General features: G+C 70.6%; 41 protein-coding genes. 27 read left to right on the top strand and 14 right to left on the bottom strand.

Going from position 1 to position 51,139, the window contains the following annotated elements; translation table 11 throughout:
- Positions 1–768: 768 nt before the first annotated feature.
- From ACIRSU_RS35280 to ACIRSU_RS35250, 7 genes are all read right to left on the bottom strand, one after another.
- Entirely contained in the window at positions 769–1,170 is a 402-nt protein-coding gene (locus ACIRSU_RS35280) for a DUF6009 family protein (protein ID WP_403801337.1), read from the bottom strand.
- A complete protein-coding gene (locus ACIRSU_RS35275) occupies positions 1,167–2,702 on the bottom strand; it encodes a phage/plasmid primase, P4 family (protein ID WP_403801335.1) in 1,536 nt (511 codons plus the stop codon). The genes ACIRSU_RS35280 and ACIRSU_RS35275 overlap by 4 nt, the downstream gene beginning before the upstream one ends.
- Positions 2,699–3,808 (bottom strand): bifunctional DNA primase/polymerase, encoded by a 1,110-nt coding sequence (locus ACIRSU_RS35270; RefSeq protein ID WP_403801332.1) that lies wholly within the window; start codon positions 3,806–3,808, stop codon positions 2,699–2,701. The genes ACIRSU_RS35275 and ACIRSU_RS35270 overlap by 4 nt, the downstream gene beginning before the upstream one ends.
- Positions 3,809–4,705: 897 nt before the next feature.
- Positions 4,706–5,260 carry a telomere-protecting terminal protein Tpg gene (gene tpg, locus ACIRSU_RS35265; protein ID WP_403801329.1) on the bottom strand — a complete coding sequence of 185 codons (555 nt, stop codon included), beginning with the start codon at positions 5,258–5,260 and terminating at the stop codon, positions 4,706–4,708.
- Between the two features lie 3 nt (positions 5,261–5,263).
- A complete protein-coding gene (tap, locus tag ACIRSU_RS35260) occupies positions 5,264–7,369 on the bottom strand; it encodes a telomere-associated protein Tap (protein WP_403801326.1) in 2,106 nt (701 codons plus the stop codon).
- A 1,307-nt stretch (positions 7,370–8,676) separates the two neighbouring features.
- Entirely contained in the window at positions 8,677–9,369 is a 693-nt protein-coding gene (locus ACIRSU_RS35255) for a hypothetical protein (protein ID WP_403801323.1), read from the bottom strand.
- Between the two features lie 217 nt (positions 9,370–9,586).
- Entirely contained in the window at positions 9,587–9,916 is a 330-nt protein-coding gene (locus ACIRSU_RS35250) for a WhiB family transcriptional regulator (protein ID WP_403801320.1), read from the bottom strand.
- Positions 9,917–10,290: 374 nt separating this feature from the next.
- Between ACIRSU_RS35250 and ACIRSU_RS35245 the strand changes: the two genes are divergently transcribed.
- The 3 genes from ACIRSU_RS35245 to ACIRSU_RS35235 all read left to right on the top strand — a co-directional run bounded on the left by ACIRSU_RS35245 (position 10,291) and on the right by ACIRSU_RS35235 (position 13,663).
- Positions 10,291–11,535 carry a ParA family protein gene (locus ACIRSU_RS35245; RefSeq protein WP_403801317.1) on the top strand — a complete coding sequence of 415 codons (1,245 nt, stop codon included), beginning with the start codon at positions 10,291–10,293 and terminating at the stop codon, positions 11,533–11,535.
- Positions 11,532–12,644 carry a ParB/RepB/Spo0J family partition protein gene (locus ACIRSU_RS35240; RefSeq protein WP_403801314.1) on the top strand — a complete coding sequence of 371 codons (1,113 nt, stop codon included), beginning with the start codon at positions 11,532–11,534 and terminating at the stop codon, positions 12,642–12,644. Before ACIRSU_RS35245 ends, ACIRSU_RS35240 begins: the two co-directional genes overlap by 4 nt.
- Before the next feature lie 200 nt (positions 12,645–12,844).
- Positions 12,845–13,663 (top strand): DUF6008 family protein, encoded by an 819-nt coding sequence (locus ACIRSU_RS35235; protein WP_403801346.1) that lies wholly within the window; start codon positions 12,845–12,847, stop codon positions 13,661–13,663.
- A gap of 61 nt (positions 13,664–13,724) precedes the next feature.
- On the opposite strand, the gene ACIRSU_RS35230 is transcribed toward ACIRSU_RS35235, so the two are convergent.
- The 3 genes from ACIRSU_RS35230 to ACIRSU_RS35220 form a co-directional block, all read right to left on the bottom strand.
- Entirely contained in the window at positions 13,725–14,354 is a 630-nt protein-coding gene (locus ACIRSU_RS35230) for a MerR family transcriptional regulator (protein WP_403801312.1), read from the bottom strand.
- 29 nt (positions 14,355–14,383) lie between these two features.
- Entirely contained in the window at positions 14,384–15,907 is a 1,524-nt protein-coding gene (locus ACIRSU_RS35225; RefSeq protein WP_403801310.1) for a hypothetical protein, read from the bottom strand.
- A gap of 433 nt (positions 15,908–16,340) precedes the next feature.
- The gene (locus ACIRSU_RS35220; RefSeq protein WP_403801307.1) at positions 16,341–17,297 is read right to left on the bottom strand and encodes a ScbA/BarX family gamma-butyrolactone biosynthesis protein; all 957 of its coding nucleotides are present in this window, start codon (positions 17,295–17,297) and stop codon (positions 16,341–16,343) included.
- Between the two features lie 142 nt (positions 17,298–17,439).
- On the opposite strand from ACIRSU_RS35220, the gene ACIRSU_RS35215 reads away from it, so the two are divergent.
- The 3 genes from ACIRSU_RS35215 (at position 17,440) to ACIRSU_RS35205 (ending at position 19,667) form a co-directional block, all read left to right on the top strand.
- Positions 17,440–18,030: a ScbR family autoregulator-binding transcription factor gene (locus ACIRSU_RS35215; protein WP_403801305.1), complete on the top strand. Its 591-nt coding sequence runs from the start codon at positions 17,440–17,442 to the stop codon at positions 18,028–18,030.
- 79 nt (positions 18,031–18,109) lie between these two features.
- Positions 18,110–18,832 carry an HAD family phosphatase gene (locus tag ACIRSU_RS35210; protein WP_403801301.1) on the top strand — a complete coding sequence of 241 codons (723 nt, stop codon included), beginning with the start codon at positions 18,110–18,112 and terminating at the stop codon, positions 18,830–18,832.
- A gap of 52 nt (positions 18,833–18,884) precedes the next feature.
- Positions 18,885–19,667: an SDR family NAD(P)-dependent oxidoreductase gene (locus ACIRSU_RS35205; protein ID WP_403801298.1), complete on the top strand. Its 783-nt coding sequence runs from the start codon at positions 18,885–18,887 to the stop codon at positions 19,665–19,667.
- 50 nt (positions 19,668–19,717) lie between these two features.
- Here the strand turns inward: ACIRSU_RS35205 and ACIRSU_RS35200 are convergent, their stop codons facing one another.
- On the bottom strand, positions 19,718–20,359 hold the full coding sequence (locus ACIRSU_RS35200) for a TetR family transcriptional regulator (protein ID WP_403801295.1): 642 nt from the start codon (positions 20,357–20,359) through the stop codon (positions 19,718–19,720).
- Between the two features lie 278 nt (positions 20,360–20,637).
- Between ACIRSU_RS35200 and ACIRSU_RS35195 the strand changes: the two genes are divergently transcribed.
- The 10 genes from ACIRSU_RS35195 to ACIRSU_RS35150 all read left to right on the top strand — a co-directional run bounded on the left by ACIRSU_RS35195 (position 20,638) and on the right by ACIRSU_RS35150 (position 35,780).
- Positions 20,638–21,849, top strand: coding sequence for an IS701 family transposase (locus ACIRSU_RS35195; RefSeq protein WP_403801292.1), 1,212 nt, complete (start codon positions 20,638–20,640; stop codon positions 21,847–21,849).
- Between the two features lie 75 nt (positions 21,850–21,924).
- Positions 21,925–22,368: a winged helix-turn-helix transcriptional regulator gene (locus tag ACIRSU_RS35190; protein ID WP_403801289.1), complete on the top strand. Its 444-nt coding sequence runs from the start codon at positions 21,925–21,927 to the stop codon at positions 22,366–22,368.
- Between the two features lie 108 nt (positions 22,369–22,476).
- Positions 22,477–23,454: a DUF1702 family protein gene (locus ACIRSU_RS35185; RefSeq protein ID WP_403801286.1), complete on the top strand. Its 978-nt coding sequence runs from the start codon at positions 22,477–22,479 to the stop codon at positions 23,452–23,454.
- Between the two features lie 91 nt (positions 23,455–23,545).
- Entirely contained in the window at positions 23,546–24,532 is a 987-nt protein-coding gene (locus ACIRSU_RS35180) for a DUF1702 family protein (protein ID WP_403801283.1), read from the top strand.
- 56 nt (positions 24,533–24,588) lie between these two features.
- Positions 24,589–26,439 (top strand): CRTAC1 family protein, encoded by a 1,851-nt coding sequence (locus ACIRSU_RS35175; RefSeq protein ID WP_403801343.1) that lies wholly within the window; start codon positions 24,589–24,591, stop codon positions 26,437–26,439.
- Between the two features lie 2 nt (positions 26,440–26,441).
- The gene (locus ACIRSU_RS35170; protein ID WP_403801281.1) at positions 26,442–27,545 is read left to right on the top strand and encodes an enediyne biosynthesis protein; all 1,104 of its coding nucleotides are present in this window, start codon (positions 26,442–26,444) and stop codon (positions 27,543–27,545) included.
- Positions 27,542–33,433: a type I polyketide synthase gene (locus tag ACIRSU_RS35165; protein ID WP_403801279.1), complete on the top strand. Its 5,892-nt coding sequence runs from the start codon at positions 27,542–27,544 to the stop codon at positions 33,431–33,433. The genes ACIRSU_RS35170 and ACIRSU_RS35165 overlap by 4 nt, the downstream gene beginning before the upstream one ends.
- 3 nt (positions 33,434–33,436) lie before the next feature.
- Complete coding sequence (locus ACIRSU_RS35160) at positions 33,437–33,892, top strand: acyl-CoA thioesterase (RefSeq protein WP_403801276.1); 456 nt, start codon at positions 33,437–33,439, stop codon at positions 33,890–33,892.
- Complete coding sequence (locus ACIRSU_RS35155; protein ID WP_403801273.1) at positions 33,889–34,434, top strand: flavin reductase family protein; 546 nt, start codon at positions 33,889–33,891, stop codon at positions 34,432–34,434. Before ACIRSU_RS35160 ends, ACIRSU_RS35155 begins: the two co-directional genes overlap by 4 nt.
- Positions 34,431–35,780 (top strand): cytochrome P450, encoded by a 1,350-nt coding sequence (locus tag ACIRSU_RS35150; RefSeq protein ID WP_403801270.1) that lies wholly within the window; start codon positions 34,431–34,433, stop codon positions 35,778–35,780. The genes ACIRSU_RS35155 and ACIRSU_RS35150 overlap by 4 nt, the downstream gene beginning before the upstream one ends.
- Before the next feature lie 66 nt (positions 35,781–35,846).
- Here the strand turns inward: ACIRSU_RS35150 and ACIRSU_RS35145 are convergent, their stop codons facing one another.
- Both ACIRSU_RS35145 and ACIRSU_RS35140 read right to left on the bottom strand, forming a co-directional pair.
- Entirely contained in the window at positions 35,847–36,623 is a 777-nt protein-coding gene (locus ACIRSU_RS35145) for a helix-turn-helix domain-containing protein (RefSeq protein ID WP_403801268.1), read from the bottom strand.
- Between the two features lie 20 nt (positions 36,624–36,643).
- The gene (locus ACIRSU_RS35140; RefSeq protein ID WP_403801265.1) at positions 36,644–37,738 is read right to left on the bottom strand and encodes a ParB/RepB/Spo0J family partition protein; all 1,095 of its coding nucleotides are present in this window, start codon (positions 37,736–37,738) and stop codon (positions 36,644–36,646) included.
- A gap of 285 nt (positions 37,739–38,023) precedes the next feature.
- Between ACIRSU_RS35140 and ACIRSU_RS35135 the strand changes: the two genes are divergently transcribed.
- The 11 genes from ACIRSU_RS35135 to ACIRSU_RS35085 all read left to right on the top strand — a co-directional run bounded on the left by ACIRSU_RS35135 (position 38,024) and on the right by ACIRSU_RS35085 (position 49,524).
- Complete coding sequence (locus ACIRSU_RS35135; RefSeq protein ID WP_403801263.1) at positions 38,024–38,611, top strand: DUF5987 family protein; 588 nt, start codon at positions 38,024–38,026, stop codon at positions 38,609–38,611.
- Positions 38,608–40,278, top strand: coding sequence for an FAD-dependent oxidoreductase (locus ACIRSU_RS35130; protein WP_403801260.1), 1,671 nt, complete (start codon positions 38,608–38,610; stop codon positions 40,276–40,278). The genes ACIRSU_RS35135 and ACIRSU_RS35130 overlap by 4 nt, the downstream gene beginning before the upstream one ends.
- A 104-nt stretch (positions 40,279–40,382) precedes the next feature.
- A complete protein-coding gene (locus ACIRSU_RS35125; protein ID WP_403801257.1) occupies positions 40,383–41,417 on the top strand; it encodes a carboxymuconolactone decarboxylase family protein in 1,035 nt (344 codons plus the stop codon).
- A 43-nt stretch (positions 41,418–41,460) separates the two neighbouring features.
- Positions 41,461–42,270 carry a TIGR03084 family metal-binding protein gene (locus ACIRSU_RS35120; protein WP_403801254.1) on the top strand — a complete coding sequence of 270 codons (810 nt, stop codon included), beginning with the start codon at positions 41,461–41,463 and terminating at the stop codon, positions 42,268–42,270.
- 122 nt (positions 42,271–42,392) lie between these two features.
- Complete coding sequence (locus ACIRSU_RS35115; RefSeq protein ID WP_403801252.1) at positions 42,393–43,289, top strand: prephenate dehydrogenase/arogenate dehydrogenase family protein; 897 nt, start codon at positions 42,393–42,395, stop codon at positions 43,287–43,289.
- 10 nt (positions 43,290–43,299) lie between these two features.
- Positions 43,300–43,590, top strand: coding sequence for a DUF6059 family protein (locus ACIRSU_RS35110; protein WP_403801249.1), 291 nt, complete (start codon positions 43,300–43,302; stop codon positions 43,588–43,590).
- A 64-nt stretch (positions 43,591–43,654) separates the two neighbouring features.
- The gene (locus tag ACIRSU_RS35105; RefSeq protein ID WP_403801247.1) at positions 43,655–45,166 is read left to right on the top strand and encodes an FAD-binding oxidoreductase; all 1,512 of its coding nucleotides are present in this window, start codon (positions 43,655–43,657) and stop codon (positions 45,164–45,166) included.
- Positions 45,167–45,233: 67 nt separating this feature from the next.
- The gene (locus ACIRSU_RS35100; RefSeq protein ID WP_403801244.1) at positions 45,234–45,653 is read left to right on the top strand and encodes an SgcJ/EcaC family oxidoreductase; all 420 of its coding nucleotides are present in this window, start codon (positions 45,234–45,236) and stop codon (positions 45,651–45,653) included.
- A 29-nt stretch (positions 45,654–45,682) separates the two neighbouring features.
- Positions 45,683–47,080, top strand: a complete 1,398-nt coding sequence (locus tag ACIRSU_RS35095; protein WP_403801241.1) for an FAD-dependent oxidoreductase — start codon at positions 45,683–45,685, stop codon at positions 47,078–47,080.
- Positions 47,081–47,117: 37 nt separating this feature from the next.
- Entirely contained in the window at positions 47,118–48,278 is a 1,161-nt protein-coding gene (locus ACIRSU_RS35090; protein ID WP_403801238.1) for an epoxide hydrolase family protein, read from the top strand.
- A 91-nt stretch (positions 48,279–48,369) separates the two neighbouring features.
- The gene (locus tag ACIRSU_RS35085) at positions 48,370–49,524 is read left to right on the top strand and encodes an acyltransferase family protein (RefSeq protein WP_403801236.1); all 1,155 of its coding nucleotides are present in this window, start codon (positions 48,370–48,372) and stop codon (positions 49,522–49,524) included.
- A gap of 69 nt (positions 49,525–49,593) precedes the next feature.
- On the opposite strand, the gene ACIRSU_RS35080 is transcribed toward ACIRSU_RS35085, so the two are convergent.
- On the bottom strand, positions 49,594–50,904 hold the full coding sequence (locus ACIRSU_RS35080; protein WP_403801233.1) for an acyltransferase family protein: 1,311 nt from the start codon (positions 50,902–50,904) through the stop codon (positions 49,594–49,596).
- Positions 50,905–51,139 lie beyond the last annotated feature (235 nt).

The raw sequence follows: 51,139 nt of genomic DNA, 5'->3' as shown, positions 1-51,139 counted from the left end.
CCATCCACCTCGGCCAACGCGACCGATTGGTCGAGACCCGCGACAACCTGTCAGCCCGTCACACCCTCACCATCTCACCACATAGGACACGGTCTAAGGCGGCTTCGCGTGCGGCTCCGTTGGGACCGGTGCTGATCAGCTGCCTCACCCGCTCGGCCCCAGCCCGCGCCGTTGCGTGCAGCGGTTGGAGGGTGCGGCGCGGGCCGCGGAGTGCGCGCCTGTAAAGATCAGATAGCAACGCGCTGACCTGCCGAAACGCGGACGGTGCCTGCACCCTGGGTGCATGCACCGTGGTCGCGGGTGGCGAGATGCATGCACGTAGGTGAATAGATCGTTCCTGTTCAGGGACACGCCCGCCGGGTGGATGGATCTCCTATCCCGTGGCCCAGGGCTTGAGGCGTAGCGCCGAGGCGCTGGCGGAGGCGTCACGGCTGGTCCCGCACCCCCGCCCTCGGATGCCGTCAACGGCAAGGAGTCGGCGCGGGATCTGCTCAAGCGATTCGAGAAGCTCGCCAAGACGGGTGGAACGTTCACCACCGACCCTGAGTCGGTGGCCTACACCCGGATCGTTCTGGAGCGACAGAGCGAAGCCACGAACGCGTCCTCGGGAAGCGGGACGTAGCCCGACCGCTGGGGCGCAGTCGGCGAGCGGTTCGCTCGGTACGGCGGCGGACGTTCGTGGTCCTCATCCTGCCCCAGCGTGCCTTCTCGCGGTGATGTCGGAAGTTCGGTCGCTTGAGTCGCTTCGGTCGCTGCGGCGAGGCGAGGTCAGAGCGGGAGGGTTATCCCGAGTGCCTGCATCGCGCTGGACGGAGGGCCGCCTTCCGAGCGCTCGGTCTTCCTGCCCTTGGTGCGCGGTTGGAGGGTTGCGGGGTCGATGGCCTCGGCCGGCGCGGAGCTGGCGTACAGGCCGTCGGGTTCGGTGTCGCGGTCGTGCGGGAGGAGCCAGAAGACGCGGCGGCGGAAGGTGCCGGAGGCTCGGGAGGCCTTGGCTTCGGTGGCGAGGGTGGCGTAGCCGACCATGCGGCCGTCGCGATGGTAGGCGGGTTTGCCGGTGCGGGTGGGGAGGCGGTCGAGGCTCTGGCGGACGTAGTCGAGGCGGGTGATGTCCTCGAGCCAGACGAGTGCGGTCTCGTGCTTGAGATCGTTCTCGCTGATCAGGGAACTCATGCCGTCTCCTCGTTGGCGAGTAGTCCGATGCCGGGGTAGTACTTCCTCGAATTCGACAAGATCATCTCTTTCGGGGAGGCGAGGCCGAGTAGTTCGCGGGCGCGGGCGGCGAAGGTGCGGTTGCTCATGGGGATGCAGCCCTCGCTCTGGCACCAGCCGCGGTAGGCGTCGTAGAGGGTCTTTTGTTCGGTACGTGCGTCGGGGTTGAGGAGGCAGGCCTCGTCGAAGAAGCGGCCGGTGTGGTCCTCGGTCTCGGCGTAGGCGTTGGTGGCGATGCGGACCTTGTCGGGGCCGGTGAGGTCCTTCTCGCCGGCGAGGTAGCGGCGGGCGCCGTCGATGAGCCAGTTGAGGATGCCGGGGCCTTCCTCGGCGACGAGGATGTCGGCGAGGTTGTCGATGCGGCGGTCGTCGGCGACGGTGCGTTCGAAGGGGATCAGGCGCATGCGGCGCCAGAAAGCGAAGCCGCCGGTGCCGACTTCGGGGCGGTGGTTGCCCAGGAGCCAGAGCTTGTGGGTGGGGTTGAAGGAGAAGAAGTCCTGCCGCATGCGGCGGGCCTTGATGCGGTCGCCGCCGGTGAGGTGCTTGACGCGGGCTTCGTCGAACTTGTCGCCGGGCTTGACCTCGGAGCAGACGACGACGCGCCGGCCGTGGAGTTCGGCAAGGTCGGTGGGGTGGCCTTCGTACAGACGGGCCATCAGGAAGCCGGGCGGTGCGGCGTCGGCGTAGTCGCCGAGGAGTTTCATCGAGACGTCGAGGAGGACGGACTTGCCGTTCTTGCCGGCGCCGAAGAGGAACGGCATGACCTGGCCGCCGACGTCGCCGGTGATGGAGTAGCCCAGGAGCAGCTGCAGGAAGCCGATCATCTGGGTGCCTTCGGCGTCGTCGCCGAAGGTGTCGGCGAGGAACCGCTGGAACCTGGGGATCGGCATCGCGGCCGGGCCTACGGTGGTCGAGCGGGAGTGGAAGTCCTTGTTCGGGTCGGGGGTGCGTACGAGGCCGGTGTGGAGGTCGACGATGCCGGCCGGAGTGCACAGGGCGTAGGGGTCGGCGTCCAGGTACTCGGCCTTGAGGACCATGCCGGGCGCGGACTTGGCCTGGGCGAGCATCGCGTTGATGCCGGCCGTGCTCAGGGCCCGGCGGCGGTGCTTCTTGAGCGCCTCGACGGGGTGCTCTCCGGTGGGGTCGGTGGTGGCGAGGTGTTCGCCGATCTCGCCGGCGGCCCACAGGACGGAGTCGTCCTCGTCGACCTGCCAGCGAGTGGTGTCCCACCGGTACCAACCGAGGCCGGGGACGTGGCGGAAGTCGGCTTGGTAGAGCTTGACGAAGAGCTTGGCGTTGCCGCGGTCGGTGAGGGAGTCGGGGCGCAGGCCCTGAGCGGTCGCGCCGGACGGGGCCGTCGGCGGTGTTTGTTCGGACACTGCGGTGTGCTGGGGCGGCAGGGTGGGGGCAGCCTTGGCCATGATCTGCTCGGCCAGGGCCTGGGGGTCGAAGTCGAAGAGCATGTTCGGCTTGCCGCCGGCGGGGCTGGTCACGGGCGGCTCCCGGGGTTCAGGGGGCGGCGGGCTCCGGCGGTCATGCCGCTGCGGATGATGGCCTGGGCGCGGGATCCCTGCCCGGGGCGGGCGAGGAGTGCGGTTTCCATGAGGGCGTTCTCCGCGTCCGGGGCGGTCAGGTGTCCCGCTGCGACGAGGCCGCCGACGGTGTAGGCGGCGCGGTTGAGTTTCTCGGAGAACCCGGTGCCTTCGGCGGCGTGCGCGCAGTCGGCGATCTCGGCGAGGACCTTGGTGAGCACGGCGACGACGGGGTTGGCGGTGCCGCGGGCGGCGAGGACGGCCTGGCGGGCGCGGCTGGGGACGGGACGCGGGGCGGGGACGTGAGCGGCGGGGAGGTGGTGGGTGCGCTGGAGCTCCTGGGCGAGCCAGGCGGGGAGCGGCGCGGGGGTCCGTACAGTGCCGAGCGGGGTGTAAGTGCCGGCGTCGGTGGTGGTGCCGGGCGCGATGATGTAGCCGCCGTCGGCGCGGACGTCGACCTGCCAAGCGAGGGCACGGGTGGTGCTGGAGCCGGAGGAGCACTGCCAGCGGCGGGAGTCGGTCTGGCGGTACCAGACGTGCAGGCCGCCGGAGGGGGTGCGGACGCGCAGGGTGGTGGTGTCGTCGGCGGGGCTGGGCTGCCCGCGGAGGGCGGCGAGTACGGCGAGTGTGTGGAAGCCGGTGGTCATCGCGGACACGTCGATGTCCTCGGCGATGTCGATCCCGGGCAGCAGTCGGTTGCGGGCCGGCGGCGGGGCGGGGTGGGCGTCGACGTCGATGACGACGAGGTTCGCCGGGCCGCAGGCGACTCCGACGCCCATCTTGGGGTGGGAGCCCCACCAGTTCTGGATGCGGGTGCTGTCCAGGGTGGCGGCGTGGAAGCCGTGGCACCAGCGGCCTGCGGGGCGGCAGGGGCAGGTCCGGCGGTCGTGTCCGGGTTCACGGCAGGCGGGGCAGTTGGCGGCGGGGGTCTTCTTGCCGGGGGCGAGCGGGTGGACCGGCCAGCCGTGGCTGACGCACCAGCGGGCGAGCACCAGCGGACTGGGCGGGGCCGGCGGAGCGACGGTGCTTGTTGAGTCGCTGGAGGAAACCCGCAGGTCAGCAGGCATTCGATCTCCCAATAGCGACTGAAGCGACTCAACGACGGAGACAGCCTAGCGAAGGCGTCCGATCGGGTGGACCACCTTCGCGGCCGGGCGTGCCGCTCATTTGTTTCGGTCAGCGACTGAGCGACTGACGTGAGCGACTCGGCTGGCTGGTCAGTGGTTTCGGGTGCTTCCACAAAACTGCAGGTCAGACGGTGTCTGCAACACCAATCAGCGACTGAAGCGACTCAAGACGCCTATATATGACGCGCACACGCGCGATCTGCATGGCTGATATGTAGAACTTCGGTCGCTTCAGTCGCTCCGGACTTCCTGACTAGGTGTCTGACCTGCAGTTTTCTTCCAGCGACTGAAGAGTCACAGGGTCGCTGAGCTTCAGTCGCTGGTCACTCGCAAGCTGCCGCCGAAGCGACCAGAGCGACTGAAGCGACCGAAGCCCATGCATTGAGGGCGAGCGGCGTGCGGAGGCGTGGGGCTTGCGCCGGGCATCCTCGGCGCGCCTGTGCTGTGGGTGGGGGTGCTGCGGTGCTGCGGTCTCCGGTGGGGCGTAGGGGCGGTCGACGGGGCCGTGGGCGAGAGGTCTGGCGGACCACGGCGCGCACCGTGGCCGTACCAGGACCTGGAGGCCGCTGTGGGCGAGGGTGGCGAGTCTGCGGGTGATCCGTCGTCGGTACGGGCGCAGACGACGATCAGGGCGCGCTGGGAAGGCCGTAGTCGAGCGCGGACGCGGCAGTCGGGCCGGTATCTCGCGGGCCTGCGCCGCGCTGATCGGCGTCCGCGCCGGCTGTGCCGTTGGGCAGGGCGTGACGATGAAGGTGCTCGCCCAAGCCTTGCGCTGGGATGCCGCCGCGCTTCTGGAGCATTGTCCTGCTCGGTGGGCTCACATCAGAGACTCCGAAATCAGTAGTCCAAGTCCAAATAGTCGATGTCGTTGATTTCTACGTCGGACAGTCCCATAGCGCGGCCGCCGCCGTCCTGGAAATACACTTCCTTGAATCCTTCGGCGATGATTCTGCGCATGTCCTGGTCGCTGGCTCCGGCGTCGCGGGCGTCGAACAGGCGCTGCGCGTACGTCGGGGGGAGGTGCACGGTGAGTCGGCGAAAGCGTCCGTCGTCGGTCGTGCCGACCGGTGCCGTGTAGCCGAACCGAGCCCGGGTCTCCACGGTGATCCCGCCGGTGGTGGCGGCCTTCTTCTGTCGGCGCTTGCGTACCAGGGGCTGCCAGCGCTCGCGCACCATCGCCTCGATCTTCGCCGCGACGTCCGGGCGGGCGTGCTTGCGGGCGCCGCGCCGGTAGCGGTTGACGGAGTCGGCCGTGACTCCGACTTCCTCGCCGATCTCCTTGGCGCTGAGGTACTTGCGCAGGAAGCCGACCTGGCCCTTGAGGGTCTTGGGCGGGTCCTTGGTGAACGCCTCCTGGTCGGCGCGCTCGATCGCGTCGTGGATGTCCGTCATGGCCTACTCCCCTTCGTCCATGACGGCGTCGCCGCCCTTGATGTGCCGGGCCGGGTTGAGGCCCTGCTCCATCAGGTCGACCGCCCACAGCAGTGACTGGACGCCTTCCAGCTTGGCCAGGCCCGGGGTTGGACCGAGGCGGAAGCCGCCGGGCTGGATCTTGCCGGAGGCCGCGTACGGCAGGAAGTCCACAGGGCTGTCGCCGGGGCTCGGGTAGACGACGCAGTCGGACAGCACGGCGAGCGGGTACAGGCCGGTCATCTTGGCCATGTTGAGCATCTTGCGGTGCATGTTGACCCGGGCCTTCGAGATGACGGCGGCGCGGATGTCCGGCCGCCAGGTCGGGCGCTGCATGGCCGGCCACGGGTCGCCGTCCTTGTAGCCCTTGCCCTGCGGGTTCTCGAAGAGCTTGCCGATGCCGCCCTTGATGGTGGCCTTGATCGCCGCGAGCACGGCGGCCATGGCAGGGTCGACGTCCTTGTGGACCTCCATCGCGGCGAGGAACTCGGCGTCGGTGAGGTCCTTGGTGACGCCGAGGTCGGCGAGGGTGTCGACGTAGGCGGTCTTGAGCCGGTCGTGCCACGGGTCCAGGTACGCGCCGGTCTCGCGGCGCAGGTACGCCTCGATGGGCTCGACGTTGTAGCCGAGTTCCTGGGCGTAGGCGACGGTGTGTGTCTGGTACCAGGCCGGTCCTGTCGGGCGGCTGCCGTCCGGTGTGAACGGGCTGGGCAGGCGCGGGTCCAGCTCCACGTGGGAGAGGTCGACCAGCCAGGAGCCGGGGACCCTCGGGTAGAACTTCGGGCCGACGAAGTGGTCGGGGGCGGACAGGCCGACGGTCAGGCGGGCGGCGGCCGCGAGGAAGGCCGTGTTCAGGTCGAGGCCCACCGCGTACGGCAGCGTGCACTCCTCGTCGGTGAGCAGCTCCACCGGACGGACCCACTGGTAGGCCTCCTCGTGCAGGAAGCCGCCCTTCCAGCCGATCCGGTGGATCGCGGGGTGTTCGGGCTGGCCCTCCGGCGGCGCCGGGTCCATCGGCTCCGTGCCCAGCGAGCCCGGGTTGTGACCGGGAACCCAGTTGCCGGTCTCCTCGTCGCGCACCGGCCGGGTGGGCGGGCGCAGCGCGGTCATCAGCTCCAGCCCGGACACGGCCGTGGAGCCGCGCGGGGTGATGACCCGCTGCGCGTAGACGCCGAGAACGCGGGCGACGTCGGCCGGCTCCATCCCGGTGACGCCGGGCCACGAGCGGGAGTCGAGCGCGTCCCACGGCAGGATCGCGAGCTGCACGCACTGCCGCTCGCGACCCTGTGCCTTGCGGTAGATCCGGGCCCAGGGGCCGAAGCCGCGCTGGGTGAGCTGCCACTTCGCCTTCAGCACCTGCTTGACGACCGGGTGGTCCTCCGGCAGGCGCAGGCCGCGGCGGTCCTCGAGGCGCTCGGGCAGCCCGAACCGTGCGGCCGCGGCTGCGGTGAGCACGATCAGCGGGTCCTGGTCCTTGCCGTTCTTGTTGAGTTTCGGCGCACCGAGGCCGGACTCCTTGAGGGTCCACTCCACCAGCTCGGCGATCGTGGTGGCCGGGCAGTCCAGCACGATGCCGGCCGTGCCGTACGCGGAGCCGTCGCCGTCCAGCACGGCGAGCGGGCCATGGGGGAAGCGGGGGTCCAGCGCGGGCACGGTGGCCTTCGTCGCCGCCGGGCGGCGCGACGACGTCGTCGGGCGCGCGGCCGGACGCTGCAGTGCGACCGGGGCAGCGGGAGTCTCGACCGGCACGGCGGTCTCCGCCCCCGGCGCGGCGGCGACCTGACCGGTGAACGTCGCCGGCGGGGCCGGTTGCGGCGCGGCGGCAGAAGCGGTGCCCCCGTTGGGATACTTCGCGGCCCAGCCCGTGAGGAGCCGCTGGTAGGCGGCCAGGCGCGACCCGGTCGGCTCGGAGCGGCCGTTCTCCCAGTTCTTGATGCTCTGCGTCGACTTCAGTTTCAGGGCCTCCGCGAGGCGGGCCTGGGTGATGCCGGCGGCCTCGCGCAGCCGGGCACGCTCGGCCGGGGGCGGGAGCTGAGGCTCTTCCTCCAGTAGGGCGTCCACGGACGCGAACAGCTCTTCCTGGGATGCCATGTCACTACCTCCAGCCTGAACGGTAGCAGACTTTACCCCTTTCTTTTACTCGAACATTTAACCCGATTTTGAGCTCCGTAGCGTGGCGTCAGGAGCCACAAGTCGGCCTCCGCTAGCTGGCAGACGGCGTCGGCCACCTGGTCCGCGTGTTCCTCGCAGCCGGACGTCACCACGACCACGGCCGGGGCTCGGGCACCGCGCGGCGGCCCACACGACATCGCGTCCGTCCGCTCAGGGGCGTGCGCGCGCCGCGCAACGGGTGCTCGGCCAGGCCGTGTGCCGCACGTGTGAGCGGCGCCTTCAGCCGGTGGGCGACCTTCGCGGCGGCGAGTGCGGCGAGCACCGGCCGGGCGACCCGGTGTTTGCGTAAGCAGGGTCGACGTTAGATGCGCTCGACGGACTACCGGCCGCGGTCGACGGCGATGAAGCCGGCCATGGCCCCGTTGTAGTGGAGCAGGCGCGTCTCCAGGTAGCTCGGGGCCGGCGTGCGGGGGACGAGGTGGCCGACTGCCTCCCGCAGCTGAAGGTCAGAAGGCCTCTGACCTGCTGTGGTGAGCGCCGCGGTAAGCGACCGAAGCGCGTGGTGAGTTCGAGAGCGATCGTGGACCGTCCCCGGGGCGTCCCGACAGCACACGCCATGGGCATGAGCTCCGAGCGCGCGGAACACGGCCTTCGCCGCCGCGGACCCGCAGGCCGACACATGAGACGGTGCGAGAGCGACGCCGGCCGCACCATGCCCCGCTCGCCGAAAGCGTGATGCTCGCCCGGACTGTGACCTCGTCCACCGCCCGCACCGGAGTTGCTGTCCGGGACACACGCCTGGGCGGCTGACCAGCGGCCCGCTCGGCACAGGCTCGGTGCAGCCCGGCTGCGCGGGTCGTGCGGCCTTTCACCGCAGCTGCCTCAAGCTTGCCTGCCCGCCGCGAGATCCACGTCATCGGCGGCTGTCTGTGCTTCCCTACGCGCAGCGATGCACCGGGGTGACGCAGGATGGCACCTAGGACACTTGGCCATGCGGACGTGCTCTTCGTCAGGGTGTGTGACCTGCACCCACCTCATCGAGATGTCGGGCCCGTCGCATCGCCCGCACCACTCGGGCAGTGGACCCAGCCGTGCCGAAGGAACGGGCGGTGGGTCGGGGATGATCCGCTCTCGGGAGCCGGCGGCCTCGAGGAAGGCCGATGCGACTTGGGCGTGGATGCCGGCGGCGTGGCTGCGGCCCTCCTTGAGGAGTTGCCGGGCATCGTGCAGAAGCTCCTCTGCTGAGACCAGGTGGTCGTACGGGGATGGCATGACTGGTCCTTCTGTCAGCTCGGGGGATGGGGGAGCCGGCGTCCGGGGACGGGGCGGCGCGGACGGTTGCGGATCTCTGGGGGCGGAACGGCTCCGGTTCGACGTTCAGCGGCTACGCAGAGCAGGCAGCGGGGGCCTCCTTGCGCCGTCGGGTCGACAGGGGCTCCGGGATGGCGGGTGCATCGCGAGGTGGAACGCGGTCGGGAAAGCTCGCGGGCGATGATGAATGCCCCGTGCACCAGGTCGGCGGCGAGAGCGAAGTCCTCCTCCGGTGACCTGTAGTGCAGTTCGAAGATGACGTCGTTGATCTGGCGCATCCGGTCGAGCAGCGTTTCGTGGGTGTAGGGCGGCGGCGGGACGTCGTACTGGAGGGCGGCGTTCGCCACTTCCTGACGGGCGCGTGGATTGCCGATCCGGCGGTTGCTGTTGCAGAACAGGCATTGCCCCCACCCCTGCGGGGACTCGGGGTCGACCGGCCCGAGCGGGTGGATCGAGCAGTTCGTCGAGTGCCGTGCCGGTGCGAGGTTACGGGTGGTGATGAAGACCTGGTACAACGAGTCGGCGATCGCTTCGTACTCCGTGGGATCGCCGTAACCGGGGAAGGCGCGGATGCGGTCGTCCACGCTTGGCAGCTGCGAGCGCAGCTCGCTCAACAGCAAGGGGCGTTTGGTCGGAACGCGGTAGGCCGAGTGCTGCGGATAGTCCACGAACGGCAGGTCACCGCATGCGGTACACGCCCGTCCTTGGAACTGTGTTGAGTTCATCTGGTGGGGTGAACCGATCCACCCTCAAGAGTTAGCCGGTCGGCAGCGTTGACGGTGACCGCTGCCGGATGCCGGCGTCGGCGCGCTCAGACGCGGCGGGACCTGAAGCCCGGGCTCACGCTGTGGCGAAGGAGACCGCCGCGTGCCTCGCTTCCGCCTCTCACGCGGCCGGGCTCATGCGGTCGGGCCTCAGTTCTCGTGACGGCGTCACCGTGTTGCCGGCGGAGAGTTCCTGACGCGCTGTCTCGAGGAGGCGTCGCCAGGAGGTGACAGTGGGTCGCTGCCGCAACAGCCTGCGGCGCTCGCGTTCGGTCATGCCGCCCCAGATTCCGTGCTCGATCCGAGAGTCGAGGGCGTAGGCGAGGCACTCGGTGCGAACGGGGCAGAAGGTACAGATTGCCTTGGCCTCGTTCTGGGCCGCTCCGTCGACGAAGAGGTCATCGGCGTCGGTCGCTCGGCAGACAGCATTCTCGATCCAGTCCTCGCCCACCCGTCGCCTACCCCTTCTCCGATGCTTACTCACGGCGGTCGACACGCCGCAGCCGTTCGGTCACGAACGTACGGGAATCCCCGGCCTCGCGGCAGAGCCAGATCATGTCTCACTGCACCTTCGGGTGATCTGAGCGGTGAGCGACGCGCATGCCGTCGTACTCGTCACCACCGCAGTACGTACAACGTCTCCACTGCCGAAGGCAGGGCGACGCGGCGTACCACCGCCTGGCAAACGGCGGCACCCAAAGCAGGGAGGAGGAGGGGCTATTGGCCGACGTTCAGGCACCGGAGGTCTGGTCTGACGGAACGTTAGTAACTTTCCTAACGTGTCAATGGCTGATGTTGATCTAGAACGTTAGTAGAGTGACGGCCATGACCCCACCTGACACAACCGGCGACCGGGAGAAGGTCGTCGCCAAGCTCACCAGCGCCCTCCGGCAGGAACTCAAGGTCCGGGCTGCCCTGCACGGTCTGGACATGCAGGACGCCGTCGAAGCGGGCATCACCGCCTGGCGCGGTCTCGGCTCGAACCTCACCTCCCTCGACACGGCGGGCGCCGAGACCTACTCCACCTTTCTCCCTGAAGGTCTCTGGGACGGGTTCCGGGACGACTGCAAGAGCCGAGGTGTCTCCCTGACCCAGGGCCTGGCCCAGTCCGTCACGCTCTGGCTCGACAACAACCCCGCACCTGAGGTGAGGCGTCCGGCGACCGTTCGCCGCATCATCGTCTGCAACCAGAAGGGCGGGGTCGGCAAGACCGCCATCACCGCGGGGCTCGGGGAAGCGCTCGCCGAAGACCGCATGACGCTCACGCCCGTCAAGGTCTCCAAGCACTTCGCCGCACTCCTGAACGAGGACGACCGGGCCGACTCCCTCGCTCTGGAAGATCTCCCCGGTCTCGGCCAGCGGGTCCTTCTGGTGGACTTCGACCCCCAGGGGCACCTCACCAAGCAGCTAGGCCACGAGCCGCTGCCCATGGACGGGGACTCCCTCACCAACCACATGGCCGGCGGCGCCAAGGGGGATCTCCGCGACGTCATCGTCGCCGTATCCGAAGAGCGGTTCGGAGACCGGCTCCACCTCCTGCCCGCCTGCACTGACGCCTTCCTTCTGGATGTGCGCCTCGCATCCATCCGCGCGCGGGAAGCCGCTCTCGAACGTGCCCTCGCGCCGGTCGAGGCCGACTACGACGTGATCCTCATCGACTGCCCGCCCAGCCTCGGCATCAGCATGGACGCCGCCTCCTACTACGGGCGTCGCAGGGGCAACGAGGAAGCGGGCAACTCCGGGGTGCTCATCGTCGTCCAGGCCGAGGACAGCAGCGCTGACGCCTATGGTCTGCTGACCTCGCAGATCGAGGACATGCGGAACGACCTCGCCCTCGACATCGACTACCTCGGCCTTGTCGTCAACCATTACGACGCCCGCCGTGGGTACATCGCCACTTCCTCGCTGCAGTCCTGGATGGACATCAAGGACCCACGGGTCGTCGGCGTCATCGGTGACCTCAAGGAGCAGAAGGAAGCCGTACGCGCCAAGCGGCCGCTCCTCGCTTACGCGCCGCGCTGTGAGCAGTCCGTCGCCCTCCGAGCGCTCGCCCGGGAGATCAGCAAGTGAGCAAAGCCAAGAACCTCGGTAGCGGAGCCTCGTTCGCACAGGCCCGACCTATCAGCGCGCGCCGGGCGGCCATCGGAGCCGCCACCGCTGCCCCGACCCAGGGCGTCCCCGACCCCACCGAGCTGCCGCTCGCACTGATCAGCCAGAACCCCGACAATCCGCGTGAGGAACTCCGCGACCTGGAGGCCCTGGCCGACAGCATCCGGGAAGTCGGGCTCATCAACTCGATCACCGTCGCCACCCTTGACGCCTACCTGGCCGAGCGTCCCGAGCGTGCCGGCGCCCTCGACGAGGGCGCCCGCTACCTCGTCGTCGACGGTCACCGCCGTCTCGAGGCCGCGCGCCTGGCCGGCGCCAAGACCATTCGGGTCAGCGTCAACAACGACCTGGTCGCCACGGACGAGGCGCTTCTGGAAGCGGCGTTCGTGGCCAACGTGCATCGCGACGACATGAACCCGCTCGAGCAGGCCCACGCTCTGAAGAAGCTCGTCGAGTTCTACGGTTCCCAGAACAAGGCCGCGAAGAGGCTGGGCATCGGCCAGTCCACGATCTCCTCCAAGCTGTCCGTGCTCGACCTCGACCCCTCTCTCCAGGCCGACCTGGTCGCCGGCCGCCGCAGGATTGAGCACGTCCGCAACCTGTCGAAGCTGACACCGGAAGAGCAGCGGGACAAGGCCGACGCCCGAGCTGAGGCCGGCAGGAGGAGGTCGGCTGCCGACCTCGACCTATCACGCCGTGATAACCCTCAGGCCGATGCCGACCTATCACGCCGTGATAACCCTCAGGCTGACGCCGACCTATCACGCCGTGATAACCCTCAGGCTGACGCCGACCTATCACGCCGTGATAACCCTCAGGCACCGTGGACGGATGCCCTGGTGCCCACCGACGACCTTCCCGGCCAGCGGAACGCCTCGGACTCCCCTGCCGAGCTCGATCAGCTCGCGTCCGGAGAGTTCGAGCCGGTTCCCCTCGTGACAGGCAGGAAGATCCCCTGGCACAACGGGGATGCCGTCGCGGATCTCGTCCTGAGCAGGATGGACAGCGATCAGCAGAAGGTCCTTCTCGAGCGCCTCCTCGCCACACACAAAGCGACGCCTGGAACCTGATCTCCAGGAAGACATCGCGCCCCTCCCCCAGGCCGCGCTCCGGCTTCATCCGGAACGCGGCCTGGCGCCGTCGCGCCCGGAGTGTCCGAGAAGTCCGCACGCTCGAAGTGGCCCCGATGGAACCGGGATCCCTAGCGTGGCGGGACCGTCACATACGGCACCGCTTGATCGAGATCCGGACAAGGAGCCCACCCATGCCCATGGACCACGCGCACGGAGGCCACGGCGGCCACGAGATGGGAGGCGCCGTCTCATCGCTGGACACCTGGGGCGCCGTTCTGTTCATCGGGTGGGCCGTCGCCATGTGGGCGGCCGTCGTCGTGCTCGCGTACGCGAACCGAGGAGCGGTGCGGCCCTGGCTGTACAAGACCGCCGTCGCCGTCATCGGTCTCGGCGTGGTCGGACAGATCGGACACTTCCAGGAGCATGTCACCCAGGCCGCCTACTGGGTGGCCCACCCGTACTCCCCCGCCTGGATGACCCCGTGGGCGATGAGCCTTTCGCGCGGCATGGGACAGGTGGACCCGACCAAGCCCGCGCTGGGCATGGAGATCCTGCACCTGACGGGCAACTTCATCTTCCTCGCCGGACTCGTCGGCATCGTGCAGATCACCCGCAGGGCCACCGGGCACCTCAAGTCCCGCAAGTGGGCCAAGATGGGCGTCTGGATGCAGACCGTCCACGGCATCGAGCACATCGTGCTGACCGCGTCGGTCGCCCTGGGCGCCAGCCGTGCCATCGGCCTGTCCACCTGGTTCGGTGCGATCGAGCCGGGCCCGGCCCTGGTGACGTACCGCGTGTGGTGGCACTTCGTCGCCAACCTGATCGGCACGGCCATTCTCGCCATCTCCCTCTTCCACCTGTGGAAGGAGAAGCGCGCGGTCAAGGCCGGCTACGGGGAGTCCGAGCAGAGCGTCTCCGCACCCAAGAAGGCCACGGCGGGGGAGTCCCTTCCGTCCTCCGGAGCCCCGTCCGCCGAGGAGGCGGTGCGCGAGCCCGCTCTGGCGGGACGCCGGTAGCAAGGCGCGATCCGCAGGGGTGGGGCCGTGCAGAGTGCGGGCCCGCCCCTGTCGCGTGTTGCTACGCGGCGAGGGGCCGGCCCGGAGCGTCCGCCCGCTCCCCCTGGGCGAGTCGGCGCAGGGCGGCCAGCAGGTTGTCGCCCAGCACGTTGCCGACGACCAGGCTCTCTGCGAGCCTTTCGGAGCTGGTGCAGGAGCGCAAGGTCTCCCTGTCCGCCGCCGCCGCCTGTTCGGCGGCCTCGGCGTAGGCGTCGAGGCGCTCGGCTACGTGTTCGTGACCGAGCTCCCGCAGCGTGTCCAGGACCTCCACGACTGCGGCGAACGCGGGGCTGCCGGCGGGTATCCTCCACCCCCGGCGCTCAGCGAGGGCCTGCACTTCGGCGATGGTCAGAGGGTTCGCCACCAGCATGGCGAGTGGCTCCGGACCGGGCACCTGGGCGGTCATCGCCCTCAGCACGGCCTCGTCGGCCGGTCCGTTCAGAGCGGTGACGATCTCCCGGACCTTGGCGATTGTCAGGCCGCCGAGGTCGAGCAACGCACGGATCAGTCGCAGCCGGTGGACGTGGTCATCGGTATAGCGAGCCTGGTTGCTGCTGGTGAGCCGGCCGGGAGGCAGCAGGCCCTCGCGGATGTAGTACTTGATCGTGGCGGTCGAGGCGCCACTGGTGCGGCTGAGTTCCGCGAGACGCATGCGTGCTCCTGATCTGGTGCCGGGGAGGTTCACGGGGTGTCGGTCGGGACGAGTGGGTGTTCCCGTGTGCAGGCCTCCGCCTCCATGCGGCATCGCCAGCACAGATGCTGCGGCGTGGGACGGCCACAGGTGCCGTTACGGCCCTGGCAGCCCATGGCGGTCGGGGCGTCGGGGCCGGGTGCCGGAAGCGGGACCGGGATCGAGTCCCTACGGCAGCTCGAACAGATCCCCGAGTTCCCGGCACTGTGGGGGCGCTCGCAGTTCGGGCAGCACTCCACGACCCTCGGGACGGCCACCTTCTTCGGCACGGGGTTATCACGGCGTGATAGGTCCTGCCCGCCGCCGCCCGAGGCCGGTTTCCGGCGGGCCGCAGCCCGCCGGAAGACGACCTCTCGGCAGATGCCACACTCCGCCCCCGTCGACCAGAGGACGCCCGCCTCGCAGTCGGGGTTGGCGCAGCCCCAGCGGGGGAGCGCCACGCCCAGCAGCCAGCGTCCAGGGTCCTGGATGTCGTCGACGAAGGTCCGGGCGAGGCGCAGGGTGAGGCGGGCCTGCAGACGCTGGACGGAGCCGCAGTCGTCGAGCTGGCGGGCGGCCTCCCGGCCGATTCGGCGCAGCATGTAGGCGTTCACGTCGGCGAGCAGGAACCGGACCGGCTCCAGCGCGGCGTGGAGCCGGGTGCTGAACGTCAACTGCGGGCCACGGTAGGGGCTTTTCTTCGGGGCGGGGAGCGTCGGAGAGGGGAGCGTGGGGGAGGAGGCCGAGGTGGTGTCATCCGCGCGGAGCGCTCGATTCCCGGATGCCTCGGCGAGGGGATGCGTCGTCTTGGTGGCGGAGTTATCCACAGCCTTGACTACCGGTACCTCGCCTACGGCGGGTGACAAAGGCTCCCCCTCGTTCTCAAGTCGGTCAGTCTTGAGGTCTTCCTTATTCGCGAGCGAACGCTCATGGGGAGCGGAACCTGATCGGTCATCAACAACAGAAGACAAAGGGGCCTGTTGGCTCGGGATGTGGAAGATGTGGCGACCATGCATACCCGCCCGCCGCTCGACGCTGACCCACCCGGAATCGGCGAGTTCGTCCACGATGCGCCCTGCTGCATCGAGGGAAAGGGCTTGGCCGGCGCGGTGACCGGAGTGGTGGCGCAGGAAGCCGGCGAGGACTCGCTCGGTCAGCGGGATCTTCTGGATGACGGCGTAGGAGATGATCGCGTACGCGCGCAGCAGGCGGGGCCTCAGATGTTCGCTGGCGGCGACGGGCAGCCAGATGAAGCGCTCGGTGGGCCGCATCGGCCGGACCCGGCGGCGTGCGGTGGTACCGAAGCCGCCTGGGAGGGACCGGCGTCGGCTGTCGGGGAGTTCCACCACGCCGTCGGGAGCGACGGAGCGCAGCTGCGCCAGACCGCGCTGCACGGTTGAAGGAGACAGGCCGAGGTACGAGGCGAGGGTGGCGATGCCTGCGGTACAGCCCTCCGGGCGCAGGCCGAGAGCCTTCACCTTCACGTACACGCTCAGGGCCGCATCGGTGTAGTGGGGTGACTCGACGAGGCGCATGGGCACCTTCACTCGCCCGCGATGCGTCCAGGAAGGGGTGGAATAGCGGGTTCCAGCCTGTGAGACGTCTGAATCCGCGGATGACGAATCGTCATGAAGGTGACATTCCGCGTCACAAATGTGCTGAAGGGGCTGGAGAATCGCCGAACTTTCGTTCATCATGATGGTGTCTCCTGGCACGAGGCATAACGAAGCCGTTGTGTGGCGGCTTCACGGTTCTGGCAGAACCTGGTACTGCACGTCTCTGGGGTGGCACCCAGAACGGGCCTTCGCCCGTCGAGTCGGCAACTCGACGGGCGGTGTGACCTCGATCCTCGGTGGTGGCTCACCTAAGGATCGATGGGCGGCGGTCCCGTCTAGGGGGACGAAAGCCGCACTGTGACTTACATCACATCCTCCTTGAGTCTGTTGATACTGCGCTTGCGTGGTGCTGTTACAGCGAGACGGTGTCCGTCAGTTCTGCGGTCGCGTTGACCGCGCAGAGCCCGGACTGGAGAGCGGCGACACGGATTGTCCGGCGGCCGTCTGACGAGGGGGCGGCGGTTTCCACCGGCTCGGCCTCGATCCAGCACGGTTCGTCGAACTCGACATAGCGGTTGAACGAGACATCCATCGAGGTGGGCATGACGGCGCCGCCTCGTGCCGGTTCGATGGCGTGCCCCGCCTGACGTATGGCCTCCAGCATCAGCATGCCCGGAACGTGGTCGAGGGCGTGGTCGAAGAGCACCGGATGGCTGGTGTCGACACGGAGCTGCCAGCGCAGGCGGTCCGGGGTGGGCGCGAGCACGATGTCCTGCTTGCGCAGCCGGCCGACGGTGCTGCGAGAGACGGGTTCCGGCGGCTGCGGAGCTTGTGCGAAGACCTCGTTGACATCACCCTTCCCCGCGCGAAGCCGCTGGTATACGGCGGGGGAGTGGCTGCCGAAGCGCACACTCGCGACGGCCAGCAGGCAATCGCGGCGGACGGCCTCCATGTGCATGGACATCGTGACCGGCATCCCGCGGTGATGACGGATGTCCGAACAGGTCACGTGGAGTTGGATGTCCGCCGGTGTTCCCTCGGTGCGCAGGGCGTACGGGTTGACCGCGAACTGTACGCGAGACCAGGAGAGTTGGTTGCCGAGCGGAACGTGGTAGCCGACGTGGGCCAGCAGCGTGCTGGCCTGTCGGACCGTCTCGCAGAGCAACAGCGGGTCGTGCATCCCGTGCTCGGAGACGTAGAAGCTGTGGCTGCGGGGCCACTGCGCGGTGACCTTGAATGCGTCGCGCCCAGTCTTGTTCCAGCCGGTCAGCAGGACCTCTGACAGAGCCGCCCGGTGCACGTACTCCCTGGCGACGGTCGTGGTCAGTGCCGGTTTTGCAGCGACGTGCGGTTCTGTGGTGATGGGCATGCCTCTCCCCTAGGGCGTGCGCGTATGTCGTCCCCCGACGGCCCTACCGGTCGAGCGGGGCAAGCTATAAAATAGTGGTTGTTCTTTTTTTTTGTCGAGAGGGAGCCCGCCGCCGATGGCCAGACTGCAGCAAGACCGAGCCATGAAGACGCGGGAGGCCATCATCAGGGGAGCCGCCGAGGTCTTCGACGAATACGGGTTCAGTGGTGCCAGCGTCAGCAGGATCATGAAGCGTGCCGGCGTCTCCCAGGGAGCGATGTACTTCCACTTCAAGTCGAAGGAGGACCTGGCGCGCGCGGTGATGAACGCACAGCCCGAGACGGTCGTCCCGCGGCTGGACTCGCACGGACTGCAACGCATCGTGGACACGACCTTCGTCTGGGCCTGGCAGATCCAGCGTGACGTCCTGCTGCGCGCCGGTGTCCGCCTCACCAACGATCAGGACGGCACCACCGGTCGCGACGCGACGCCGTACGTGGCCTGGGCGCAGATCCTCGAGGTGACGCTGAGGGAGGCTCAGTACGACGGTGAGCTGCGGGAGTTCGTCGACGTCGGCCAGCTGGCCGAATTCCTCGTGGGCGCGTGCACGGGCATGCAGATGTTCGCGAACGCCGTGAGCGGGCGTGAGGATCTGCCGGACCGGACCGTGGCGATGTGGCGGATCCTCCTGCCGGGGATCGCGCCCGAGCGGATCGCCGAATCGATCGACCTGGACGTGCGCCGTTTCGCCTGACCGCCCGCCGCCGTCGGCATTCCTCGTACGCGACCTCTCGTCCCGTCCTCACCCGTGACCAACCCAGGAGAGATCCTCCGTGCCCCCAGGTCTTCGACAGCTGCGGCTCGCCGCGGTCAACATCGACGGTGTGCTGCTGAACGACACGTTCAGCCCAGTCATCCACCACTTCGTCGTCAGCCGCGGTGGCGAGTACACCGCCGACGTGGAGCGGCGTATCTTCTCCCAGCCCCAGCAGGTGGCGAGTGCCTACATGGCCGACGTCGTACGGGAGCCCATGACCGCACAGGAGGCGCTGGACGCCTACTTCGCCGAGCGGGACGCCTACCTGCGCGACCACCCGGTGCGAGTGGTCGACGGCGCGGTCGAGCTGGTGCGCCGACTGCGGGGCCTCGGCCTCGCCACCGTTTGCTACGGAGGGCTCGGAAGGGAGCACTTCGACCGCTTCCTGGGGGAGTGGGCGCACCTCTTCGACGGCCCGGGATACGTGTGCACCAACGACTTCCGACCGGGCATCACGGAGATCACGACCGAGATCTTCGGCCTCGCCTACGACCAGGTGCTGTTCATCGACGACGTTGCGCGTGTCGCCGAGAGCGCGAAGGAGCTCGGAGTGCCGTTCATCGGCCACCCCAGCAGCTTCGAGCACAGCTTCCAGCGCCTGTTGATGAGAGAGGCGGGCGTGCGACACCTCGTGGAATCGCTGCAGCTCATCGATGAGACGATGCTGCGCGCCGTCGACGCCGAAGCCGCCGACGGCACGATCTGGGCTCCGGTGGACACGGGCCTCGCCCGGGCGTGACGCCCCGGCCGGATCGGCATTGCTCTTTCTACACACTTCAGGGGGATGGAAAGTGAACGAGGGTTCGGAGAGAGCCGGCGGTCTGCTCAGCGGCAGAGTCGCCATGATCACCGGCGCGTCCAGCGGGATCGGTGCGGCGGCAGCCCGCATGTTCGCCGCCGAGGGTGCTGCCGTCGTGCTCATGGCGCGGCGTGAGGCGAGACTGAGCGAGCTCGCCGACCGGATCGCCGCGGAGGGGGGCCGCGCGTTGGCGGCCCCCGGCGACGTCGCCCGCTCCGAGGACGTACGCCGTGTGGTGGACACGGCGGTGGAGACGTTCGGAAAGCTGGATGTGGCCTTCAACAACGCCGGATGGGGCACGGCCGGCACCGATTTGCACGAGACCGAGGACACGGTCTTCGAGCAGGTCATGGACGTGAACGTGCGTGGTCTGTGGAATTGCCTGCGCCACCAGATCCCCGCTCTGCTTGCCTCCGGGGGCGGTTCCGTCGTGAACACCGCCAGCACGGCAGGCGTGGTGGCGACCGGAGCCGGAGCGCCGTACGTCGCCGCCAAGCATGCGGTGATCGGGATGACGAAGGCCGCCGCGGCCGAGTACGGCGAGCGCGGGATCCGGGTCAACTCCCTGGTGGTCGGCACCACTCGGACCGAACTCATCGAAGGGGCGGTCGCGGCCCACCCTCATCTGGAGGAGTTCTTCGTCTCGCGTCAGATCCAGAAGCGCATGGCGCACCCTGACGAGGTGGCCAACGCCGCGCTCTGGCTCGCCGGCCCGCACGCCTCGTTCGTGACGGGGGCCGCGCTGGCCGTCGACGGCGGCCTGACCGCTGTGTGACGCCAACCACCTGTTGTTCGGGCGGATGACGGATCCGCCCGAACAACGAGTCATTCCATCGTCTCCTCCCGCGCCGGCCGGTTCACCTGGCGCGGTACACCCGATGTCTCGGCGGAGACGCCCACGAGCGCGAGCCGCCAGACCCTCTTGAGCTGGGCGACGGCACTCTCGAGTGCCGGGTCCGAGCCCATCCGCCTGCGCAGATACGCCTCGGCCCCACTGGTCAGGTGCTCCACGAGCATCGTGACGTCCGCCGGTAGGGCGTCCGTGCGAAGTTGGCCGTTTTCATACGCGCGATCGAGCAGTCCGCGGACCATGGGCAGCCAGGCGTCCGACCACGCTTCCGTGCCCGGACGCTCCCGGCTCAGGCGGATCGCGCACCGCACCGTGGGCTCCTGCTCCATCAGCCGGGTCAACTCGAGGGTCAGGTCGATCACCATGCGCAGCGGCGTCATCTGCTCGGCGGCCAGGCGCTCCAGCGCGGCCAGCGTGACCGCCCGCCCTTCCAGCTGTACCGCGTCCGCCAGGTGCACCTTGGTCGGGAAATGGAAGGTCACGGCGCCTATCGACACGCCGGCCACCTTGCTGATGGCCGCCAGCGACGTGCCGTCGTACCCGTAGCGGTCGAACTCCTCGGCCGCCGCTCTGACCAGGGCCTGACGCGTGCGTACGGCCCTCTCCTGTTTCACCACACCATCTCCCGAAGAGGGCTCTCCCGCAGGGAACTCGCGGCCACCTTCTTCTCCAAGGCTGGCGCTCCCTTTCTCTGGTGGGCAAGGGGGAGTTGCCCAAGATGTGTCGGATCAGCGCAGGTCACAGGGGCGGGACGGGTCCCGCTGCGGGCCGATGCGGAGACCGACTTGGCAAAGTGCATGCGGCAACTCTCCTGAGTCGCAAAAAAAAGAGGACGTTCGCTATTATTTTAGCGTGGTCGGCAGCCGCAGGCCGAGAGCAGGGGAGGGAACTAGCCATGGTCGCGTACGCTCTGACGACGCATCGCACCTCGGTGCCGGTGTTCGCCGAGAGGATCTTCGAGTGCCTGCCGCGGGTGGACCAGCGCCGCTGGGCCCAGGCCTACGTGCAGGGCCTGCTCACCACCCCGGGCAAGAAGTCGGTCAAGCGGCTCGCCGAGACCATCTCGTCCTCGCCGGCCACGTCTCAGTCGCTGCATCAGTTCGTGAACGCCAGCCCCTGGGAGTGGACGCCGGTCCGGGCCGAGCTCACCCGGTGGGTCGAGCAGCAGATGACTCCGCGCGCGTGGGTGGTCGGCCCGGCCGTCATGCGCAAGCGGGGCGAGCACTCCTGCGGTGTCCACCGCCGCTTCCTCGCCTCGAGCGGTCGGTCGGTGACCTGCCAGGTGGGCGTCGGGATGTTCCTGTCGTCCTACGATGAGGCCCTGCCTGTCGACTGGCGGCTGCTGCTGCCCGGTTCGTGGGTGAAGGACCCCGAGCGCCGCGTCCGCACCCGGATCCCGGCCGAGGTCGGCCCCCGCTCCGTCGAGCAGCACGCCCTCGACCTCGTCGACTCCCTCTCCGACGTCAGCCGCACCGCGCCGCTGCCGGTCGTCGCGGATCTGGAGGCCCTCGGCGGCACCAGCGCGACGGCCCTCGTGCGCGGACTCGCCCGGCGCGGACGCGACTTCGTGGTCGCCGTCCCGGACAGCCTTCAGGTCGCGGTCGGCCGTCACCTGCGGCTGCAGCCCCAGCCGGGAGGGGACGGGCAGGGGCTGGTGCTCGCGGCCCGCAGCCTGTTCGAGTTCGACGCGGGCACGCTGACCCGCATGGAGACCGTCGCCCCCTGGGACGGACGCGGTCGTCACACCACCGTCATGTCCAGCTATGTGCGGCTGCCCCAGCAGGGGCCTGGCGGCGAGCGGATCCACCGCACCTACCGGCTGTTCGCCATCCGCCCCGACAACGGACGGCGACCCGTCCAGCTGTGGCTGACCAGCCTCACGCACACCCGCATGGAGTCGGTGGTCGCTCTCACGCGGACCCTCGGGCACGCGGGGGAGTCCGTCCGGGAGATGGGCGACGACTTCGGCCTGCTCGACTTTGAAGGCCGCTCCTACCCGGGCTGGCACCACCACATGACGCTGGTGTCCGCCGCGTACGGCTACAGCCGGTTCAACCGCCGCGCCCTTCCCGCCGGTGGTGGCGAGCGGATGCTGGTGGCCGCCTGACGAACCGGGACCGGTTCGGACGACTTCGCCAACTCGGGTTCCTTCACGCAACCCGCCCCGCCCTAGAGTGAGCGCATGCTGAAGCACACGTACGAGGGACAGGACTGCAACCTCGCCCGGTCCCTGGAGGTGATCGGCGAGCGCTGGACCCTGCTGATCATCCGTTCCGCGCTGCTCGGCGTCACCCGCTTCGACGGGTTCCTGGCACATCTGGACATCGCCCGCAACGTGCTCTCCACCCGGCTGTCCCGGCTGGTCGACCACGAGATCATGGAGCGCGTGCCGTACCAGGACAAGCCCGTGCGCTACGAGTACCGGCTCACGCCCATGGGCCGGGACCTGACCCGGGCCGTCATCGCCCTGATGCAGTGGGGCGACCGCAACCTGCCGCAGGAGCTGGGCCCGCCGCGCCGAGCCGACCACATCGGCTGCGACGGCGCCGTCCACGTCGAGCTGCGCTGCACCCATTGCGGGCGTGCCGTGCACGACGAGGAAGTCGACGTCCGCCGCGTGCGCTGAACACCGCCGGTGAGCGCACGGCGGAAGATGCCGCCCTCGGTGCGTCTCGCCCACGATGGCAGCCCCCGCCGCCGGAACCGGAAGCGGCGCGTACGAGGAGGCGTCATCGTGCCCGCACTGGGAGCGCTGCGCAGGCTGATCATGGCCCCGTCCCTGGACGAAGTGAGCTTTGCGGGACGCGGGTTCACCGTCGAGCCCACCGAGCGCACGCGGCAACTGGAGGCCGTGCCCCAGGCCGTCGTCACCGGCTTCGAGTGGGGCATCGAGGACAAGGACCTGGCGACCACCGAGCGCCGGCTCGCGCTTGTCGACCCGCTGAACAGGGGCTTCGCCTACGAGGGTGCCACCATGGCCTGCGCGATCCGCGACACCATGGGGCCCAAGGGACACCGCACCGCCGATCTGCTGCGCGGCGGCGGCCGGCCCCACATCTTCCTCAACTACATCGGCATCGGCTTCGCCATGGCCAAGCTGCCCAGGCCGCTGTGGAAGAAGCTCGTTCCCGACCTGACCGAGCCGGATCTCTACCCGGCCATGAGCTGGCTCTGCGTCGACGGCTACGGCTTCGACCGGGCCTACTTCGACACCGACACCTGGGTCGGCGAACAGCGCCTGGACACCCCGTACGACTGGGACGGCGACCCCTCCTACTGGCAGCGCGCCTTCGACCAGGGCGTCGGCCGAGCGCTGTGGTTCATCCACGGCGGGCACGTCGGCAACGTATCCGCGGCGGTACGGGCGTTCGCCGGCGACCGGCGGGCCGACCTGTGGAGCGGCGTCGGACTCGCCGCCACCTTCGCGGGCGGCACCACCGCCGCGGATCTGGCCGCGCTGCGCGAGGAGGCGGGGGAGCTCGCCGACCACCTGGCGCAGGGCTCGGTCTTCGCGGCGAAGGCCAGGCACCATGCCGGATTCGTCCCCGAACACACCCACGCGGCCATCCACGCCTTCACCGGGCGCACGGTCGACGCCATCGCGGCCCTCGCCGACGACTGCGCGGCCACCGCCCCCGAGACCGGCGTCGGCCCGGCCTACGAGGTCTGGCGACGGAATGTGCGCACGCAACTGAGCACCGTCGTTGTTTGAGCACATCTGAAGTAGACGCCCCTCTGGGGACCCTGGCTAGATTCGATTCGCTGGGGGATTTTCAGGGATTCGAGAGGGGCGGTTCACTGCCGTGTCCAGTGTATTTGGCGCATTCCGGCGCCGATTGCTCACACCTCCTGTTTCCGAGACGACCATGGAAGTGCGTGGATTCCATGTGAAGAACGCGGAAGCAAAGGCGCGACTCGAGTACATCGGGGAGGTGTTTCTTCAGGGGTACGCGTACGCCGTGGAGGCCGGTTCGGCCGCCGAGGCGGAGGAGCTTCTGGAGACGGTCCCGAGAGACATGCGTGGCTTCGCCTACGAGGGTGCCGGCATGGGGGCCGCGGTGTACGACTCGCTGCCCGGACACGGCGGCCGCCTGGACGGTCTGCTGGCCGGCAGGGGCCGCGACCACGACTACATGATCTACGTCGGCGTCGGCTGGGCGATGGCCCGCCTGCCGAAGTTCCTGTGGCCGGACATCCGCACCACCGACCCGCTGCTGCGCTGGCTCGCGCTGGACGGATACGGCTTCCACCAGGCGTACTTCAAGACCGACGCGTTCGTGCGCACCCCGGAGATCCAGCATCCGTTCCGCTGGAACGGCGGGCACAACCACTACACCCTGAACGCCATCGACCAGGGCATCGGCCGCGCGCTGTGGTTCGTCGGCGGTACCGACCCCGACGTCGTCACCGATCTGATCCGGGCCTATCCCGAGCACCGCCACGCAGACCTCTACGCGGGCGCCGGGCTCGCCTGCGCCTATGCGGGCAGCGTGACCGAGGACGAACTCGCGCACTTCGTCGAGGGCGCGGGCGAGCACCGCTGGGCGCTCGCCCAGGGATCCGCCTTCGCCACCGAGGCGCGCATCAAGGCGGGCACGGTCATCGACCACACCCACCTCGCGGCCCGTGTCGTGTGCGGCACGACGGCCGAACGGGCGTCGCAGGTGTGCCGGGACACCCGGCCCCAGGCGCCGGGCACGGGCGCGTCCCCGGCCTACGAGACATGGCGGCGCGACATCGCCGCGGAACTCGCTTCTGACTCGCTCATTTCGAAAGGTGCCGACCAGTGACGGTCACAAAGAACTGGCTCCGCAGGAATTCTCCGGGAATCGTCGCGCTCGCCCTGATGGTGAGCACGTTCTACGCCGTCCGGCTGCCCGAGTCCTCGGCCGCTGAGATCGACAAGCTGGCGAAGAATTTCGCATTCGAGCCGATGTCCATCGCCATGCCCGCCGGATATGACAAGCAGGAGGTCCGGAAGGTCAACAAGGCGTACCAGCACATCGAGGCGTGGATCTCCTCGGTCGGTGCCGGTATCGCCATCAACGACCTCGACGGCGACGGACTCGCCAACGACCTGTGCGTGAACGACGTGCGGATCGACCAGGCCGTGGTCACTCCGGCACCGACCCGCAAGGACAAGTACGCGCCGTTCGCGCTGAACCCGGGGCCGCTCGGCACCAGCAAGACCATGGCGCCGATGGGCTGCATGCCCGGCGACTACAACGAGGACGGCCGCATGGACCTCCTCGTCTACTACTGGGGCCGTACGCCCGTCATCTTCATGAACAAGGGGGAGAAGGGGAAGCCGCTGACCGCCGCCTCCTTCACGCCCACCGAGCTGCTGCCCGGCAAGCCCGGCAAGACCTACACCGGTCCGCTGTGGAACTCCAACGCCGCCGCGGTCGCCGACTTCGACGGTGACGGCCACGACGACATCTACATCGGCAACTACTTCCCGGACAGCCCGGTGCTCGACCCGTCCAAGGACGGCGACGTCACCATGAACGCCTCGCTGTCGCACGCCCAGAACGGCGGCGGCGGCCACTTCTTCCGCTGGACGAAGGACGGCTACGAGAAGGTCGAGGACGCCATCCCGCAGGGCCTGAACAAGGGCTGGTCCCTCGGCGCCTCCGCCGCCGACCTCGACGGCGACCACCTGCCGGAGCTGTTCCTCGCCCACGACTTCGGCACCTCGGCGCTCCTGTACAACACCTCCACCCCGGGCCACATCAAGTTCTCCGAGGTCAAGGCGGTGCACAGCGGCACCGTGCCGAAGTCCAAGGAACTGGGCCGCAGCTCCTTCAAGGGCATGGGCGTCGACTTCGGCGACCTGAACCACGACGGCATCTACGACATGTTCGTCAGCAACATCACGACGTCGTTCGGCATCCAGGAGTCCAACTTCGCCTTCATGAGCCAGGCCGACAGCAAGGAAGAGCTGGCCGGCAGGTTCAAGAAGGGCGAAGCCCCGTACCGCGACGACTCCGCCGACCTGGGCCTGGCCTGGTCCGGCTGGGGCTGGGACGTGAAGATGGGCGACTTCGACAACAACGGCGACCTCGAGATCACGCAGGCCCTCGGATTCGTCAAGGGCAAGAACAACCGCTGGCCGCAGCTCCAGGAGCTCGCCACGGCCAACGACTCCCTCGTCCCCAACCCGCTGTGGTGGCCGAACGTCAAGCACGGTGACGACCTCGCCGGCAGCCAGCGCATGCGCTTCTTCGCCAAGGACCCCGACACCGGCAGGTACCACAACCTCTCCGTCGCCCTCGGGATCGGCGAGCCCACCCCGACCCGCGGCCTCGCCACCGGCGACGTCGACGGCGACGGCCGCCTCGACCTGGCGGTCGCCCGCCAGTGGGGCGAGCCGCTCTTCCTGCACAACGTCAGCAAGAACACCGGTTCCTACGTCGGCCTGAAGCTCACCCACCCGGACGGTTCCCCGGTGGTCGGCGCGGAGGTCTGCGTCGAACTGCCCGACGGCACCAAGCGCGTCGCCCGCCTCGACGGCGGCGGCGGCCACTCCGGCAAGCGCAGCACCGATGTGCACATCGGTCTGGGCAAGGGCGTGAGCGGACCGCTCGACGCCATGGTCACCTGGCGTGACCGCGCGGGTGAGGTCCACGAGCAGAAGCTGAAGCTCACGACGGGCTGGCACAGCCTCGAGCTGGGCACCCAGGTCAAGGAGAAGTGACGATGTCCGCAACGAAGACCGCCGTCCCACGGCACAATCTGAAGGTCACGACGGCCCTGCGCCGCTTCGCGATCTCCATCTCCGTGCTCAACATCTTCGGCTACACCGTCCTCGGCTTCGAGCAGCCCTGGACCTGGCCGTTCATCGCCCTGGCGACCTCCTACAGCCTCGAGATCGTCCTGGAGATCCTCGGTGCCCGATCCGAGGGCCGTGCGCCGCGCTTCCTCGGCGGCGGGCCCAAGGGCCTGATGGAGTTCCTCTTCCCCGCCCACATCACCGCTCTCGCCGTGAACATGCTGTCGTACGTCAACGACAAGGTGTGGGTCATGGTGTTCGGCGTCATCGTCGCCGTCGGCACCAAGTGGGTGCTGCGCGCCCCGGTGAAGGGCCGCCTGCGGCACTTCATGAACCCGTCGAACTTCGGCATCGCCGTCATCCTGGTGCTCTTCCCGTGGGCCTCGATCGCCCCGCCGTACCAGTTCACCGAGTACATCGACGGCGGCTTCGACTGGCTGGTGCCGGCGATCATCATCAGCCTCGGCACGATGCTCAACGCCAAGCTCACCGAGCGCATGTGGCTGATCCTCGCCTGGGTCGGCGGCTTCGCCCTCCAGGCCGTCGTGCGTGGCCTGCTGTTCGACACGTCCATCCCCGCGGGCCTCGCGATGATGACCGGCGTGGCGTTCGTGCTCTTCACGAACTACATGATCACGGACCCGGGTACGACCCCGTCCTCGAAGTGGGGCCAGATCGCCTTCGGTGGCGGTGTCGCCACCATGTACGGCGTGCTGACCGCGATGAGCATCGCCTACGGCCTGTTCTTCGCCACCGCCCTGGTCTGCGCCATCCGCGGCGCCTTCCTGTGGACCGCTGACATCGTGTCGAAGAAGCGTGCCGAGGAGGCCCTCGCGCTCGCCGCCGTCACCCAGTCCGTCGCGCAGGCCGACGCCGCCGCGTGCGCCTGCCCCGAGGGTGCCTGCGCCTGCCCGGCCCCGGCGACCGCTGAGGCCGAGACCCCGGCCTGCGCCTGCCCGGAAGGTGCCTGCGCCTGCCCCGCCCCGGCCACGTCCGAGGCCGAGACCAAGAAGATACCGGTGGCCGCATGACCAGGATCGCCATCGTCGGTATGGCCTGCCGCTATCCCGACGCCACGAACCCCAACGAGCTGTGGGACAACGCCGTCGCCGGACGGCGCGCCTTCCGCCGCCTCCCCGACGTCCGGATGAACCTGGACGACTACTGGGACGCCGACCCGGCGACCCCCGACACCTTCTACGCCCGCAACGCCGCGGTCATCGAGGGCTACGCGTTCGACCGGATCGCCCACAAGATCGCGGGCAGCACCTTCCGGTCGACCGACCTCACGCACTGGCTGGCCCTGGACACCGCGGGCCGCGCGCTCGCCGACGCCGGATTCCCCGGCGGCGAGGGCCTGCCGCACGAGCGCACCGGCGTCGTCGTCGGCAACACCCTCACGGGCGAGTTCTCCCGCGCCAACGTGATGCGGCTGCGCTGGCCCTACGTACGACGCGTGATGGCCGCCGCCCTCAAGGACCAGGACATCTGGGACGACGAGCGCATCGCGGAGTTCCTCGACGACGTCGAGGTCTCCTACAAGGAGCCGTTCCCGGCGATCGACGAGGACACCCTCGCGGGAGGCCTCGCCAACACCATCGCCGGCCGGATCTGCAACCACTTCGACCTCAACGGCGGCGGTTACACCGTCGACGGCGCCTGCTCCTCCTCGCTGCTGTCGGTCACCACCGCCGGCACCGCGCTGATCAACGGCGACATCGACGTCGCCGTCGCCGGCGGTGTGGACCTGTCGATCGACCCGTTCGAGATCATCGGCTTCGCCAAGACCGGCGCCCTCGCCAAGGGCGAGATGAAGCTCTACGACCGCGGCTCCAACGGCTTCTGGCCGGGCGAGGGCTGCGGCATGATCGTCATGATGCGCGAGGAGGACGCCCTCGCGGCGGGCCACCGCATCTACGCGACCATCGCGGGCTGGGGCGTCTCCTCCGACGGCCAGGGCGGCATCACCCGCCCCGAGGTCAGCGGCTACCAGCTGGCCCTCAAGCGCGCCTACGAGAAGGCGGGTTTCGGCATCGAGACCGTCGGCCTCTTCGAAGGCCACGGCACCGGCACCGCCGTCGGCGACCGCACCGAGCTCACCGCGCTCATGGGCGCGCGCCGCGAGGCCGACCCGGACGCCGCTCCCGCGGCCATCACGTCCATCAAGGGCATGATCGGCCACACCAAGGCCGCGGCCGGCGTCGCCGGTCTGATCAAGGCGGCCATGGCCGTCAACCACCACATCCTGCCGCCGGCCATCGGCACCACCGACCCGCACGAGCTGCTCACCGACGAGAAGGCCAACCTCAAGGCCCTGCGCAAGGCCGAGGCCTGGCCCGAGGACGCCCCTCGCCGGGCCGGCATCACCGCCATGGGCTTCGGCGGCATCAACACCCACGTCGTCCTCGACGAGCCCGCCGGCCGGCGGCGCACCGGAGTCGGCCGACGCTCCGCCACCCTCGCCCACGCGCTGCAGGACGCCGAACTCCTCGTCGTCGACGGCGACTCCCCGAAGGCGCTGCGCGCCCGGCTCACCGAAGTCGCCGCGTTCGTCGCGAAGGTCTCCTACGGCCAGGTCGCCGACCTCGCCGCCACCCTCCAGCGCGAACTGCGCGGCCTGCCGCACCGCGCGGCCGTCGTCGTCTCCTCCCCGGAGGACGCCGAGCGCCGCCTGACGCACCTGGCCGACCTGCTGGAGTCCGGCGAGACCGCGTACACCGCCGCCGACGGCCGCAGCTTCCTGGGCCGGGCCGCCGGCCGCGCCCGCGTCGGCTTCCTCTTCCCCGGTCAGGGCTCGGGCCACGGCACCGGGGGAGGGGCGCTGCGCCGCCGCTTCCCCGAGGCCGCCGAGGTCTTCGACCGGGCCGCGCTGCCGACCACCGGCGACATGGTCGCCACCGACGTGGCCCAGCCGCGCATCGCCACCGGCTCCGCGGCGGGCCTGCGGGTCCTCGACGCGCTGCGCCTGGAGGCGTCCGTCGCCGTCGGGCATAGCCTCGGCGAGCTCTCCGCCCTGCACTGGGCCGGAGCGTTCGACGAGGAGACGCTGCTCGAGGCGGCGCGGGTGCGCGGCCGGGCCATGGCCGAGCACAGCGCGTCGGGCACGATGGCCTCGCTCGGCGCCAAGCCCGAGCGGGCCGAGGAGCTCATCGCCGGCCTCGACGCCGTCATCGCCGGATACAACGGCCCCGAGCAGACGGTGGTCGCCGGTTCGGTCGAGGACATCGAGGAGGTGCAGCGCCGGGCCGATCGGTCCGAGATCCCCTGCACCCGCCTGAACGTCTCGCACGCCTTCCACTCGCCGCTCGTCGCGGCCTCCGCGGCCTCCTTCGGCGCCTGGCTCGCCACCGCGAGCCCGGGCACCGTGGGCGGACGGATCGTCTCCACCGTCACCGGTGAGGAGCTGACCCCCGACACGGACCTGGCCGCACTGCTCAGCGAGCAGATCACCGGCCCCGTCCGCTTCACCCAGGCGGTGAGCGAGGCGGCGCGCGACGTCGACCTGTTCGTGGAGGTCGGCCCGGGCCGGGTCCTCAGCGGCCTCGCCAAGGCCACCACCGGTGTCCCGGCCGTCGCGCTGAACACCGACGACGAGTCGCTGCGCAGCGTCCTCCAGGTCGCCGGCGCCGCGTTCGTCGCGGGCGCGCACGTCGCCCTCGAGAGGCTGTTCCAGGACCGGCTCATCCGACCCCTGGAAGTGGGCCAGGAGTTCTCCTTCCTCGCCAGCCCCTGCGAGCAGGCGCCGCACGACGTGCCGCTGGCCGAGCGCCGGCCGCGTCCCGCCGCCGCGGCTCCGGCCGCGGCCCCCCGCGCGGAGCGGGCACCGAAGGCCAAGCCGGCACCGAAGGCCGAGCAGGCCGCGGCCGTCGAGGCGGCGCCCGCCGTCGAACCGGCGGATGCGGACGGACCCGACGTGCTCGACGTGCTGCGCACCCTCGTCGCCGAGCGCGCCGAGCTGCCCGCCGACCTCGTCGACCCCGACAGCCGGCTCCTCGACGATCTGCACATGAGCTCCATCACCGTCGGCCAGATCGTCAACCAGGCGGCGTCCCGCCTCGGGATCGCCGCGGCCCAGGTGCCGACCAACTTCGCCACCGCGACGCTGGCCGAACTGGCCGAGGCACTGGACACCCTCATCAGCACCGGCGGCGTGGAGGAGCCCTCCGCGCCCGTCATCGCCGGCGCGGCCCCCTGGGCCCGGCCGTTCGCCGTGGACCTCGACGAGGTCACCCGGCCGTTCGCCGTGACCGACGGCGCCGACGGCGCCTGGGAACTGTTCGGCTCCGAGGGCCACCCGTACGCCGAGCGGCTCCGCGAGAAGCTGGCGACCGCCGGTCTCGGCTCGGGCGTGCTGGCCGTCCTCGCCAAGGACTGCCCGCGGCAGGAGGTGGACCGGGTGCTGGCCGCCGCCAAGAGCGCGCTCGCCGGCGACCGCGAACGCCGCTTCGTCCTCGTCCAGGACGGCCGCGGCGCGGCGGGCCTGGCCAAGACCCTCCACCTGGAGGCCCCGCACCTGCGCACCACCGTCGTCCACACCCCGGTGACGGACGACGTGGTCGATCGGGTCGTGGCCGAGGTGGCGGCGACCACCCGGTTTGCCGAGGTCCACTACGACGAAGCCGGGGTGCGCCGCGTACCGACGCTGCGGGCCCTGCCCGTCCAGCCGGAGCGCACCGACGCGCCGCTGGACGCCTCCGACGTGCTGCTCGTGACGGGCGGCGGCAAGGGCATCTCCGCGGAGTGCGCCCTGGCCGTGGCCCAGAAGACCGGTGCGAAGCTGGCCGTCCTCGGCCGCTCCGACCCGGCCCAGGACCGCGAACTCGCCGAGAACCTCGACCGGATGCGCGACAGCGGCGTCCGCGTGCACTACGCGCGCGCCGACGTCACCGTCCCCGAGCAGGTCGCGGCCGCCGTCGCGGAACTGCGCGAGGCGCTCGGCCCGATCACCGGCCTCCTGCACGGCGCCGGCCTCAACCAGCCGGGCGCGCTGACCGGATTGACCGCGGAGGACTTCGCCCGCACCTTCGGCCCCAAGGTCGACGGCCTGCGCACGGTCCTCGACGCGGTGGGCGCCGGCGAGCTCAAGCTGCTGGTCAGCTTCGGCAGCATCATCGGCCGGGCGGGACTGCGCGGCGAGGCCCACTACGCCACCGCCAACGAGTGGCTGGCCGACCTCACCGAGCAGGTCGCCCGCACCCACCCGAACGTCCGCGCCCGCTGCATGGAGTGGTCCGTGTGGTCCGGCGTCGGCATGGGCGAGAAGCTCTCCGTCGTCGAGTCGCTGTCCCGCGAAGGCATCACCCCGGTCTCCCCGGACCAGGGCGTGGAGATCCTGCTGCGCCTCATCGAGGACCCGGACGCGCCCGTCGTCACCGTCATCAGCGGGCGTACGGAAGGCATCGACACCGTCCGCCGCGACCTGCCGACGTTGCCCCTGCTGCGCTTCACCGGCAACCCGCTGGTGCGCTACCACGGCGTCGAGCTGGTCACCGAGGTCGAGCTGAACGCCGGCACCGACCCGTACCTGGCCGACCACCTCCTCGACGGCAACCTGCTGCTGCCGGCCGTCATCGGCATGGAGGCCATGACCCAGGTCGCCTCCGCCGTCACCGGCCGGACCGGGGTGGCCCCCGTCATCGAGGGTGCGAAGTTCCTGCGGCCCATCGTCGTGCCGCCGAACGGCAGCACCCGGATCCGGATCGCGGCGACCGTCACCGCGACCGACACCGTCGACGTGGCCATCCACGCCGAGGACACCGGGTTCGTCGCCGAGCACTTCCGCGCCAGGCTCGTCTTCTCCGACGTCCCGGCGCCGGACGGTCCGCCGCTCCAGGTCCCCGAGGACACCCCGGTCGTCCCGCTGGACCCGGCCGCCGACCTGTACGGCAGCGTCCTGTTCCAGGGCGCCCGCTTCCAGCGGCTGCGCCGCTTCCACCGGGCCGCGGCCCGGCACGTGGACGCCGAAGTCGCCGTCCAGCAGCAGCCGGAGGGCTGGTTCGCCGGGTTCCTGCCCGGTGAGCTGCTGCTCGCCGACCCGGGCATGCGTGACGCGCTCATGCACGGCAACCAGGTGTGCGTCCCGGACGCCACGCTGCTGCCCTCGGGCGTGGAGCGGATCCACACCCTCGGATCGGGCGGCCACGTCCCCGATCGGCTGCGGTACACCGCGGTCGAGCGCAGCCGCGACGGCGACACGTACGTGTACGACATCGCCGTGCGCGACGAGGACGGCACCGTCGTCGAGCGCTGGGACGGCCTGACCCTGCACGCGGTGCGCAAGACCGACGGGTCCGGCCCGTGGGTCGCCCCGCTGCTCGGCCCGTACCTGGAGCGTTCGCTGGAGGACGTCGTCGGCAGCCGTGTCGCGGTCGCCGTCGAGCCGCACGGGGACGCCCCCGCCGGCTCGGTCGCCCAGCGCCGCGGCTTCACGGCGGACGCCGCCGCCCGGGCGCTCGGCAGCCCGGTCGCCGTCCGGCACCGCCCGGACGGGCGCCCCGAGCTGGAGCCGGGGCGGCACATGTCGATGTCGGCGGCGCACGGTCTGGGGGTCACCCTCAGCGCCGTCTCCGACACCGAGGTCGCCTGCGACATCGAGGCGGTCAGCATGCGTTCGGCCCACGAGTGGCGCGGACTGCTCGGAGACCACGCCCCGGTCGCCGAACTGGTCGCCAAGGAGACCGGCGAGGCGCCGGACACGGCCGCGACCCGTGTGTGGGGTGCCGTGGAGTGCCTGCGGAAGGCCGGCATCATGGCCGGCGCGCCGCTGACGGTGCTGCCGCGCCGCAAGGACGCCTGGGTGGTCTTCGCCGCCGGCGACCTGCGGATCGCGACCTTCGTCACCGCGCTGCGCGACGCCCTGGAGCCCGCTGTCTTCGCGTTCCTCACCCACGAAACGCCTCTCTCCGAAGGGCGGTCCTAGACCATGGCGGACGACTACTTCGAGTACCGGCACACGGTCGGCTTCGAGGAGACCAACCTCGTCGGCAACGTGTACTACGTGAACTACCTGCGCTGGCAGGGCCGGTGCCGCGAGCTGTTCCTGCAGCAGAAGGCGCCGGACGTGCTGGCCGAGGTGCAGGACGACCTGAAGCTGTTCACGCTGAAGGTGGACTGCGAGTTCTTCGCCGAGATCACCGCCTTCGACGAGCTGTCCATCCGGATGCGGCTGTCCGAACTGGGCCAGACCCAGCTCGAGTTCACCTTCGACTACGTGAAGGTGACCGGCGGGGCCGAGGTCCTGATCGCGCGCGGCCGCCAGCGGATCGCGTGCATGCGCGGTCCGAACACCAACACCGTGCCCTCGCGGATCCCGGACGGTCTGGCCCGCGCCCTGGAGCCGTACGCCCAGGGGCAGGCGCTGGCCGGGCGGGCGGCATGAGCACCCTGGCCGCCGCGCCGCCGCGGGACGCCGTCACCGGCGACCCCGTGCGGCTGCGGCGGGCCCTCGGGGCCTTCGCCACCGGCGTGACCGTCGTGACGGTGGGCGGAGCCGTTCCGCGGGGCATGACCGCCAACTCGTTCACCTCGGTGTCGCTCGACCCGGCCCTCGTGCTGCTGTGCGTGGGCAACGACGCCGTCATGAACCGGGTCCTCGCCGAGGCCGACACCTTCGCGGTGTCGGTCCTCGGCGCCGGCCAGGAGGAGGTGGCACGGCACTTCGCCGACCGCTCCCGGCCGTTCGGAGCCGCGCAGTTCGACGCCGTCGAGTGGCTGCCCGGCGAGACCACCGCCGCCCCCCTGATCGCGGGGGCGGCGGCCCACTTCGAATGCGCCCGGTGGCGGACGTACGACGGCGGCGACCACACGATCCACGTCGGACGGGTGCTCGCCCTGGACGAGCTGCCGGGCCGTGAGCCGCTGGTCTTCCACGGCGGCCGCTTCCGCCAGGTCGTCCCGCAGCCGCGAGGGAGTCGCCCATGAGCGTGCATCCGCCGGGTCCGCCCATGTGGGCGCTGCCGGGTCTGCTGCGCAAGCTGGCCGTCGACCGGCTCGGCATGATGCGGGACGCGGCCGCGCTCTCCGATGCCGTCCGCGTCTCCATGGGCCCCAAGAAGCTGTACATCTTCAACCGGCCCGACTACGCCAAACACGTGCTCGCCGACAACGCGGCCAACTACCACAAGGGCATCGGCCTGGTGGAGTCCCGCAAGGTGCTCGGCGACGGGCTGCTCACCAGTGAGGGCGAGCTGTGGCGCGCTCAGCGCCGAAACGTGCAGCCCGCCTTCAAGCCGGGTCGGATCGCCGCCCAGGCCGGGGCCGTCGCGGAGGAGTCGGGCCGGCTGGTGGAGCTGCTGCGCCGGCGCGCCGGGGACCAGCCCGTCGACCTCCTCCAGGAGGTCACCGGGCTCACCCTCGGGGTGCTGGGCCGGACCCTCATGGACACCTCCCTCGAGGGGCACGGCGGCATCGCGCACGCCTTCGAGGCCGTCCAGGACCAGGCCATGTTCGACATGGTCTCGCAGGGCATGGTGCCGACCTGGGTGCCGTTCGGCACCCAGCGGCGGTTCCGTGCGGCCCGCAAGGAGCTCACCCGGATCGTCGACGCGCTGGTCACCGACCGCGGCGCCCGCATGAGCGAGGGCGACGGCGCGGACGACGCGTTCGCCCGGATGATCCTCGCCGCCCGCGAGCGCGAGGACCCGGCCCTGGCCCGGCGGCTGCTGCAGGAGGAGCTGGTCACCCTGCTGCTCGCCGGTCACGAGACGACGGCGAGCACGCTCGGCTGGACGCTGCTGCTGCTCGCCCGCCACCCGCACGTCCGCGACCTGGTGCGTGAGGAGGCCCGCGGCGTGCTGGCGGGCGGCCGCCTGCCCGAGACCGAGGACCTGCACAAGCTGACCTACACCACGCAGGTCGTGCAGGAGGCCATGCGGCTGTATCCGCCGGTGTGGATCCTGCCGCGGATCGCCCAGGGCCCCGACGAGGTCGGCGGGTTCAGCGTGCCGGCCAAGGCCGATGTGCTGGTGAGCCCGTACACGCTGCACCGCCACCCGGAACTGTGGGAGGACCCGGAGCGCTTCGACCCGGGCCGCTTCGACCCGTCGCGGGTGGCGAACCGGCCACGGTACGCGTACATCCCCTTCGGCGCCGGACCGCGGTTCTGCGTCGGCAGCAACCTCGGGATGATGGAGGCGGTCTTCGTGACCGCGCTGGTCACCCGGGACCTCGACCTGACCGTGGTGCCGGGTCACGAGGGGATCGCCGAGCCGATGATGTCGCTGCGGATGCGCGGGGGACTGCCGATGACGATCCGTCCGGCGGACTGAGCGGCACGGGAACGAAAAAGAGGGCCGGCCACGGTGGATACCGTGGCCGGCCCTCTTCGCACGTGGTCAGCCGGCGATGCGGTCCAGGGCGTCGGTCCGCAGGTCGAGCAGGGCCATCAGGATCGGCGGGTCCAGGGCGTCCAGCGGACGGAGCGTGATCTCGGCCGGCATGAGGAGCGTGTCCTGGTGCGCGGTGACCGGTCCGTACGAGCCGACGGACACGATGTCCTCGTCTCCGGTGCCGGACGGGAGATGCTCGTAGCCGTAGGGGACGGAGTGCACGAGGACGTACCAGGTGCCGGCCGGGATGTCGCGCAGCTCGAAGGAGCCGGGGCCGTTCAGGACCGCGCAGCGCACCGGCTGCCCCTGCGGGACGGGGGTGGGGAACAGGCCCACGAAGCAGTGGCCGGGCGTGCGGTCCTCGGGCAGGTGCACTCGGCCGCGCAGGGACCCGTGGACGCCCTCGGCCGGGACGGCCGCATGCTCACCGGGACCGATTTCCTGGGTGAAGCCCTCCAATTCCCGGAACATGCTCGGGGAGACGCCGACACAGGACTTGAAACGGGAACTGAACGTGCCCACGCTGCTGTACCCGACCTGGCTGCTGATATCGGCGACGCTGAAATTTGTTTCGAGCAGGAGACGCTTTGCCTCCTGGAGGCGCAGGGCGGAGAGATAACGGCCGGGAGAAGTGCCCGTCACATCCCGGAACACCCGGGTGAAGTGGAACTTGCTGAACATGGCGGTACGGGCCATGTCATCGATGGTCAGCTCCTGGCCGAGATTCGCATGCATTTCATTGATCACGCGAAGGACAGCGGCCTCGATGGCGGTGGTGGTCACCGTTTCTCCCTGTCGTTGAATCATGCACCCTGCCGAGATCCGGAGGTCGCGTGCCGTGACGGAGCGGGGGGCGCGTCGGTCAGTCGCCGCCGGCTGAGGTCCTCGGCGAACCTCCGCCAGGCGTGGGAGCACTGGAGGGCCAGTTCCGCGACCGTGTCGGTGCAGTGCGGGGGGACGGCGTCGGCCTGCTGCCGCCAGGCCTCGTCGACCACGAAGTGGGTGTGCAGCCAGCGCAGGAAGTGGCGCCCGGACTCCGAGTGCCGCAGCGACGGGTCGCCCGCGAGCCGCCGCAGGGTCTCCAGCGAGCCGCGGGTGCGGCTCGAGCCGGAGGAGGCGGTCGTGGTGCTCGGGGCGGCGCGCGTCTCGGGCGGGGGAGCGGGGTGGTCCGCGGTCGGCGTGATCGTCGGCGCGGGCGCCGCCGTAGGTCGTTCGGCCGCAGGCCGGCGGCCCTGCGGCACGGGGGCCTCACCGCGCAGCAGCCGCCTGCGCACGTCGTGGGCCGTGCCCAGGGACAGGCCGGTCTCCTTGACGATCGCCCGAAGCGGCAGGTCGGGGTGGCGGGTCATCAGCTCGGCGGCGCGGATGCGCTCGGCCGTGCGGTCGAGCGGATGAGGACGGCCGTCGGCCCCGATCCTGATGTTCGACTGCGGAGAATCCACGGTCGAACGCGGACGGATCGTGGCGACCGTCTTCGCGTCGAGGCCGGTGTAGGAGGCGACGACCCGGTCCGAGAGGTCGGGCTGTGCGCGCAGGATGCGCTCGGCGGCGGCCTTGCGGTCCGCGACCGACAGCGGAAGGCCGTGGGCGACGTTGGCCGTCACCGCGCGGAGAAACGCTTCTTCGTCCGCGCCGTCGAAATACTGCACCTCCACGGAGGAGAGCCCCATCGAGGCCGCCGCGGCGACGCGGTGCATCCCGTCGATCACGCGCATGGTCGCGCGGTGGACGAGGACCGGGGGAAGCGAGGCGTAGACGTCGGTGAGGCGTCGCACGTGGTCGTCGTCGACACCGTTCAGGCGCGGCGAGTCGGCCGGCAGCAACGCCTCGATCCGCACCCGGTGGGTGAAGTTGGCAGGCAGCGTCAGAGTTCTGTCGTTGCTGTCCACCTCTCCCATTCCCCCCTGGCGAGATCGAGGCGTGCCCGGCGTGCCCCCAAGAACTCCGCGGAAATGGACTCGGTTACCGCGGAGAGCAATGCATCCGGGGAAACGATAGTGAACGCCCTCTTTTTTTCGGGCGGGAGCGACGGGAGACGTGCCGACTTTGGCTAGTCGTCCGGGCGGTCGATGTTCGGGCGAACGCCGATGGGGTTGGTTGTTTGAAAAGACTCGCCGGTTCTAGCTTTTTCTCACGCCGACAGGAAGTCCCGACAAAGCGAACCGGAGGTTGAGTTGCCTGCAGTGAGAAGGGTCAGAAAGATCCCCGAGCGCCGGGTCGACATCGCCCCCGCCACCACGATCACGCTGGAGGCCTACGCGGACACCATCGTCCCGGGCGAGAAGCGCTGGCCGGGGGACCGGGCGATCGCCGGAGTCAGCACCGGTGGCGGCGCGGTCACCTCGGGCGCGCTCGACCTCCTGCGCTGGGACGCCACCGGCATCCACGACGGCCTGGACGATCTGGCGAATCTGGTCAACGACCACGCCAGGAACTACGCCGAGAAGGCCGGCCTGACGCTCGACACCGACGTGCCGCCCTTCGTCGCCCTCGACTACGACGACCGTGTCGCCCTGATCGTGGAGCTGACCACCCCCGGGCACCCGGAGAAGGACTTCTGGGTCCTGCTCTCCCTCTTCTGCAACATGGCCTACGACTCCGCCGCCCACCTGCACACCGACGAGGCCCTCGCGGACGGCCATCCGGGGCTGACGGCCATGGGCATCACCCAGCCCGACACCGACGGCCTGTGGCGCTTCCAGGACTTCGGATACGGCCGGCAGCTCGCGAACGTCCACCCCGACACGACCCCCACCGGGAGCCCAGCATGAGCACCTCGATCGAGAAGACCGACGTCCTGGTCATCGGAAGCGGCTTCGGTGGCGCGATCGCGGCCTACCACCTCGCCGCCGGCGGCGCCAAGGTCACCGTTCTGGAGCGCGGCCCCTGGCTGAAGAACGACGAGTTCGAGCACGACTACAAGCTCGGCTCCTCCTACACCCGGATCTTCGACTTCGTCGTCGGCGACGGCATGAGCGTGCTCGGCGGCAACTGTGTCGGCGGCGGCAGCGTCGTCTACTTCGCGGCCATGCCCCGGGCCCCCAAGTTCGTCTTCGAGCGGCACGGCAGCATCGGCCGCCGGATGTGGCCCAAGGCCGTCAGCCGTGCCACCCTCGACCCGTGGTACGACCGGATCGAGGAGTCCCTGTCGGTCACCAAGCCGGACTGGAACGAGGCCTCCTACGCGGGCGGCCTGTGGGCCGCCGCCTGTGATCACGCCGGGCGCACCGCCAACCCGCTCGCCGCCTCGGTCGACAACTCCAAGTGCGTCAACTGCAACTTCATGATGGCCGGCTGCCGCTTCGAGGCGAAGCAATCGCTCACGGTCAACTACCTGCCCGGCGCGCTCGCCCACGGCGCGGAGATCCGCCCGCTGCACGAGGTTCAGTACCTGTCGCGGACCCCCGAGGGCGACTACCGGGTCCACTACAACATCGTCGACGACGAGGACTACCGCATCCACACCGGATCCGGTGTCATCGAGGCCAAGCTCGTCGTCATGGCGGCGGGTGCGGGCGCGACGCCCGTCATCCTCCAGCGCAGCGAGGCCCACCTCGGCACCATGCCGCACGCGGTCGGCCGCTACTTCTCCGGCAACGGCGAGCGCCTCAACACGGCCATCCTCAACGAGGACAAGGTCGCCGAGATCCTCGGCCTGTCCCGCGGCGACGGGAACCTCCCCTACGGCGCCAACGCGATCGGCAAGGGTCCGACCGTGGCGAGCTGGGACAAGCTCGACGGCTCCCTGCCCGAGTACTCCCGGTACTCGCTGGAGCAGCTCTACTTCCCGCCGGGCCTCGGCACCATCCTCGCCCAGGTGCCCGACGCCACCGGTCCGACGACCTGGTTCGGCAAGGAGAAGAAGGAGATCCTCAAGAACTGGAAGTCGTGGCTGACGATCTTCTGCATGACGGAGGACGACAACGAGGGCGTCTTCGGCCCGCCGCCGGCGACCGGCAACTCCATGCGCATCTCGCAGCAGATGCTCGGTCGCGGCAACCTGTCGTACAAGCCGACGAAGAACACCTGGCACGGCTGGAACCAGGCCGACGCCGACGTCAAGGAGATCCTGGAGAAGGACGGCCTCGCCAAGGTGATGCCGTGGACCAACGATCTGGTCGGTGCCTACACCGTCCATCCGCTGGCCTCCTGCCGCATGGGCGACGACCCGAACACCTCGGCGCTCGACGACACCAACGAACTGCGCGGCCACTCCGGCATCTTCGTCACCGACGGATCGGCCGTCCCGGGCGCCCTGACCGTCAACCCGGCCATGACCATCGCCGCGCTCGCCGAGCGTGCCGTACCGCACATCGTCGCTGCCGCTCAGGCCAGGGGGATCGACGTCACCTACGGCGCCCCGGCCCCCACCGGCTACAAGAGCGGACGCAACGGCGTGCTGCCGCTGCTCAAGCAGAAGCGGCTCGCCACCGTGTGACCTTCCTGACCGGCCTTTCGCCGACCAGTGAGTTGTTTGACGAAACCTTCACCCGATGACCATTCGGTTGCTTCACGCAACCCGGATCCGAGCAGGAGGCGGCGGTGCGACCGCTCGTAAGAATCATGCTGAGGGGCTCCCTCAAGCAGATCCGGCACATCGCGGCCGTCCCGCACACCGAGGCTCGCGGCCTGGTGGCCGAGGTCTACGCCCAGGCCCGACGGGAGTTCGGCGTCGTGGCCCCGCCGCTGGCGCTGCACTCGCCGGCACCCGAGGCGCTCGCCGCCTCCTGGCTGCTGCTGCGCGAGACCCTTCTCGCCGAGAGCCGGGTGAGCCGGGCCGCCAAGGAGGCCGTCGCGACCGCGGTGTCCCGGGCCAACGACTGCTCCTACTGCGTCGAGGTCCACGAGGCCACGCTCGAGACCCTGTCCGGCGCGGGTGCCCACGGGGCGCTCGCCGAGCGGGTGTTCGGCGGAGACACCGGACCGGCGGGGGAGGAGCCGCTGCCCTTCGACGCGGCCGACGCCCCTGAGATCCTCGGCACCGCCGTCACCTTCCACTACCTCAACCGGATGGTCCGGCTCTTCCTGCCGGACTCGCCCGTTCCCGACGCGGCACCCGCCGCCGGGCGCGGACCCGTGATGCGGATGGTCGCCCGGGCGATGCGCCCCGACACCGGCACGGCCGTCGTGCCCGGTGCGTCGCTCAACCTGCTGCCCGCCGCGCCGCTGCCCGCGGGACTCGGCTGGGCACGGCCCAACCCCGCCGTCGCCGACGCCCTCGCCCGGGCCGTCGCCTCCGTCGACTACGCCGCCGAGCGCTGGATCCCCGAGTCCGTACGCGAACTGCTGCACACCGAACTCGCCGCGCACGACGGCACGACCCCCGGCCCGAGCCGCGCCTGGCTCGCAGCGGCGACCGCCGGCCTCACGGCCGAGCACCTGCCCGCCGGGCGGCTCGCCCTCCTCATCGCCCTCAACCCGCACCAGATCACCGACGCGGACATCACCGAATTCCGCGCCGCCCACCCCGGTGACCGGGAACTGGTGGAGCTCGCCTCCTGGGCGGCCCTCACCGCGGCCGTCGGCATCGGCGCCCGTTTCACCATCCCTCACCCCGTGACTTCCGCCGCCCACTGACCGGCGGCCCCCCTCCACCCCTTCCTCTCAAGGAGACCCGGACATGAGCTCGCTGAACGACGTTCTGAAGGCCCTCGCCACCGACATCGAGGAGACCGCCCGTCTCGTCGAGGGCCTGGACGAGGAGACCTGGCACACCGAGACCCCCGCCCCCGGCTGGAGCATCGCCGACCAGGTCGCCCACCTGACCTTCATCTTCCACCTGGCCGGCACCGCGGCGTCCGACCCCGAGGGCTTCGCGAAGCTCGCCGCCGGCGCCGCCGGCGACTTCGACGGGGCGGTCAACGCCGCGCTGAAGCAGTTCAACCAGTTCCCGCCCGCGCAGCTCCTGGCCCGCTTCCGCGCCCTGGGCCAGCAGTCGGTCGACGCGCTCGCCGCCGTCCCGGAGGACCAGGTCGTGCCGTGGCTGGTCAACCCGCTGCCGCCGACCGTCCTCGCCTCCGCCGGAATCATGGAGATCTTCGGCCACGGGCAGGACATCGCCGACGCGCTGGGCGTGCGCCGCGAGGCCACCGAGCGCCTGCGCCACCTGGTCTTCTTCGCCTTCCTCACCCGGGACTTCGGCTACCTCTCCCGGGGCCTCACCCCGCCGGCCGAGCCCTTCCGCATCGAGGTGACCGCCCCGACCGGCGAGATCTGGGCGTACGGCCCCGAGGACGCCGCCAACAAGGTCACCGGCCCCGCCGAGGACTTCTGCCTGCTGGTCACCCGCCGCCGCCACCGCGAGGACCTCGCCCTCGTCGCCACCGGCGAAGAGGCCGACCGCTGGCTCGACATCGCCCAGGCCTACCGCGGCCCGGCGGGCGAGGGCCGCACGCCCGGCCAGTTCGCCCACCAGAACTGCGAGCACTGAGCGGCCGTGACGACACGATCGGCCGCCCGCCGCACCCCGGGCGGCTTACCCGGCCCGCGCACGCGGCCCCGAAGCCCACCAACCCCGACCTCCCGTACCGCCCCGCCGCGAGGAGCACCCCCATGACCGCCACCCCCCTGCGTACCGCCGTCGTCATCGGCTGCGGCACCACCGGCACCTCCGTGGCCCTCGCCCTCACCGGCGCGGGCATCGACGTGGCCCTGATCGACGACGATCCGAGGGCCACCGCCGAGGCCGTGGCCCTCGGCGCGGGCACCCCCTGGACCCCGGGGCGCCCGCCCGCCGACCTCGTCGTCGTCGCCACCCCGCCGTCCGCGGTCGTCGACACCCTGTACAGCGCCCAGAGCAGGGGGCTCGGGGAGGTCTACACCGACACGGCCGGCACGAAGGACGTCGTCGCCGACGACGCCGAGCTGCGCGGCTGCGACCTCAAGGGTTACGTGCCCGGCCACCCGCTGGCCGGCCCCGACGCCTCCGGTCGCGCCGCCGCCGACGCCGGACGGTTCACCGGCCGGCCCTGGGTGCTGTGCCCCTACGAGACCACCCCCGGCTGGGCCCTGGAGACCGTCTCCGCCCTGATCGAACTGTGCGGCGCACAGCGCCTGGACCTGACACCCGAGGTGCACGACCGGCTTGTCGCCGAGCTGTCTCACGCCCCGCACGTGGTCGCGGCCGCCCTGTCCTCCCGCTTCTCCGACAGCTCTTCGGCGTTCCTGGGCCTCGCCGAGGCGGCACTGGGCGACGCCGTCCGCACGGCGGGCGGCGACCCGTGGCTGTGGGGCGACGTCCTGGCGCACAACGCGGGCCCGGTCGCCGACGTCCTCGACCGGATCGCCGGCCAGCTCGCCCGGGCCTCCGCGATCCTGCGTGAGGGCGACGCCTCGGCACCGCTCGAGCTCGCCCTGACCCTCGAGGAGGGAAGGCGCGGACAGACCGCCCTCCGCCGGGCCGGCGGGCCGGGCACGACGCGAGATGCGCGCGCCGGCGGACGGGTGTGAGGGTCGCGTGGTGACAGCCCCCTCCTTCTCGCCGCGGCGCGGCGCCCCGGCCCGATGGCCCGCCCGCGCGCGGCACCTGGCCAAGCGTCTGTTCCACTCCGCCTACTGGTCCCTGTCGGACTACGGCTGGGTCTGGATCGGTCCGGCGCCGCGCGCCGGACACGTCGTCCCGCTCCACGGGCCGCCGCGCGGCCACCCCGAGCGGCTGTGCGAGGACCGCCCGCTGAGCGCCGTGGAACAAGCCCTGGAACGGCAGCTGCGCGAGGCCTTGGGCTCAGCCACCGGCAACACCGCAAACTGAGAGATGTGACGGCCCCGGCGCGGGTGTGACCTTCTAGGCACGACCGCGGCAGGAGGCACCCGTCATGTCCGATGACAGCCGCGGGGTGACCATCACCCCGCAGGACGACCGATACGCAGGGCTGGTGGAGGGCTACAACCACCGGTTCACCGGGCGTCCCGAGGTGATCCGCCGTGCGCGCACCACGGACGAGGCGGTCGCCGCCGTGCAGGACGCCGTCGACACCGGACGCCGGATCGCCGTGCGCAGCGGCGGCCACTGCTTCGAGGACTTCACCGCGTCCCCCGACATCCAGGTGCTCCTCGATCTCTCCGCGCTGTGCGCCGTCTCGTACGACGACGCGATGGGCGCCTTCGTCGTCGGCGGCGGCACCCGCCTGGACCGGCTCTACCAGGAACTGCACGACGGCTGGGGCGTCACCGTCCCCGCCGGAACCTGCTTCGAGGTGGGCGTCGGCGGCCATATCTGCGGCGGCGGCTACGGACACCTCTCCCGGCGCGACGGTCTGGTCGTCGACCACCTGTACGCCGTCGAGGTCGTCACCGTCGACGAGACCGGGCGCGCCCGGGCGATCGTCGCCACCCGCGAGCCGGACGACCCCCACCACGACCTGTGGTGGGCCCACACCGGAGGTGGCGGCGGCAGCTTCGGCGTCGTCACCCGCTTCTGGCTGCGCTCGCCCGGACCCGCGCCGGCCACCCCCGAACAGGCGCTGCCCCGGGCCCCCCGCCGGATCCGCCGCGCCGACGTCACCTGGTCCTGGGACGACCTGAACGAGGAGTCGTTCACGGCCCTGCTGCGCAACTACACCGACTGGTACGAGAAGAACAGCGCGCCGGACTCACCGGGCCGCCACATCTGGAGCAACCTCATCGTCCTGCACCGGTCCGCCGGGGCGTTCTTCATGAACACCGTCGTCGACGAGGACGTGCCCGGCGCGGCGGAGCTGATGGCGGAACATCTCGCGGCGATCACCGCCGGCACCGGCGCCCGGCCCGTTTCGGTCGAGGAGCAGGTCGTGTCCTGGATGGACACCTGGATGCCCTCCTACAGCTGGCCGAGCGATCCCCGAGGCCGCTACAAGAACAAGGCCGGCTATCTGCGCCGGGGCTTCACCGATCACCAGCTGGCCGCCGTCCACCGCCATCTGACCGACCCCGGCTATGACAACCCCATGGCCTGCCTGGTGCTGACCGGATTCGGCGGCCAGGTCAACGCGGTCGCCCCCGACGCCACCGCCGTGCCCCAGCGCGACGCCGTCATCAAGGCGTCCTACTCCGCGGGAGCCTGGACCGCGCCGGACGAGGACGAGCTGCACATCGCCTGGGTGCGCCGCTTCTACCAGGACGTGTACGCCGAGACCGGGGGCGTCCCCCGGCCCGACGACGTCAACGACGGCTCGTACATCAGCTACCCGGACGTGGACCTCGCCGACCCGGCCTGGAACACCTCGGACACCGGGTGGCAGTTCCTCTACTTCAAGGACAACTACCCCCGCCTGCAGCGGGTGAAGAAGCGCTACGACCCGCGCGACGTGTTCCGCCACGCGCTCTCCGTCGAGCTGCCCCCCTCCTGACCGTCCGTGCGCACCGCCGACGGCGGTGCGCGCCGTTCCCACCACCGTCAAACCCTGGGAGATCCGTATGACCGCCACGATCACCGCCACCGCTCTGGCCGACGACACCGCGGCGCTCGCCGCCGTGCCGCAGCGCATCGTCGCCGCCTGGGCCGCGCACGACGCGTCCGCCTTCGCCGAGGTGTTCACCGAGGACGGCACGATGGTGCTGCCCGGCGTCCACGAGACCGGGCGCGAGAGCATCGCCGCCTTCATGTCCCAGGCGTTCGCCGGACCGTACAAGGGCACCCAGGTCACCGGCACGCCGGTCGCCGTCAAGTTCCTCTCGCCCGAGAACGCCGTCGTCATCACCCAGGGCGGCGTGCTCGCCCCGGGTGAGACCGAGCCCGCTCCGCAGCGCGCCGTGCGTGCCATCTGGGTGCTGACGAAGCAGGACGGCGAATGGCTCATCGCCGCCTACCAGAACACCCCGCGCAACACCCCGTGACCGGCACCGCCTTCGAAGAGGAGAACACCGTGGCCCTCACAGCCGCACACCGGGCGGTGGTGCTCGGCGGCAGCATGGCGGGACTTCTCGCCGCACGCGTTCTCGCCGACGCCTACGCGGAGGTCCTGCTGGTCGACCGCGACCGTCTCGTCGACGTCACCGGGCCCCGCCGCGGGGTCCCGCACGGGCGGCACGCGCACGGTCTCGTCGCGCGCGGGCAGCAGGTCCTGGAGGAGCAGTTTCCGGGGCTGACCGAGGACCTGGCGGCCGCGGGCGCCGAACCCGGCGACTTCGGCCATGCCTGCCACTGGTACTTCAACGGCCGGCGCATCGCCCCCGCGGACACCGGCCTTGTCTCCGTCCCCGCCGGCCGCCCGGTGCTCGAGGAGCAGGTGCGGCGCCGGGTGCAGCAGATCCCCAACGTCCGGTTCGTGGAGGAACACGACATCCTCGGGCTGCTGACCACCCCCGACCGCACCCGGGTCACGGGCGCGCGGATCCAGGCCCGCGCGGCGGGCAGCGAGCCGGAGGAGCTCGAGGCCGACCTGGTCGTCGACACCACCGGCCGTGGCTCCCGCACCCCCATCTGGCTGGAGGAGCTCGGCTACGCGCGCCCCGAGGAGGAGCGCGTCGAGATCGACCTCGCGTACACCACGCGCCACTACCGCATCGACCACGACCCGCTCGGCGACGCCCAGGCGATCATCCCCGCGGCGACGCCGGAGCACCCGCGCGGTGGTCTGTTCTACCGGCTGCCCGGTGACGGCGACATCTACGAGCTCTCCCTCACGGGCATCCTCGGCGACCATGCCCCCACGGACCCCGAGGGCTTCGACGCCTTCATGCGCTCGCTGCCCATCCCCGACCTGTACGAGGCCGTGGCCGGTGCCGAACCGGTCGACGACCCGGTGATGTTCCGCTACCCGGCCAGCGTCTGGCGCCACTACGAGCGACTGGAACGCTTCCCGGACGGGCTGCTGGTCATGGGCGACGCCGTGTGCAGCTTCAACCCCGTCTACGCCCAGGGCATGACGGTGGCCGCGCTGGAGTCACTGGCCCTGCGCAGGCACCTCGCCTGCCTGGAGCGCCCGCGGGCGAACGCCTTCTTCAAGAACATCGCCGCCCTCATCAAGGCGCCCTGGGAGCTCGCCGCCGGATCGGACCTGGGGTACGAGGGCGTCGCCGGACGGCGCACGCTCAAGGTCAGGATGGCCAACGCCTACGTCGCCCGGCTCCAGGCCGCCGCCGAGCACGACCCGGAGCTCAGCAACGCGTTCATCCGCGTCGCCGGGCTCGTCGATCCACCGCAGGCCCTGATGCGGCCGCGTCTGATGCTGCGGGTCCTGCGGGCCTCGCGCGCCGCGCGCCGCGCCGGCGAGACCGCCGCATCGCGACGGCAGCCCCGAGCCGCCGCCGCATCCCGCTGACGCCCGTCCCGCGCACGTGTACCACGAGAGGCTTTCCATGCGTCCCTTCCGCATCGAGATTCCGCAGGCCGACATCGACGACCTGCACGAGCGCATCGCGCGCACCCGCTGGCCCGAGGGCGAGATCCCCGACGCCGGCTGGTCCCGGGGCGTTCCGGCGGACTATCTCAAGGAGCTGGCCGAGTACTGGCGTTCCGGCTTCGACTGGCGTGCCGCCGAGGCCCGGCTGAACCAGTACCCGCAGTTCATCACCGAGATCGACGGCGCCGACGTGCACTTCCTGCACGTGAAGTCGCCGGTTCCGGACGCCCGACCGCTGATCATCACGCACGGCTGGCCCGGGTCCGTCGCCGAGTTCCTCGACGTGATCGGCCCCCTCACCGACCCGGCGGCGCACGGCGGCGACCCCGCCGACGCCTTCCACGTCGTCATCCCCTCGATCCCCGGATACGGGTTCTCGGGCCCGACCGGTGCGGCCGGCTGGGACACCCGCCGGGTGGCCCGCGCCTGGGCCGAGCTGATGAGCCGCCTCGGCTACGACCGCTACTTCGTGCAGGGCGGCGACTGGGGCATGGCGATCTCCCTGGAGCTGGGCCTCGCCGACCCCGATCACGTCGCGGGCGTCCACGTGAACATGTTCGTCACCTTCCCGCCGCAGGACCCGGCGGCGTTCGAGGGGCTGGACGCGACCGACCTGGCGCGGCTGGACTTCGCGGGCCGGTTCCAGCAGGACGGCATGGGATGGCAGCGCATCCAGTCCACCCGGCCCCACACCCTGTCGTACGGACTGACGGACTCGCCCGTCGGCCAGCTCGCCTGGATCGTCGAGAAGTTCAAGGAGTGGACGGCCTCCGACAAGGTTCCGGAGGACGCGGTCAGCCGCGACCACCTCCTCACCAACGTCTCGATCTACTGGTTCACCGCCACCGCAGGCTCCAGCGCCCAGCTCTACTACGAGTCCGCCCACGGCGACGAGGCGTTCGTCCGGACCTGGGGCGGCCCGTGGCCGCTGCAGGCGCCGGTCGGCGTGGCCGTCTTCCCCGAGGACGCCGCGCTGCCGATCCGCCGCTGGGCGGATCCGCTGCTGCCCACGCTCAGCCGCTGGACCGAGTTCGACAAGGGCGGTCACTTCGCCGCGATGGAGCAGCCCGAGCTGCTCGTCGAGGACGTCCGCGCCTTCGCGCGTCCGCTCCGCTGACCAGCGCATCCCCGTACACCCGATCAGCAGTGAGGGCGGCCCGGCGCATCGCACGCCCGGCCGCCCTCACGCGTCCACAGGAGACCTCCCCGTGTCCACCACACTCCGACAGAGACCCACCAGCATCACCGTGCCGGCCGCCGGTCCCGCCCGCACCGAGCGTGCCTCCGGCCTGCCGGCGCGGCTTCCGGGGCTGACCGGGCTGCGCTTCGTCGCCGCGCTGCTCGTGTTCGTCTACCACGCGACGTACGTGCCGGTGTTCGCCGACGGCGGCGTCCAGCAGACCTACGCCTTCCTCGCCGGCAAGGCCGGCAACCTCGGCGTCTCGTTCTTCTTCGTCCTCAGCGGCTTCGTCCTCACCTGGGCGGCGCGGGCCGACGACAGCGCGCCGCGCTTCTGGCGCCGGCGCTTCTTCAAGATCTTCCCCAGCCATGTGCTGGTCTTCGCCCTCGCCCTGGCCCTGCTGCCGTTGAGCGGCATGCCGCTGAAGCCGGTGGAGGCGCTGGCAAACCTGTTCCTCGTGCAGTCCTGGCTGCCCGACAGCGACTTCATGATCTACGCGGTCAACGGTGTGACCTGGTCGCTCTCGGTCGAGCTCGCCTTCTACGCGGCCTTTCCGCTGCTGCTGCGGCTGATCCGCGCCATCCGGCCGGAGCGGCTGTGGGTCTGGGCCCTGGCGGTCGTCGCCGCCGTCGTCGCCGTCCCCGTCGTCACCTCGGCGACCCTCGACGGTCCGCCCAACATGATGGTGCCCGGCGTCTCGTGGGCGCAGCTGTGGACCGGCTACTTCGCCCCGCCGGTGCGCGCGCTGGAGTTCGTGGCCGGCATGCTGGCCGCGCGGCTGGTCCTGGAGGGCCGCTGGAAGCTCCGCATCGGCGTGGTGCCGGCGTCCCTTCTCGTCGCCGCCGCGTACGCGGCCGCGCTGTTCGTGCCGGTCGTCTACGGCTTCGCCGCGGTCTTCACGGTGCCGCTCATGGTGCTGATCGCGGCCGTGGCGCAGCGTGACGCCCAGGGGCGGTACGGCCTGCTCGGCAGCCGGCCGATGCAGTGGCTCGGCGACGCCTCGTACAACGTCTTCCTGCTCAACCTGCTCGTCCTGCTCAACCTGCACCCGGTGCTCGGTTCGCCGACGCTGAGTACCGGAGCCGCGATCCTCTACCACCTGGGGACCCTGGCGCTGACCGTCGTCCTCGCCCGGCTGATCTACGTCCTGGTGGAGCGGCCGGCCATGCGGCGGTGGAGCTGACCCCCCGCACACGCGTGCTGCCGGCGGACGGGCCGCCGGCAGCACGGGAGGTGACGCGGGAGGTACGGGTCAGACGCCGGTGAGGACGTCCCGCTCGCGCTCGGCGGGCTGGGCCGGGGCGGCCGGGGCGGCCGGGGCGGTGCGCCGGTCGAAGAGAGTGCGCAGCTTCCGGCTGAGCGGCTGCTCCAGCGCGTAGTGGCTGATCATCGCGGCGACGACAGAGGTCGCCAGGGAGAAGGTCACCATCGGCCAGAAGCCGACCTGGCCGCGGAGCATCGCGTCCGACACGGCGGTCTTCCCGAAGATCCAGCCGTCCTGGAGGATCACGTACACGAAGAAGACGTGCCACAGGTAGACGCCGTACGAGATGCGGCCGAGATAGACGATCGGACGGTTCGTCAGGACGGCGTCCATGACACGGGACTTCGCGCCCGGTGCCACCACGGGGATGACGAGGAACATGGCGAACAGGAAGAATAGCACGTGCATGACCATCTGCTGGGTCAGCGCGCCCCAGTCGCCCATGCCCGGGTTGCCGAACGGCTGCGGCACGTTGAGCGCGTACGCGACGAGGGCCAGGGCCCAGAACAGCAGCGGGCGCTTGGCCGCCACCCGGTAGAGCGCGGGAGTCCGTCCGGTGGCCTCGGCGTAGGCGGTGAGCACGGCGAGGGCCATGCCGCCGGCGAAGAAGCCGATGTAGCCGAACGGGAAGAAGTTCAGGTACCACACGTCGGCGGTCATGGACGGCAGGAAGCAGTAAGCGGTCCAGCCGGCGCCGATCAGGACCAGGGCGATGATCGGGACGAACATGCGGCGCATCCGGCGGGCGGGGTCCTCGACGCGCCCGGCCAGCTTGTGGACCAGCCAGCCCACGGCCGGCAGCGACAGGTAGAAGATCATCTCGGCCGGGACGGTCCAGGTGGGCTCGAGGCCGACGATCCACTCGGTGCGCACGAAGAAGTGCACCATGAGGATCGGCCGCAGCACGTACCAGACGCTGTCGATCTTGTCGTAGTTGAGCACCCCGATCGCCACGAGCGTGACCAGCCAGAAGGCCGGGACGATGCGGAGGACGCGCCGCCACAGGAAGGGCAGCACAGCGGGCTTCGGGGTACCGGACATCGTGCGCCGGGCGAACGGCAGGTACAGCATGAGGCCCGACAGAACGAAGAACGGCGGCAGGAAGACGCCCATGCCCGCCGTGAGGTGGCCCCATACGTTGTCGCGCGGGTCGGAGAAGTGGTGCATCACTCCCGCGCTGTAGGACACATGGAAGACGAGGACCGCGAGGGCGCACAGGCCGCGCAGTCCGTCGAGGGCGGGAACCCTCGTCTTCTCTATGGGCCCTCCGCCCGCTTTGCCCGTTGTGCGTGTAGCCACAGTCGGCGCTCCTTGTGAATGAATCAAGCCACCTGATCAGGTCATCGCGATCCTGGCGGCGGCCGGGGCGGGGCCGCACCTTCTGCCGTGCTCTTCTGGTGGCGGGAACGCCGTGCAGGGTCGGGGGGGGGGGGGGGGGGGCCCCGCCCCCCCCCCCCGCCGCCCCCCCCCCCCCCCCCGCCCCCCGGGCCCCCGGCGCCGCCCGCGCCGCGACAACCACGACCGCCCCCCCCCG

The organism is Streptomyces sp. NPDC101160 (assembly GCF_044768205.1).
GTDB lineage: Bacteria > Actinomycetota > Actinomycetes > Streptomycetales > Streptomycetaceae > Streptomyces.
This window is presented reverse-complemented; position numbering and strand designations above follow the sequence as displayed.

Coding starts and splice junctions, on each gene's coding strand:
- ACIRSU_RS35280 (WP_403801337.1), bottom strand. CDS start 1,170: ATGAGTTCCCTGATCAGCGAGAACGATCTCAAGCACGAGACCGCACTC.
- ACIRSU_RS35270 (WP_403801332.1), bottom strand. CDS start 3,808: ATGCCTGCTGACCTGCGGGTTTCCTCCAGCGACTCAACAAGCACCGTC.
- tpg (WP_403801329.1), bottom strand. CDS start 5,260: ATGACGGACATCCACGACGCGATCGAGCGCGCCGACCAGGAGGCGTTC.
- tap (WP_403801326.1), bottom strand. CDS start 7,369: ATGGCATCCCAGGAAGAGCTGTTCGCGTCCGTGGACGCCCTACTGGAG.
- ACIRSU_RS35245 (WP_403801317.1), top strand. CDS start 10,291: ATGACCCCACCTGACACAACCGGCGACCGGGAGAAGGTCGTCGCCAAG.
- ACIRSU_RS35235 (WP_403801346.1), top strand. CDS start 12,845: ATGGACCACGCGCACGGAGGCCACGGCGGCCACGAGATGGGAGGCGCC.
- ACIRSU_RS35230 (WP_403801312.1), bottom strand. CDS start 14,354: ATGCGTCTCGCGGAACTCAGCCGCACCAGTGGCGCCTCGACCGCCACG.
- ACIRSU_RS35225 (WP_403801310.1), bottom strand. CDS start 15,907: ATGCGCCTCGTCGAGTCACCCCACTACACCGATGCGGCCCTGAGCGTG.
- ACIRSU_RS35220 (WP_403801307.1), bottom strand. CDS start 17,297: ATGCCCATCACCACAGAACCGCACGTCGCTGCAAAACCGGCACTGACC.
- ACIRSU_RS35215 (WP_403801305.1), top strand. CDS start 17,440: ATGAAGACGCGGGAGGCCATCATCAGGGGAGCCGCCGAGGTCTTCGAC.
- ACIRSU_RS35195 (WP_403801292.1), top strand. CDS start 20,638: ATGGTCGCGTACGCTCTGACGACGCATCGCACCTCGGTGCCGGTGTTC.
- ACIRSU_RS35190 (WP_403801289.1), top strand. CDS start 21,925: ATGCTGAAGCACACGTACGAGGGACAGGACTGCAACCTCGCCCGGTCC.
- ACIRSU_RS35175 (WP_403801343.1), top strand. CDS start 24,589: ATGGTGAGCACGTTCTACGCCGTCCGGCTGCCCGAGTCCTCGGCCGCT.
- ACIRSU_RS35170 (WP_403801281.1), top strand. CDS start 26,442: ATGTCCGCAACGAAGACCGCCGTCCCACGGCACAATCTGAAGGTCACG.
- ACIRSU_RS35165 (WP_403801279.1), top strand. CDS start 27,542: ATGACCAGGATCGCCATCGTCGGTATGGCCTGCCGCTATCCCGACGCC.
- ACIRSU_RS35160 (WP_403801276.1), top strand. CDS start 33,437: ATGGCGGACGACTACTTCGAGTACCGGCACACGGTCGGCTTCGAGGAG.
- ACIRSU_RS35155 (WP_403801273.1), top strand. CDS start 33,889: ATGAGCACCCTGGCCGCCGCGCCGCCGCGGGACGCCGTCACCGGCGAC.
- ACIRSU_RS35150 (WP_403801270.1), top strand. CDS start 34,431: ATGAGCGTGCATCCGCCGGGTCCGCCCATGTGGGCGCTGCCGGGTCTG.
- ACIRSU_RS35140 (WP_403801265.1), bottom strand. CDS start 37,738: ATGGGAGAGGTGGACAGCAACGACAGAACTCTGACGCTGCCTGCCAAC.
- ACIRSU_RS35130 (WP_403801260.1), top strand. CDS start 38,608: ATGAGCACCTCGATCGAGAAGACCGACGTCCTGGTCATCGGAAGCGGC.
- ACIRSU_RS35120 (WP_403801254.1), top strand. CDS start 41,461: ATGAGCTCGCTGAACGACGTTCTGAAGGCCCTCGCCACCGACATCGAG.
- ACIRSU_RS35115 (WP_403801252.1), top strand. CDS start 42,393: ATGACCGCCACCCCCCTGCGTACCGCCGTCGTCATCGGCTGCGGCACC.
- ACIRSU_RS35105 (WP_403801247.1), top strand. CDS start 43,655: ATGTCCGATGACAGCCGCGGGGTGACCATCACCCCGCAGGACGACCGA.
- ACIRSU_RS35100 (WP_403801244.1), top strand. CDS start 45,234: ATGACCGCCACGATCACCGCCACCGCTCTGGCCGACGACACCGCGGCG.
- ACIRSU_RS35090 (WP_403801238.1), top strand. CDS start 47,118: ATGCGTCCCTTCCGCATCGAGATTCCGCAGGCCGACATCGACGACCTG.